This window comes from Betaproteobacteria bacterium (genome assembly GCA_016720925.1).
Lineage (GTDB): Bacteria > Pseudomonadota > Gammaproteobacteria > Burkholderiales > Usitatibacteraceae > UKL13-2.
This window is the reverse complement of record JADKJR010000005.1, coordinates 173,014-230,684: the sequence shown is the minus strand read 5'-3', so window position 1 is coordinate 230,684 and position 57,671 is coordinate 173,014. Positions and strand designations below refer to the sequence as shown.

Genomic DNA, 57,671 nt, shown 5'->3' with positions numbered 1-57,671 from the left:
GTTTGTCGGCGCTTTCGTAGTCCTGATGGCCGGGATGCGTGGAGTTTATCGACAACCACACTATGTCCTGGCCGTCATATTTGCTTTGCAAACCAGGCATGTTTCCGCTGTCGTAGTGCTTCATCACGAAGGGACAATGCGGGTTGTGCCATTCCAGAACCACGTGCTTGCCCCTGAAATCAGCCAGTTTCACCTGCTTCCCATTGAGATCGGCCATTGTGAAAGCCGGGGCGGGTTGTCCAACCGATGCAGCGGCGAAGGCAACGCTTGAAGATGCGGCCAGCACGGTGAGTATTGCCGTCAAAATTTGCCTTTTCATACTGCGCTCCCGATGATTTTGTTGAACCAGATTCGAATACGCTTCGAATCGCCCAAACGAAAATAGTTTCCGTCATTTCATCCTTTTCAATGAAAACGGCTTTGCGAATTTCTCCACAAAGCCGTCCACGGGTCTTCAAGCAACGATACGTTTAATGCATGCGGCCCTTGAGCTCGGAATCGACTGCCCCGAGAAACTCTTCGGTCGTAAGGTACGGGTGATCAGGACGAATCAGAATTGCCAAATCCTTGGTCATCCGGCCCGATTCCACAACATCCACGCAGACCTTCTCCAGCAACTCGGCAAATTTCACCACTTCCGGCGTGCTGTCCATCTTGCCGCGGAAAATCAGGCCGCGCGTCCAAGCGTAGATGGACGCGATCGGATTGGTCGAGGTCGGTTTTCCCTGCTGATGCATGCGGTAGTGCCGCGTGACAGTGCCGTGTGCCGCCTCGGCTTCCACGGTCTTGCCGTCCGGCGACATCAATACCGACGTCATCAGGCCCAGCGATCCGTAGCCTTGCGCAACGGTATCGGATTGCACATCACCGTCATAATTCTTGCAGGCCCACAAGTAGCCACCGGTCCACTTCATGTTGGCGGCGACCATGTCGTCGATCAGGCGATGTTCATACGTCAATTTGGCGGCTTCATATTTGCCGGCGAATTCCGCGTCGTAGATTTCCTGGAAAAGATTCTTGAAACGGCCGTCGTACACTTTCAGGATAGTGTTCTTGGTCGAAAGATAAACCGAATAGTTGCGTTCGAGGCCGTAGGTCAGGCAGGCACGGGCAAAGCCCTTGATGGAGTCATCAAGGTTATACATCGCCAAAGCAATTCCGGCGCCGGGTGACTTGAACACTTCGCGCTCAATGGACGGGCTGCCGTCTGCCGGCTTGAATGACATTGTCAGGGTGCCTGGACCGGGGAATTGAAAATCGGTGGCGCGATACTGGTCGCCAAACCCATGACGGGCCACGACAACGGGCTTGTCCCAGTGGCTTACCAGTCGCGGCACGTTTTTGCAAATAATCGGCTCACGGAAAATCGTGCCATCGAGAATGTTGCGGATGGTACCGTTCGGGCTTTTCCACATCTGCTTCAGATTGAATTCCTTGACGCGCGCCTCATCGGGAGTGATGGTCGCGCATTTCACCGCGACGCCATATTTCAAGGTCGCCATCGCCGAATCGACAGTCACTTTATCGTCGGTCGCGTCGCGATGCTCCATGCCCAGGTCGAAATATTTGAGATCGACGTCGAGGTACGGAAGGATGAGTTTTTCACGAATCATCTGCCAGATGATGCGGGTCATCTCGTCGCCGTCCATTTCAACAATGGGGTTTTTGACTTTGATTTTGGCCATGGAGAATCCTGTGGGAAGAAAGAGGTGGAAGAGGTGGAGCAGGTTGCGGCGGTGCAGCAAACTCAAATTATAGCAAAGTGGGAAACGTCGGGATATGTGTGGGGAATACGAAAGTCCAATGCTGGCGCGGAGTTTCAGGCTTTTTTGGCCGGAGAGGCGCGCGCAGAATAGGGTTTTTGGTGGCGCGCTATCGGCAATCAGAACAGGCCGAAATCGCAAGGATGGATCGCGATTTCGCTTGCTCGCTTGTCTGATCGGAATGGCAGGAATGGCGGGAAGGGTAGTGAACCCGGTACTTCATTTGCCGGGGAAGCGCTGATCCAAATGGCGGATGGTCAGCGGTTCGGGGCGAAAAATGTCGGCGAAATCGGGTCGCGAATGGCTGGGCAATTGCCGATTTCCATGAATCTCTGCCCGGCCTTGGCAAATACGACAGGCTTGGCTAGAACGCCTCTCGCATGATGTTCTTGAAGTTCAAGACTCCGTCGACAGTGTACGTAAAGTCCGCCTGATCGTAGCTGTTGAAAGTGAGCGTACCGCTGCCCACTTCGGCAACAGTGAGGGAAGACATCGGCCCCACGCCACTGTTGGGGGCCGCGCGGGTTGCAAAGATCCAGCCGCTATATCGGTTCGGTGTTTGCCAGCTACCCATTTGCAGGGTGTACCAAGTCGGCTTGCCCGTTGCGTCGTATACAAACCAGGCGGCAAATAGCGTATTACGTTTGGCGTGCAGGCTGATGCCCCAGCCTGATTCAGCCGGGTTCCACCACAGGTCGGTGAAGTCATATGCGGGGAAACCGGACATGCGGGCAGGGATGTCTTCAGCGACAGTAAATTGTGCCGTACCCACAGGCGAGAACATCGCCGTCTTGCGATCCAGGAATAGTACGTCAACGGTGTAACTGCCTTGCGGAAATCTGCCGAGGACCACATCGGCAGAAGTCGTGGAAACGTCGTCCGCGGGCGGCGCGGGGCCGGCGTCGGGCGCATTGTCGAATGAACGCATTGTCACGGTCAATTTGTTGTTCACCATCGTCACTGACTCGCGTCCGAGCGCAAATGGGGTTACCGTCGTCACACGAAGCCTGGCCACGGTGTCGCGGCTCAAAAGGGTTTGCGGCAACACGGAAAGCTGTTGTGCCATGCTGCCAATTGCCGGTGTAATCAACGCCCCAAACAGAATGAGGCAGCGGATTTGTCTAGTCAGGTTCATGGTTGGTTCCAGTCCCATTAAGTATTGATGACATCATAAATTTGGATTTCGATCGCTAACCGCGAACGCAAGCCTGCAAGAGCTCCCGGCCGCGAAAAAGCAACTTCGCCTGCGCCATCTCACGGTCGTACGTTGCTCGCACCTCCGCAGCGCACACGAGGCGATCACCGTCGCTGGCCTGGGCGCACTCGCGCAGTGCCTCCTTGAAAGCGCCACCGGCTTCGCGGATGGCGGTCTGATACTTTTGTGGGGGTTTAACGTCCGCGACCGCCCCTTTTTCCAGCGATTCTTCATCGTTCGTGGATGGGCTCGCAGGCGCGCTCGCGGGTGCGGCGTGCGCGATGCTGGTCGCCGCCAAAAGCGCCATCACCAGCAGGGCGGCGGGAATATTCCGTGCTTGACTTGAAGCAAAACGATTCATGGTTGCACCTTTTTCAGGGTGGAAAACACCGGTAACACCTTTGCGTTGGCGAAGCCGATTGCGCATGATGCTATTTCCGCATTTTTCGCTTGCCGAATCTGTGGGGTGAACACCGAGATGCGTGTAGGCACTCGCCTACTATTGACTGGGGAAAAATCGGGAAGGGCCCATCATTGAACCTCCGTTCGCGACAGCGTTTGTGAACGCGCTGGAATTTCTGAACTTCCCTTTAATCGGACCGGGTAGATCCGCGCATGATGTCCAGCAAACCTGTACGCACGATGCCACTCCGTGCCAGGGCCCCACAAAATGACCAATCCGGATCAGCAAGGCATCAATACCATCGCGCGCATGGCCGCTCTTGCAGATGGTGATAACAGTGTTCGCGGCGACGCGGAAGTAAGGTGCGGTGGCGGCGCTGACCACAGCGGAAATGAAAGGCCCCGCCCATAAACTCGCCGTGGTGTGTGACGCCGATGGCGTGCAGGATGATGCCGAGTGCGCTTTCTGGGCAATTTGCGCACCAAGCTCGCGCTCAGCCCGTCCGCCGCGGTAGGGGGGACGGCCTGGCCACCAACGCCGAAGAGCTCGCTGACGCCCCCTGTTTCGGGACTTCTTCGGTTTGAGCCCGCCGTACTCGTCAGTACCTTGAGCGCCGAAGTACAGTACAGAGTGATCCTGAACTACGCCATCATTAATAGCGCCCTGGCCAGGCGCGGCTGCACGTGCAGCCATAAAATTCAGCGGCCGTACTAAGAAAATTCGAACACCAAGTTGCCAGGAGAAGCGAAAAGCACGCAGGGCAAATATCTGGCTGCGATGCGTGAGAAGGCACGTGCATTCTATGTTGCGCAGATACAAGAAGGATTGCGGCGATGGTGCGATCAATGCGCAGCCGGCACTGCGCGCTAGGTGCCACTTACTTTCAGCAGGTTGACGACCTTGGTCAGGCCGACGATGTGACTGGCAATTCCTTCGGCGCGCTGTTTGCGAATGTCTGTGGATACTTCCCCCTTCAGCGTTACTTCAGCCTTGACGGTGTTGACCTCAATACCGAGCGCGCTCAGTCCGGGATCCTTCAGCAGGTCAGCCTTGATGGATGCCGTAATGGCCGAATCGTCAACAATCGTACCGACCTGGTCAACCTTGGTGAAAACCGCGTTGCCGGCTTTGTCGAAGGCCGCGCCAGTACTACTGGAAATCGACTCACCCACGCCCGCGACGGCAGCACCAGCCTGATCCACCTTTTTTTCAACCTTGTCGCCCGCGGCGACGATGCTGGCGTTGGTCTTGTCGATGGCGCTATCGAGCTTCTGCCCGACGGTCTGGCCTGACTCCGTGTATTTACTGCAACCCGAGGCGATCAGGAAAGCTCCGAGGATCATTGCAACGATTGCCGAACGGGGATGAAAACAGCTATTCATGATCTGCTCCTGACAGTGTGTTGAGGCATTTGCGTTGAGACGATGTGTCGAGACGCTACATTGCGCCAGTATGCATGGCGGTACGTTCACGCGTAATGGCCACAGAGCCGATTCGTGCGTAGGACGAATCCGCTACTTGACCCGCCTGGATGTCGGCGTTTGCCTGACAGACGGTTGGGATATGCACTGATAGGACGCATCCGCGCACCGATGCAATATAAGGGGCAAGTTCGCAACCCCCCTTTGTCAACCCTCTTTATCAATCACACAGATCGGAGAACTACCATGAAGAAGCTCATCCTCACCTTGGCTACCCTGTGCAGCCTTGCCAGCATTGCCGTATTCACCACCGGCTGCAACACCATGGAAGGCGCGGGCAAGGATATCGAACGCGCGGGAGAAAAATCGAAAGCAGTGCACAGAAACACAAATAAGCATCCATGGCGATTTGGATCCAGGCCGCGCATCGTCGCGGCTTTTTACGGCCCGAATGCGTGGTGGCCATAAAAAAATGGCGAGCCCCCAAGGGCTCGCCAAAGATGAGGCCGATTAAGGCCTCACAGGGAGACAAACTGGCCGGAACTACTTGTTGAAACGCAATTTCGCGTCTTTCACGCAAGATTCCTTGGTATCGCCACTGAAGGTGTCGCACTTTTCAATGGCGACCTTGTAGTTGGCAGTACTCTTTGCGTCGGATGCGTCGGCGCGGGCTTCGCTGATTTTTGTACCGGCCTTGGCATCTGCCTGGGCACGGACTTCAACCGCTTTCGCTTCCTTGATGCAGACATCCTTGGCATTGCCGGCGAGGGCATCGCACTTGGTCTTGGCGAGATCGTATTCGGCGGTCGCGACATCTTTGCGACCGTCATATATTGCCTTCGGGGTGTTCTTGAATTCGCCGTCGGTTTTCGCGACGGCGTAAGCCATTTGAACCTTGGCTTCGGCGACGCACACGTCCTTGGCATTGCCGGCCAGCGACGCGCAGGCGGCTTTCGCGTTCTTGTATGACATTTCGGCGCTTTGTGTGGCGGCCTTGTGTTCTTCCTTGGTGATGGCGGCATATGCGGTCATACCGGTCGCGCAGAGCGCGATGGCGAGCAGGGTGTTGACGGGTTTCATGTTCATGAGATTTCCTTAAATTGGGGGATGTACAAACAGATCGTGCAAATGTGTTGCACGTTCTGAAAAGAGCGTTTGTGCAGCCGGCCTCGGCACGATACGGCCAAAATGACCGGCGGCTATATTACGAATTGCTTAATGCTTGGACGGCCGCTCAGGATTGGCCGACTTGTGATCCTTCGCCCAGCGGTCGAGTTCCTCTTCGGTACGTTCCTTGGTGTAGCCGTATTGTTCCTGGATCGTGCCAACGAGTTGGTCACGCTTGCCGGCGATGACATCGAGCTGATCGTCAGTGAGCTTGCCCCACTGTTCTTTCACTTTGCCCTTCATTTGTTTCCAGTTGCCTTCGATTTGATCCCAGTTCATGGCAGACTCCTTTGGTAAGTGTGTAAGTGGGCTTTTGCCCGATTGAAAATTCGTTGCGTCCGATTGACTCGCGACGGTCACGGTTGACTAGCCACGAAACACGCGTCCATCTTCGATGCGCACACGATCACCGTTGCGAAAATCGCGCGGGCCGTCCTGCGAGTAAGTCACCTGGGTGCCGTTGTCGAGGCGTACCCGCACGATGATGCGATCGCCGGTGTTCTGATTCTTTTCGACTTCATTGCCGATCACGGCGCCGCCCGCCGCACCGACAACGGTTGCCGCGGTATTTCCGCGACCACTACCGACTTGATGTCCGAGTACGCCGCCGATGATGCCGCCGACGATGGCGCCACCACCCGTGCTACCGCCGCGGCCTTCTCCATAGCCCACGTCTTCCACATAGCCATACTGGACACTGCGTTGCGAAACGTGGCGGGTGTAGTTGGGGCTGCTGTCACCGCGCGTCGCGCAAGCGCCCAGCATCAGGGTCGTTGCGATCATCGCGGAAATGGTGAGTTGCTTCATCTTGATTCATCCTTGGTGGGTTGATGTCGATTCGGAGGCTGCCGGTCAACCGGCAGGCCATGCCCGAATGTGGTTCGTGTGACGAGGCAGTGCCGGCGCCACGGCGCTAGTACCAGTCCATTTCTTCCTTGCCCATGGCCTGGGCATCGAATCCGTTGTCCATCAGGTACGCCGTCGCGGCAGCGGCCAATTCCATCAATGACACTGCAACGACCAGTTTCCCGATCAGCGTAACCATGGGGTCTGCCGTGATCACCAGCGCCGCAATCGCAGCGAACAGCGTGATGCCAGCGAAGATCGCCAGATACTGCATGTTCTTCATGTTGTGCCCTTGCGGATGGATGAGTCCATGCAGCCATCGTAAGGCGTGATGTCAGGCGCCGTTATCGGACGAGCATCTGATTTGATGTAGGACTATTGCGGACGCGATATGCAGTCCGGCAGCCATGCAGTCACGGGCAAACTCCAGCGCTGGCGCGGCGTTTCCGCCATTTGTGCTTGAAACGCCGCGCCAGTGCTGGAGTTTTGGTGGCTTTCAGCCCTCCGGATGGTCGCCGAGAGACGCCGATTTCCGGCGATCCATGACGGCCGCGTTGGGCGTGCTGTCCACCAGCGGAAAGGTCGCGGTGAGCGTGGTCCCGCATCCTGCGTCGCCGCGGATATCGAACGACCCGCCGAGTGCGACGATGCGTTCGCGCATGCCAAGTAAACCGTGCGAGATGGCGCGATGCTGCTTGGTGGCGTCAAGGCCAACGCCATCGTCACCGAGAAGCAGCGTCCAGTGCGAGCCATTGCGCGCCAGCGCGATCGTCACGTGTTTGGCCTTGGCGTACTTCATGACATTGGTCAGCGCTTCCTGGCAAATGCGATACAGGGCCGTGGACTGCGCGGAAGTCAGTTCCAGCTCGCCCTCCGGCAGCGAAATCACGCACTCACAACCGGCACGCTCGGAAAACTGCTCGGTCATCGAACGCAACGCGGCTTCGAAACCAAGATTGTCGAGCAGGGTCGGCCGCAAATTCTCAATGAGGCGGCGAATGAATTTAACGGCGCTATCGATGGACACGAGCGCCCGCTGCAGGCGGGCGACTGATTTTTCATCGCTGCGCTTGGCGGCTGCGTCGCGGCCCATGATGATGTCCATCTTGATGGCGGACAAGGTGCCGCCGAGTTCGTCATGCAGGTCGCGGGCAATCGTGCGGCGCTCATCTTCCTGCACACGCAGCAGATGCACGGATAGCGCGCGCAGCTCCGTGGTGCGCAGCTCTGCCTCGGCGACGGACACTGCCCGGCGTTCGCTTTGCCGCACCACCTCTGCCGCCTCGCGCTCGCCCTCTCGCATAGCCGCTTCCGCCGCCTCGCGTTCATCGCTTCGCACCACCTCTGCCGCCTCGCGCTCATCGTGCCGCACGACCTCCGCCGCCTCGCGCTCACCCTGCTGCACCAGGTCCGCTTTATCTCGAACCGCCTCGCGGGCCATGCCGCGCATGATGGTCACTGAACTCGCCAATATCATCAAGGCGTTGATGAAGAGGATCACTGCAAAGCCCCAGCGCACCGCCAGCTGGATGTCGGCGCCATCGCGCGTTCGGTGCACACGCAACTTGTCTTCCTCGACCAGAAAGAGCGAGATTTCTCGCGCGATCTCCTCCATCATTTTCTTGCCCCGATCGCTGTTCACCAGGGCAAGCGCGGCATCCCGGCGTCCCATATGCTGAACGGCGATGGTTTCGTTTTGCAGGTTGATTCTTGCGTTCGCCAACGCAAGCACATGCTCGACCCGCTTTTGTTGAGCAGGGTTGTCCGCGGTTTGTTCGCGCAACCGGGCGAGTTTCGAGGTGATCTGGCCATCGTTGTCGTTTAGCCGTTCCAGGTAGTCTTCCCGCTGCGTGTACAGGAACCCCCGTTGCGCGCTCTCGTCGCTGTACAAAAGCGATTGCACACTCAGGATCTCCGTCATCAGATCGCGCGAATGCTCGGCCCATCCCCGCGCTTCCTCGAGTTTGGCAATCCCGCGGTCCACCGCCAGCAAGGCGGCGAGGTTGACAAGTAACGCCAGCGCCAGTAGTGCCAGACCCAGACGTGACAGCAGTTTTTCGTAGAGGGCGTCAAACAGGCGGCGTAGCATGAGTGGGAACCTTGTTGGGTGGCGGAAAAGAACGTTGCAAACGTATGGCAGGAAATGACGGGGAGCGGGAATAAGGCTTATGCGCAGCCAAGCCGCGCGGTGGCGAGCAATTTGACTATACACCGCAGCTTCCGCTGCAAAGGACAGCGAAACACAAACGGCGCGAAGTGTCCTCACCTCAAGTCCGTGTCCATGAATCGCGACCGTCAGTGAAGTTTATAGGCCCGGATTGCGTCAGCGCTTCGGACATTTGCCGAATGCGCTGTCAGACAAATGCTGACAAGCGTATCGATGGATCATCCTGGCCTGCGACCCGAAAGCTCGCCCCCGTAACACAAAAGGCGACCGACATCAGTCAGTGGCCGAGCTGTGTTGGCCACGTCCGCAATCGTCCTACATCACGTCACTCGCTTGTCCGATAACGCGCGACCCGCACGCGTCCTAAGATGGCCTTGTCGAACAATTGATCGCGTAAGCAAACGGCGGTGCCATCGTACGCAGAGTACGCGGGGCACCCGATAAAGGGATGCAAAAATGAAACCACTCGCCGCAGTCTTCGCCGCAATTACGTTCCTCGCCGTCCTGCTGGGATTCATGATCGATGTGATTCCCATCCTCGCCCTGTGCGGGAAGATCGCCGCTGGCGTTGCGCTGGTTGGATTTGCGATCACCTCGATAGTCGCCATGGAAGAAGCCACGAAAGAAGAACCGGCCCCGTCTTTTGAATTCGACGCGGACGCTGCTCACGCTTAAAACCCCATTTAGCCCGATGTGCCGGTGACCGTCCGGCACGTGCGTGGCAGAAGATTTTGCAAAAAGTCCCGGTCGCGCATCGGTAACCCACCCCAAGGAAGACGGAGCTAAAAATGGTTCGCATGGAGTATCAAGTCAAGTTGCAGTACGAAGCGCAAGGCCCATGCGATTTCGTGTTTAACATCTGTGCCGCGCGGACACGCTCGCAGCGGGTGCTGCATGAAACGTTGACGGTGGAAGGCGCCACGCCGTCGTACGCGTTCACCGATCCCATGACCGCCAATCGCATCAATCGGATGTATACCGATGGCGGACCGCTGACGGTTCGCTACCGCGGCAGTGTCGAACTCGATCACGTCTTTGGCGATCCCGCGACGATCGAAGAGCGATCGATTCGTACGTTGCCGTCAGAAGTGCTTCCATATGTTCTGCCCAGCCGCTACTGCCCGTCCGACAAAATGCGCAGTCTCGCCATGGCGATGTTTGGCAATATCCCGCCAGGTTACGGACGTGTCGCGGCGATTTGCGAATGGGTCACGCAGCATGTTCGCTTCAAGTCCGGTGCGTCCGATGCGACCACCTGCGCGCTGCAAACTTTTGATTCGCGGGTGGGCGTTTGCCGTGACTACGCGCATCTGATGATCGCCATTTGCCGTGCACTGAATATACCGGCGCGCTACGTCACGGGCGTCGACTACGGCGCGGACCCCGCGCTTGGCCCCACCGATTTTCACGCCTACGTCGAAGTGTTTCTCGGCCAGCGCTGGTATCTGTTTGACGCAACCGGCATGACGCCCGTGATGGGCCTGATTCGCATCGGCACGGGTCGCGATGCCGCGGACGTTTCATTTGCGACACTGTTCGGCAATATACGATGCGCGCGGCCCGTGTTGGGAATCGAAATGATCTCCCGCGACGAAGCGGAATTCGAACCTGCGGCGAGCATGCAAAAGGCGGTCTCGACCGCCAACGGCAGCTTGTATTACCATGCGCCGCAGGCTGTGCCTGAGACCCCGCGGGTATCCCTGCCAATGCCATTGCCAATACCCGGCCCGTGGGCGATCCGGCCCGCAACAAATATTCCCCACGCACCGCACTTTGCCTGACCACGCTCGCGCTACGGATCAGGCGCCCCGGTGCCTGTGCCCGCGGCGCGCCCCGTGCCCGGCGAAACTTCCGCGCTAGTTCTTCACCTCGCCGCTTGCTGGCTGCTTGTCCTTTTCCGGCCGGCGCAGCAAGAGTGAAGGGTTGTCTTTCACCTTGCTGGTAAACCCGCTGACATCGTTCAACACCTTCTTCGCCTGGTCTTCGATGGCCGAGAATTTCTCGACCACGCGGGGCAACTGATCGACCACGGTGGCAAGGCTGCTCTTTTCCGACGCGATGACCGGCACCTCTCCCGCTGGGGTGGTGGCGAGCAGCAATTCGGCTTTGGGATTTCCGCCATTGAGTTCAATGAACATGGCGCCGGTGACACCTTTCAGTTTGAGCGTCGCCCGGGTATCGGTCTTGACCGGCGCATCCTTGCGGACGCTGACATTGACCAGGACCAGTCGCGGGTCGGCCGGATCCAGCACCATCGACTTGACGTTGCCCACGTCGACGCCACGGTACTTGACCGACTCGCCCAGTGCCAGGCCGCTCACGGATTCGGTGAAGCGGACGTCGTAACGCACATCATCGCGCCGCTCTGAACCGGCCAGCCAGACGAAAGCCGTCGCGATACCGGCTGCCAGCAAGATGATGAATAGTCCCGCGATGAAATAGCGTTTATCCGTTTCCATATGTTGTCCTTTGTATCCTTTGTATCCTTTGTACCTATCGCTTTACGTTGGCGGTGGCGGCGCGTTCAGCCTTTGCCACCTTCGCCAACATTGGCGCCGGTGTAACTGCGGCGGTTCTTGAGGCCATCGCTGCTTTCGCGGCGGTCACGCGCGCGCCCGACAGGAACGCGTGAACCCCCGGCTGTTTGGCGCGCAACATTCTTGCCGGTGTATCCACGGTGATTTTTCCATCGGCCAGCACCGCCACCCGATCGCAGACGCTGAACAGGGTATTGAGATCGTGGGTCACCACGACCACAGTCACTCCCAGCGTTTCGTTCAATAGCCGGATGAGTTGATCGATGCCGTCGGCAGCCGTCGGGTCGAGACCGGAAGTGGGCTCGTCCAGCAGTAGCACGCGTGGATCGAGCGCCAATGCACGGGCCAGCGCGGCACGCTTGATCATGCCACCGGAAAGGGCAGACGGAAATTTCGCGCGGGCGTCGGCATCAAGCCCGGCGAGCGCAAGTTTCACCGCGGCCAGCGCTTCTTGTTCGATCTCTGTCAGCAGCGTATGTTCACGCATCGGCAGCATGACGTTTTCTGCGACAGTCAGCGAGGTGAAAAGCGCGCCCTGCTGGAACAGCATGCCCATGAAGGCTGCGCGTTCCGCGGGCAACAGACTCTCCACCGTCCGCCCACCCGCCAGTACCTTGCCCGCCTGCGGCGTGTGCAACCCGGCCAGCGTGCGCAGCAACACTGATTTTCCGGAACCCGATCCGCCGGCGATGCCGAGCACTTCGCCGGCCACGATATCGAGATCAAGCTTGTCGTGTACCGTCTGCTTGCCAAAGCGATTGACGATGCCGCGCGCGGACATGATGTGGCCATTCCCGTTCGCGTTCTTCATATTCCGACCTTCTCGAAGAAGATCGAGAACAGGGCGTCCAGCACGATGACCAGGAAAATGGATTTCACCACTGCACGCGTGGTTTCCACCCCGACGCTCTCGGCCGAACCCGTGACCTTGAGGCCGTGCATGCAGCCGACCACGGTGATGATCACTGCAAACACCGGCGCCTTGATCAGGCCGGCGAACAGGTCGCTGCTGTCGATGGCTTCGCGTACCCGCGGCAGATATTGTGCGAACGAGACATCGAGCAATGTGTACGAAATCACCGCGCCGCCGAGCAGGCCCATGGCATCCGCGAAGAAAGTCAGCAACGGCAATGTGAGGAAGAGCGCAATCAGACGCGGCGCGACCAGCAGTTGCATCGGGTCGAGGCCCATGACTTTCAATGCGTCGATCTCTTCGCCCGCCTGCATCACGCCGATCTCGGCGGCAAACGCCGCGCCCGAGCGCCCGGCAACCAGAATGGCCGTGATCAGCACCGCCATCTCGCGCAGCACCGACACCGACACCAGATTGATGGTGAGATCCTGCCCGCCATAGGGCCGCAACTGCGCGACACCCTGATAAGCGATGACAATGCTGATCATCACCGCCAGCAGTCCCACGATCGGCAACGCCTTCACGCCGGTCTCCATGATGTGGTGCGCGATTGCCGGCATCCGCACGCTGGCCGGGTGCCGCAGCAATTGGCCGATCGACGCGGCGGCGCGACCCGTGAAATCGACAAATTCGACGAGGTCACGCAGCGTTGCCGCACCCGCGCGGCCGAGGCCGATGATGAATGTACGCAGGGCATTGACGCGACGCGTCACGTCAGGCGGCGCGCGGTCCAGACCGGCGATGAGCTTGACGAGCTTGCGATGTTCCGCGCTGAGGCCGACCAATGTGTCGCCACGCTCCTGCCACGCGCAGAGCAACAGCGCGCCTGCCGTGTCGAGCGCGGTCAGGGCGGAGAGATCGATGCGATGCTTGCCGGTACTGGCGGCGGTCGAGAAGGTGCGCCGAGCGTCTGCCGTGGTCGCGGCATCGAGGCTGCCGGCTAACGCGGCGCGGCCTTCGTCCAACGTGACGGTGAGGCGAGACGACGGTGATCGTGTAGTGATTGAAGACATGGACAAGTGGAAATCGGTGCTTCGTGCACTCGCGGCAAATGGACCTGGCTCAGCCTAACAGGCCCTTCCAAACGCGTTTGTAGGCGCGCGTTCCGCGCGCGTGTAGGACAAACACATTACCGTGCGCATCTGGCCGAGATCAAAAGTAAAACACTAGAACTGGCGCGGCGTTTCAGGCGTTAATCGTCTGGAAAGCCCGCCAGATGGTGAGTTTGGCTGTCGAGAACTTCCGCGCAGCACGACTGCTGGAAACGTCCCGCCTTGTGAGGCACCCGGAACCACTGCATGGCCGTTGTGTACGCCACCGCACAGCACATCACCTATAAAAGCGGTACAAGTACTTACTTTCCCGCTACGGGTCGAATGATCGACTTCCACACCCGACGCGTCGGGGTGCAATCCGTTTTGGCGGCAAACCATGGACTTGCCCCGCGGTCAGGCAGAGCAAAACCGCGTCATCAAGAAGGGTGTCGATTGGACAAAAGGCGTCACGCATGACCTACTGCATTGGCGTAATGCTTGAAAGCGGGATTGTTTTCGCCTCGGACTCGCGTACCAACGCCGGCGTGGACAATATTGCCAAGTTCTGCAAGATGACGGTATTCGAGCGTCCGGGCGATCGCGTCATCGTATTGCTGAGTTCCGGCAATCTCGCCGGCACACAGGCCGTGATTGGCGTGTTGAACCAGCGTTGCGCGGCCAGCGACTCGCCGCCGAACCTGTGGAGCGCACAGACAATGTTCGACGTCGCGATGCTGGTCGCGGACGCGATGCGCGATATCGAGCGGCGCGATGGTGAATACCTCGAGCGCAGCGAGATCAGTTTCAATGCCTCGTTTATCGTCGGTGGACAGATCCGCGGCGAGCCAATGCGGCTGTTCCGCATCTATGCCGAGGGAAATTTCATCGAGGCCGGCATCGATACCCCTTATTTGCAGACCGGTGAAACCAAGTATGGCAAGCCGATTATCGACCGCGTTATTTCGCGCGCCACACTCCTTGCGGACGCCGTGAAGTGCGTGCTGGTGTCATTCGATTCGACCATGCGCAGCAACTTGTCGGTGGGCATGCCGATCGACCTTATTTGCTACGAACTGGATTCCCTTGAAGTGCGGAAGCGTCGCCGCTTCGACCATGGAGACGCCTATTTCACCGCCCTCAGCCGCGAGTGGGGTGAAGGGACACGCCAGGTGTTTCGGCACTTGCCCGAACTTGCCTGGTAGGCGACCGTGACGATCGACATCTTTCACACTAACGATATTTTCACCCGTTACATTGCCGGCCACGCGCGATCCTCACCGCCAGATTCAGGAGACTCATGATGCAAATACGTGTTGGCTTTGAAATGATTTATGACTGCCCGCAGCCCACGCCCATGATTCTGAATCTGAACGTCCACTCGACACGGGTCTCCGACCTCGTCGGTAGCGACGAGTTGATGATTGATCCTCGGGTGCCTAGATCGGGCTATCGCGACAGCTTCGGCAATTGGTGTACACGCATCGTGGCGCCGGAAGGCCGCACACGCGTCTCGGCGGATGCGATCCTCAACGATAGCGGCATCCCCGACGTGGTCATGCCTCAGGCAAAACAGATTCCGGTGCCGGACTTGCCCGAGGAAACCTTGCTGTTCCTGCTCGGCAGCCGGTATTGCGAAACCGATCGCCTGTCCGAAATTGCGTGGAATCTGTTTGGGCAAACACCAAATGGATGGGACCGCGTCCAGGCGATCTGCGATTATGTCCACCGGCATATCACCTTCGGGTATGAAAATGCGCGCATGACGCGTTCAGCGCTTGAGGCCTATTACGACAGAACCGGCGTGTGTCGCGACTATGCGCACCTGGCAGTGGCGTTCTGCCGGTGCATGAATATTCCGGCACGTTACTGCACCGGCTACCTCGGTGATATCGGCATGCCCCCACCCTATGGCACGATGGACTTCGCCGCGTGGTTTGAGGCGTATCTTGATGGCTGCTGGTACACCTTCGACGCGCGCAATAACACGCCGCGCATCGGCCGGGTGTTGATCGCACGCGGCCGCGACGCGAGCGACGTCGCAATCAGCACCACGTTTGGCCCGAATAAACTGGCGAGCTTCAGGGTGTGGACGGACGAAGTGCTGGCAGGGTAAGTGCGGGTTGCATGCGGAGCAATTCAGTCCGCGTGCCGTGGCCAGTTCATGGTCGCGGCGTCGCGGCGTCACTGCGCAAATGCGTATCCCGTCTGATCCTGTTTGGCCTGGTACATCGCCGTATCCGCGCGCTCAATCAACGCCTCCACCGTGGTGCCGTCCCGCGGGAAGATCGCAATTCCAATACTGGCCCTGACGCTCGGGCTGACAGTACCCTCACCGGCAATGACGTCGCAAGGAACCTGAATTGACTTGATGATCTTCTCGGCGACCTGTGTAACATCCCGCACGTCTCCCGTCTCCATGAGCAGGTACAGGAACTCGTCGCCGCCCATGCGGCTCATCGTGTCCGCACGGCGAGTATGTTCCTTCAGGCGTCCTGCAATCGTTTGCAGGACGCTGTCGCCGACCGCATGCCCGTACGAATCATTGACTTCCTTGAATTTGTCCAGATCCACGAACATCACGGCCAGATTCCAGCCGTGGCGCGTTGCCTGCGCGAGAGCATGTTCCAGGCGATCATTGAACAGGGCGCGATTCGGCAACCCCGTCAACTCATCGTGGAAGGCCGCGTGCCAGGCCGCGTCTTTCTGTTCGGTCACCTCGGCCAATTGACGTTCGAGGTCGTGGCGTTCGGTGATCTCGGCGGCCAGCGCCAGATTCACCACCGCCAGTTCGTCGGACGCGACTTGCACCTTGTCTTCAATGACCTCGCTTTTTTCGAGGGCAATTTCAATGCCGGGCAGGCGTTCGCCGTCCGCGAGCTCCTGCTTGAGATCCAGATTGACTGTCGAGAGCTCCACGGCACACTCTTCCACCAGGTCCTTGACGCGTTCGCTTTGACCCAGCACTTTCGTCAGCGCCTTGGCGGGCGCGTTGTCATTTGGCAGCTCTTTACCTTGATCGATTTTCATATGCCTGCATTGGTTCGTGAATGGGGGGCATGGAAGTGTTTGCGGCAATTATGCGGTGAGGATGCCTGCATGCTCCACGACCGTGTACGTACAGGTCTGTGCGGCGGCGCACAGTGTATGCCGGGACCCGTCCATCGAATTTTCGTGTGGGTACGCTTGCTGCGACGACTAGCCATGAATTTCCGATGTGAGCGGTACAGACATCCGCACCTCTCGCACGACTACTCCCACGGATCGCGTTACTTGAAGGTGTACTCCGCCACGACCCTGTTGCGCCGAATCGAGAGATTGTGCGGGGTCATGCCCGGGATGTCCGGCAGCAACTTGCGCATCGGCTTGTAAAGCGCGCGCCCGGTGCGATAGTCAAAACATAACAAACCGCTATTTCGGGCACACCCACCTGAAGGTTGTTGGCGTCCAATGGCTGCGCTGGCAGGCGTGTCGTATGTTTGGTGCTCGGCACGTGCGCGGCGCGACAGTTCCTTTGCCGGCTGCAGGCCCTTTGCTGCTTGCTGGATCATCTCCGGGGTGATGGTGATGGGCATGTTGTTCCGCGGCGGCGCCTCGGCAATGGCATTCGTTGCCGCTGCCATCAGCGCCAGGGCGAGCAGGAACGGGGCAAGCCATGATACGGGCAGAAATTTTGTGCACATGATGCCGCTCCTTGTCCGGCTTCGCGATGCATAAGCGCAAGTGGGAAACCTATGTGCTCACGATAGCAATAGAGGCTGCTAACGCGCGTAGGTGCAAACCCTCACCCGCACTACAGGGTTTCGGCGAAGGACAAAAGAGCGGAGGTGCACAAACCGATTTGCCACGCCATTGCGCAGATGTCCTACCTCCTTAGTGCCCGTTGTCCGATACGGGCGCGCCTTGAAATCCCGAATCATGCAAACACGATGTCTGTAACGCGCTTTCCAATCACTTTCCACCAACCGAGGTCAACATGAAGCACACCAAGAAAATGAAGAAATTCTCCACCGCTGTCGCGTTGCTGGGCTGCGCGGTATCCGCGGGCGCCATGGCGCAAAGTAGCGGGTACGACAGGTCATCCGGTCTTTCCTACAATCCGTCCTGGTATGTCGCGCCGAGCATCAGCGCGAGTCATCCCGACGCAAAGTTCGGCAGCGATCATCACGGTGAGGGCTTGGGCCTGCGTGTCGGCAAGGCCATCTCACCGTCCTGGGATATTCAGTTCGGGCCGACCTATTCACGCCAGCGTTTCGCCGGCACGCGCTATCAGCAGAACACCCTGGGTGTCGATGCTCTGTACATGTTCTCGCGCGAGCGTTTCCGTCCGTTTGTGCTGGTCGGCGCCGGCGCGGAATACGACAAGGTTAACCGCGGCAATTTCCGGGCCGACGATACGTCGCCTTATGTGAACGCGGGCGTTGGCTTCCAATATGCCTTCGGCGAACAGTGGGGCATGCAGGCCGATGTGCGGCGCGCGCACAGCTATCTGCGCGGTAACGAATTCGGATTTGATCGGGCCAACACTAATACGCTTACGGTTGGTTTGACTTACACCTTTGGCAAGCGCAGGGCACTGGCACCCGCCGTCAGCTTGGCGCCCACTCCAGTGGTGCCGATGCAAACCGCCGTTGTGCCGGCGCCGCCGCCCGTTGTGCCCACACCCGTGCCGACACCCGCGCCGCCGCGTTTCGAGCGCTATACGCTGTCGTCAACCGAGCTGTTTGAGTTCGACAGCGCGGTACTGCGGATGCCGCAACCCAAACTGGATGAAACGGTCGACGTGATGAGCAGCAATGCCCAGGTAACCAACGTCACCATTACCGGCCACACCGATCGTATCGGCAGTCCACAATACAATCAGAAACTGTCCGAGCGTCGTGCCGATGCGGTCAAGGGTTATTTGACCACCAAGGGTATTGCGGCAAGTCGCTTGAATACCGTCGGCAAGGGCGAGAGCACGCCGGTTGTCACGTGCACGAACAAGAAGCGTTCTGACCTCATCATCTGCCTGGAGCCGAATCGGCGCGTTGAAGTCGAGCAAATCGTTATCGAGCGCCGCATACCCTGACGCGGGCGCAATCGTCGAGAAGCCAGCCTGACGGCTGGTTTTTCCACTTTCAAATACAGGATGAGAATCCTGCTCACCGGGAAATTGCCAAATGCCAAATTACGAAGTGGATGAAAAATCAGATCGCCTGACCCGCGAAAAAGGGCAGCGCGATGAGCCAGGACCGCATCATGTACCAACAGGTTTTTCCGACCGATTTGCGCTCACCGTCACCAAATTGCTTCGATTCGGCGCAGACCTTTTGTTTGCGAAACGCTACGGCCACCGCGCGATTGTCCTTGAAACGGTCGCGGCGGTACCCGGCATGGTTGGTGCGACGATCCAGCATCTCAACAGCCTGCGCCGCATGGTCGATGACGAAGGCTGGATCCGCACCCTGATGGAAGAAGCCGAGAATGAGCGCATGCACCTGATGACCTTCGTTGCGATCGCCAGGCCAACGGTGTTTGAGCGACTGGTCGTCCTTTTTGCGCAGTGGATTTTCTACGCCGGCTTCTTCCTCTTGTATCTGGTTTCGTCACGAACGGCGCACCGTGTCGTCGGCTATTTCGAGGAAGAGGCGGTCCTCAGCTATACGCTGTATCTTGCGGAAATCGACGCGGGCCGCGTGGCCAACGTTCCCGCCCCCGCCATTGCAAAGCGCTATTGGAAGTTGCCTGCTGAGGCGACGCTGCGCGATGTGGTGCTCGTGGTGCGCGCCGATGAAGCGCATCACCGTGACGTCAATCATGGATTTGCCAGCGAATTGGCGGGCGATGCGGTAAATCACGCGCATGACGCTTCGTATACCCAGCACGATGATAGATTCCTGTCCGCGCAACCCGCTGCAAGCGAACCAAGTAGCGCGGTGCCCCTCGGGCGCACGCTGTAAGGCCCACACCTACGTCAGGATGCGGTTGCTGCTGATATCCGGCGTACGCGCGCTCCAGCATCATGGGTACTCAAATTCTGCCATGAGCACCCTATGAACTCCATATCCTGCCTCGCCGCCAACGCGCAAAAATCGAGTTGCCTGTTGTCGGAACTGCGCCACCGCCCTTTCGACGATCTTGGCGTGACACAACATCTGTATGCAATGTTGCAGGGTATGCGCGAGTCCGGCCACCTGAATTTGCCGCCGCCAACAATTGTTCGTTCACGCTTGGGCTAAATGCGCGCTGATCGGTGTCAGTGTGCGTCGGAAAACGTGCTTCCCTTGAGCGTTGTCGACCACCGGTGCACACAAGTGTCATTCCTACAGCAGATCCGGCAAATCTCCTACGTCGCTTGCTGACTCAAAGCGGCACAATTTCTTCCATTCCATTCTTTGGATCAACCATGGACCCGCTCAATTTCGTACCCGTTTTTGACCTGGCGCATGCACCGCCCACGCCCTGTCAGAATTGGTCGTTGCCACACGGAAAGTGTCACACGCGTGATTGGCGGGTCGTCAAAGTGGCATTCACGTCAGCCAATCACATTCACAGCACCACCCCTTAAAGGAGAAACACATGGGCATAGGAACCATACTGTTGATCATTCTGATCCTGATGCTGATCGGCGCTATTCCAAGCTGGCCACATAGCAAGGGCTGGGGCTATGGACCCAGCGGCGGATTGGGGTTAGTGGTCATCATCCTGATCATCCTGTTGTTGATGGGAAGACTTTGACGCGAGGCACGGGCGGAGGCACAGGCGTTATGGTCAAGCGGGCGCAAACACGCTCCTTCGCGGCGTTGTTTGCCCTCCTGATGCTGGCGCTGACTGCCTGTGCCGAGGTTGCCACGTTGCCTGTCTCCGCCGGCTTCGGACCGCAGCCCACGCTGCCTCCTCCCCAGCGGTCGCTGATTCCCACCGTAAATATCGCGCCCGCCATCGGTTGGCCGTCTGGCATGAAGCCATCGGCGGCGCCCGGCACGAGTGTGGCTGCGTTCGCCAGCGGGCTAAACCACCCGCGGTGGCTGTTAGTGCTGCCCAACGGCGATGTGCTGGTGGCCGAGGCCAATGCTCCGCCCAAACCCGAAGACACGAAAGGGTTGAAGGGTTGGTTGATGGGCCTTGTGATGAAGAAAGCGGGCGCGGCGGTGCCCAGCGCCAACCGTATCACGCTATTGCGCGATACCAAAGGTGGTGGCGTGGCGGACCAGCGCTCGGTGTTTCTCGATGGCCTGCACTCACCGTTCGGCATGGCGCTCGTCGGCAATGACCTGTATGTGGCCAATTCCGATGCGATACTGCGATTTCCCTATGCCAACGGCGACATTCGTATCACGGTGCCCGGTGTCAAGGTGGTTGACTTGCCCGCCGGACCGATTAACCATCACTGGACCAAAAATCTCATCGCGAACAAGGACGGCACCAAGCTCTACGTGACGGTGGGCTCGAACAGCAACGTGGGCGAACGCGGCATGGCGGCGGAAGCCGGGCGCGCCGCCATCTGGGAGGTGGACACCACCAACGGCACGCATCACGTCTTTGCGTCGGGCCTGCGCAACCCGAATGGCCTTGCGTGGGAACCCTTCAGCGGCGCGCTGTGGACCGTGGTGAATGAGCGCGACGAACTCGGCAGCGACCTGGTTCCCGACTACATGACGTCGGTACGCGATGGCGGTTTTTACGGTTGGCCCTACAGTTATTTTGGCCAGCACATTGACGAGCGGGTGACGCCCCGGCGGCCCGATCTGGTGGCCAGCGCGATCGTACCGGACTATGCGCTAGGTCCGCATACCGCCTCGCTGGGCCTGGCTGCTTCAACGGGCACTACGTTGCCCGGCATGTTCGCCAACGGCATGTTCATCGGCCAGCATGGCTCGTGGAACCGCCGGCCGCACAGCGGCTACAAGGTGATCTTCGTGCCCTTCGAAAGCGGCAAGCCTTCCAGTGACACGCCGGTCGATGTGCTGACAGGATTTCTCAGTGATGACGGCAATGCCTTCGGCCGGCCGGTCGGTGTGGCGCTAGACAAGCGGGGCGCATTGCTGGTGGCCGATGACGTCGGCAATGTGATCTGGCGCGTGAGCGCGCAGCCTTGATCACGCAACAATGAACACACCGGGATGAATGCGCCGAGATGAACTGGATTCGCAAAGCCACCCTGGCAATCAGGCGTGTGCTGACCGGTGCGACGGTCACCCGCGCTGCAACGACGAACATCAACACGCCCGGCGACGCCACGGAACGGGCTGCAACTGCGCCGATGCGGCAAGAGTCGACAATACTGATTGGTGGCGGCGCGGGGATCGAATCGGGCGCGTTCCCGCCTGCCAGCGTCGTGCAATCCACCGACCTGGCGTTCGATACAGAGATGAGTCTACCCACCACCGCGGCACCGGTCTTTGTCGAATTGCCGCCGATCGATTGGCCGGCAGATGCGCAGCAAGCGCCATTGCCCCTTGCCCTTGTTGACGAGAAGCCCAGGGTGACGTTCGGGATCGGACCCGGCGAATTCACGCATGGCGTATACACATACTTCTTGCAAACACGACGCTACAAGCTTTTCACGCCGCCCGGCCACGCCGGTCGTCAATTGCCATTGGTCGTCATGCTGCACGGCTGCAATCAGGATCCCGATGATTTCGCCCGCGGCACAGGCATGAACGACCGCGCGAGAGAGCAGGGCTTCTTCGTGCTGTACCCGGAGCAATCGCCATTCGCCAACGCATCGCGATGCTGGAACTGGTTCATGCGAGAACATCAGCAGCGCGGCGGTGGCGAACCTGCGTTGCTGGCCAGCATGACGCAACAGATGATTGAAGAACATGATATCGACCCAAGCCGCGTCTACATCGCCGGCCTGTCGGCGGGCGGCGCCATGGCTGCAATCGTCGCAACGGCATACCCGGAACTATTTTCGGCCGCCGGTGTTCACTCCGGACTGGCGCCTGGTGCGGCGAGCAATGTATTTGAAGCGCTTTCGGCGATGAAAAGCGGTAGCGCCGCGCCGTATGGAAGTGAAGGAAGTGAAATTGCAAACGCCGTCGCGGCCAATGTTGGGGCCATGCCTACTATCGTGTTCCACGGTGATCTGGACCATACTGTTCACTCCCGAAATGGCGAGCAGGTGATCGAGGCAGCGCTTGGTCGTTCGGCCATGGCGGGCGCGGTGGACGCGGCAGGCAATATAGGCGATCGCCAAATATCCGCATTGCTGGCGGATAACCCACAGATGGAGCATGGCGAGTCGGCGCGTGGACAGCGTTACACCCGTTTCACCCATCACGACGTGCAGGGCCACATTGCGGCCGAGTACTGGCAGTTGCATGGCGCGGGACACGCGTGGTCTGGCGGCAACGCCGAGGGTTCATACACGGATCCCAGCGGGCCCGACGCGACACGTGAAATGTTACGATTTTTTTTCGCGCATCCGGCCCCCGCGGAGAGTCTCGCCATGCAAAACGCCGCTGAATAGAGACATGCGGACAAATTGCCTGTAGGAGCCGTCCGACGTGCCTTGCGGGGTTTCGCCGCTATCCGCGGCCCAGCCTGCGCACTATTCTCAATGCAGTTACTCAATTGTGAACCAGGAGAAAGCCGTGCGAGCTGTAGTTTGCAATCCGTCCACGTGGTCGATGTGGTCCACTTGGCTGCGCGTTTCGATGGCGGCCCCTGCGGCAATGATTGCCGGCCTGTCGGGTTGCGCATCGCTACCGCAATTGTCGCCCGACATGCTGCCGTCCTCGACGCAAGCCGCCAAAATGGAAGGCGCGCACGGTCCCTTGTCGTTCCGCCAGAGCAAAGCCATTCTGGCGGGCCTCAGCAATCGTAGCGAGGAAACCGGGATCTTCGAACGCCATCTGGCCGTTGAAGAGGCGATCGCCGGCAGTCCCCTGATGGTGAGCAACAAGACCACGCTTTTTCAGGACGGCGAGTCAACCTACGCGGCCATGTTCAAGACCATCGCCGCTGCCAAGGACAATATCAATATCGAAACCTACATCATCGAAGACGATGAAATGGGCAAGAAATTCTCCGATGCGCTGATCGAGAAGCAGAATAAGGGTGTACCGGTTGTGATGATCTATGACAGCGTCGGGTCGCTGAATACGCCCAGGGAATTCTTCCAGCGCCTCAAGGACAGTGGCATCAAGGTACTGGAATTCAATCCCATCAATCCGCTTGAGGGCAAGAAAGGCTGGCAAGTAAACCAGCGCGACCACCGGAAACTTTTGATCGTTGACGGTCAGAGTGCGTTTCTCGGTGGTGTGAACATCAGCAGTGTTTACTCCAGCGGGTCGTCAGGAAAACTCACGCCGGACGGCAAGAAGGAAATCAAGACACCGTGGCGCGATACCCATCTGCTGGTGGAGGGCCCGGTGGTGGCCGAGTTCCAGAAACTGTTCATGGAAACCTGGAACAAGCAGAAGGGGGAAGCCCTGCCAGACAGGAAATACTTTCCGCCACCGATGCAAAAAGGCAAGGAAGTGGTTCGTGCGATCGGCAGCTCCTCCGACGCGGGTGGCGGCCAGATGTATAACACCTGGTCTCGGCCATCAACAGCGCGGAAACATCGGTATACCTCACCAACGCCTACTTTGCGCCGGACAAGCACATCATGGATGCGCTCAAGGACGCAGTGGGCCGCGGAGTCGATGTCAAGATTATCCTGCCCAGCAAATCAGACTCGGCGCTGGTTTACTTCGCCGGTCGCTCGTTCTACAGCGAGCTGCTTGGTGCCGGCGTGAAAATTTTTGAACGGCGTGAATTGCTGCTGCATGCCAAGACCGCGCTGATCGACGGCGTATGGTCGACCATCGGGTCAACCAATCTCGATTGGCGGAGTTTCCTGCATAACGACGAAATCAATGCGGTTGTACTCAGTCCGGATTTCGGCACGCAGATGAATACGATGTTCGACAAAGACCTGGCCGAGTCAGAACAAATCACGCTTGAATCATGGCGTGATCGCTCGCTGGTCATGCGTGTCAAGGAACAAGCAGCGCGAATCTGGATCTACTGGCTTTAGGAATGCGAAATGAAGTTCTATCGGGATAGGCAAGACATGGTCAATAGCGGAACGGAAGAAAACTTGATGCAACCCCAGCGCGCATCGGCGGCCCCTGGTGTTCTGTTGATGCTGGTGGCAATAGGTTTCTGGCTCATGATCGGTCTCACGGCCGCCGCGGCGATACCTGCCGCCAGCGTGGGCACCGGCAATGGGTTGGCCATGCACGCGCGCCACGATGCATTGCGGGACCAGCTGGCCACGAACGTTTTTAATCGCCCCTTGATACTTGAGTCCAGCCAAACGTCCAACGACGTGAAAGGCGATATTTTTGCCGTGGTCCCGTACCTTCCTCATCGAGAAAGTAAGCGCGGCACTTTCCGCCCCTCAGGGCTGGTGCGAAATCCTCATCCTGCATTTGAATACCAAGTATTGCGGCATCGCGGGCGAACAGCAGGGAACGAATCTGCTGATGAACGTGGGGAAAAAAATCGACCAGCCATTGGACCAATCGTATCGCCTCACCTTTGCATGGCTGCTTACCGACCGGAAACCCGACTATCTGCGCGTGCTGTTAAGCGCCGATACCGGCCCGCTGAGTACGCACGACTATCGCATTTTGCTCGAAGCGGTACCAGTGGAAAATGGCACGACATTCCTGCGTCTTTCCTATTCATACGGATTTGGCCTGACGGGAAAGCTGGCGATGCTGGCGTATCTGGGTACTGCCGGGCGCAACAAGGTCGGCTTTTCGATATCGGGTACCGGGACGGACGGCCAGCCGACATATATTGATGGCATGCGCGGGCAGCAGGAACGCAATACGATGCGCTACTACCTCGCCATTGAGTCGTTTCTGGGCGCACCTCCCACGCCGGACGGCATGCAGTTCGAGAAACGCATCAACGACTGGTTCAATGCGAGCGAGCGCTATCCCCGGCAGCTGCATGAATTGGACCTCGCTGAATACCTGGGGATGAAACGCAAGGAATACCGCCGGCAGCAAATGGGTGAAAAGGCCGCCGCACCTGGTTAAGTACGACACTAGCCATATCGGCTATTCAGAAACCACGTGTGCATCATTCCCTTGCCCTTGACGTCGATCGTGCCGCGCTCGGTGAGCGCAAATGGTTCACCCAACCGTTGCCGCGTGGCATCCGTTACCTGGATTCTTCCGGGCACGCCGTGAGATTCCATGCGGCTCGCGGTATTGACCACATCGCCCCATAAGTCGTACAGGAATTTGCGCTTGCCAATCACACCGGCCACCGCGGAGCCGGTGTCCATGCCGATGCGCACCGTCAACTTGTAGGGGTTTTCCGCATTGAAACGGGCCATGGCGTCCATCATGTCCAGCGCCATGTGTGCCGCACGGCTTGTGTGATCGGCCACGGGTACCGGTATTCCCGCGGCGACCATATAGGAATCGCCGATGGTCTTGATTTTCTCGAGGCCGCGTTCATCGGCGATGCGGTCAAACCGGGAAAAAATGTCGTTTAGTACACCGAGCAGGACCTCGACGCTCACCCCTTCTGAAAATTTCGTGAACTCGACGATGTCCGCAAACAATACCGTGACCTCCGAAAAGGTATCGGCAATCACTTCGGTCAAGCCATCGGCGGTGACTTCGGGGCGTTCTTTCAGGCGGTCGGCAATGGATCGGGGAAGTACATTCAACAGGAGCAGTTCCGACACTTTCTGTTCCGACAAAACGCGCTCGTAAAGATTTCTGGTTTCCAGGTGCAACAGGCGAACTTCCAGCATGTTGTGCACGCGCAATTTCACCTCGGCAAGGTCGAATGGCTTGCTGATGAAATCCTTCGCGCCAGCGTCCAGTGCGCGCAGTTTGTGTTGCGGCTGCGCGGTAAGCACCAGGACCGGAAGATACCCGTCTGTTTCAATCTCCTTCAGACCTTCCATCACCTCGAATCCATCCATGCCGGGCATCTGCAGGTCGAGCAGGATCAGGTCGTAGCGGTTCTGCGCGTGAAGCGCGCAGACCTCGCGGGGATCCATGGTGGACGTGACGCAAGCATAGCCGGCGCCGCGCAGCGTGTGGATCAGCAGCATGACATTCGCCTCCTGATCATCGACGATGAGGATTCTGGCGTTGAGAACGTCGGTGGGACGGATCATTTGCGTTACCGCGGATTATTGGTGCGGGGCGGCGTTCTTTTCGGCGAATTCCAGCGCCACATTCAGCGCACCCATGAATTCGTTGACGTTGATCGGCTTGGTGAGATAGCGGAAAAAACCTGCCTGCAAACCCTTCTTGATGTCACCAGGCATGGCATTGGCGCTGATGGCCAGCACCGGGATATGCGCGGTACGGGGATCCTCGCGCAGAATTTTCAACGCCTGAATACCGCTGATTCCGGGCAGGTTGATGTCCATCAGGATCACCTCCGGCTGGTGTTCGCGCGCAAGCTCGATGCCCAGATTCCCATCCGTGGCGGTCAACAGGTGCAATTCGGGACGGCGCGCGATGAGTTGCTCGACCAGCGTCAGGTTGGCCGGATTGTCCTCGACATAGAGCAGGGTATGTCGCGGTGCATCCTGCGGTATTCGCGGCGGGGTAACCGTCGTGGACAGGGCTCTCTCCACCACAAGTTGCGGCGCCGTCGCCGTGCTTAGTTCAAACCAGAACACGCTTCCCTTCCCGACCGCGCTGTCCACGCCGATTACGCCGCCCATCAACTCAACCAGCCGCTTGCTGACAACCAGGCCGATGCCGGTGCCTTCCTCCGTGCTGCTTTCTTGCCCGAGACGGTTGAACGGCTGAAACAGCTGCATCAATTTTTCGGGAGCTAACCCGGCACCGGAGTCGCGGACACTGATCCGTGTGCGAGCCGGCGTACTCACGGAGCAGTCCACTACCACCGTTCCGTCCGGAAGGTTGTACTTGACCGCGTTGAACAGCAGATTGATCAGCACCTGTTTCAGCCGGGTCCGGTCGGCATGCACAAAACTCGGATGGTCGAACCCGGGAAAGGTCAGTTTGATGCCGCGCTTTTGCCCTTGCGGCTCCATCATCGCCTGGCATTCAAACATCACCTCTTCCAGCGACACGGGTTCTGCCGACAGCGACAGCTTTCCGGACTCGATGACGGCCAGATCGAGGATCTCGTTGATCAGCTCCAGCAAATACCAGCCCGCATGCAGAATCTGGTCAATGCTCGCTTTCTGCGAGGGCGTTGCCGGAGGTGTGTCGGAATCCATCAGCTGGGCGAAACCGAGGATCGCGTTCAGCGGTGAGCGCAACTCGTGGCTCATGCTGGACAGAAAATCCGATTTGGCAAGGTTGGCCTTTTCCGCCACGAACTTCGCATTCTCCAGTTGAACGTTCGTTTCCTGCAGGGCCTGGTCGAGGAGTTTGCGTTCCGATACGTCGCGCGCGGCGGCGAATACACCCTGGAGCCGACGGTCGCGATCGTAGAACGTGGTCGCGTTGAAGGAAACCACCGTCTCCTTGCTGTCCCTCGCCCTTGCGGTGAGTTCATAGTCCGTGACCTTCTTTTTGCTCAGCACCAGCTTGATGCTCGCCTCGGCCTGGTCCGGGTCGGTGAAGTAGCCCTTGAACGGCGCCCCGATCAGCTCGTCGCGCGTGCAGCCGGTGAGCGCCTCCATCTGCTTGTTGACGTCGGTGATGATGCCCTGACGGATCGGTGGTCATGATCGCGTCGATGTTGGATTCGATGAGCGAGCGTGTGTAAAACTGCTGGTCGCGCAGCCGCTGATCGAGCCGCTTCTGTTCCGCTTCGACCTGCTTGCGCGCGGTGTTGTCGGTGCCGATCAGCAGGTAGCCGATGATGGCGTCCTGCGCGTCGCGCAGCGCCGTGACGGATACGATGGCCGGAAAGCGGCTACCGTCCTTGCGGATGTAGGTCAGTTCGTAAATATCTTCAATCCCGCGCGAGGCCTTGAACACCAATGCCTCGAAGCCAGGCGTGATTGGCGTCCCGAGCTCAATACTCAATGCCTTGGCGCGCGCGATCACTTCCTGCGGATCCGAAATGTCGGCCGGGGTGATCTTGTTCATCACGTCGGCGGCGGCGTAGCCCAGCATGCGCTCGGCGCCGACGTTGAAGATCTGGATGACGCCCTTCTCATCGGTGGCGATGCTGGAGAAATTGGCGCTGTTGAAAATCGCGCTCTGCAAGGCGCCGGCCTTGAGCAGAGCCTCTTCCGCCTGCTTGCGCGCGGTGTTGTCGGTACCGATCAGCAGGTAGCCGATGATGGCGTCCTGGGCGTCGCGCAGCGCCGTGACCGAGACCACCGCCGGAAAGCGGCTGCCGTCCTTGCGGATGTAGGTCAGCTCGTAAATGTCCTCGATGCCGCGCGAAGCCTTGAACACCAGCGCCTCGAAGCCCGGCGTAATCGGCGTTCCCAGCTCAACACTCAATGCCTTGGCCCGCGCGATCACTTCCTGTGGATCAGAAATATCGGCCGGCGTGATCTTGTTCATCACGTCGGCGGCGGCAAAGCCCAGCATGCGTTCCGCGCCGACGTTGAAGATCTGGATGACGCCCTTGGCGTCGGTGGCGATGCTGGAGAAGTTGGCGCTGTTGAAAATCGCGCTCTGCAGGGCGCCGGCCTTGAGCAGCGCTTCTTCGGCCTGCTTGCGCGCGGTGTTGTCGGTGCCGATCAGCAGGTAGCCGATGATGGCGTCCTGCGCGTCGCGCAGCGCCGTGACCGACACCACCGCCGGGAAGCGGCTGCCATCCTTGCGGATGTAGGTCAGCTCGTAAATATCCTCGATGCCGCGCGAAGCCTTGAACACCAAGGCCTCGAAGCCCGGCGTGATCGGTGTTGAAAGTTCTACGCTCAGGGCGCTGGCGCGCGCGATCACTTCCTGCGGGTCGGAGATGTCGGCGGGCGTGATCTTGTTCATCACGTCGGCGGCGGCGTAGCCCAGCATTCGCTCCGCGCCAACGTTGAAAATCTGGATCACGCCCTTGGCGTCGGTGGCGATACTGGAAAAGTTGGCGCTGTTGAAAATCGCGCTCTGCAGCGCGCCGGCCTTGAGCAGCGCTTCCTCCGCCTGCTTGCGGGCGGTGTTGTCGGTACCGATCAGCAGGTAGCCGATGATGGCGTCCTGCGCGTCCCGCAGCGCCGTGACCGACACCACGGCGGGGAAGCGGCTGCCGTCCTTTCGGATGTAGGTCAGCTCGTAAATGTCTTCAATGCCGCGCGCGGCCTTGAACACCAGCGCCTCGAAGCCCGGCTGAATCGGCGTGGATAGTTCAAGACTCAACGCCTTCGCGCGGGCCACGACTTCCTGCGGGTCCGAAATGTCGGCGGGCGTAATCTTGTTCATCACGTCGGCGGCCGCATAGCCCAGCATGCGCTCCGCGCCAACGTTGAAGATCTGGATGACACCTTTCTCGTCGGTGGCGATGCTCGAGAAATTGACGCTGTTGAAAATCGCGTTCTGCAACGCGCCGGTTTTCAACAGCGCCTCCTGGCGCCGGACCTCGGTGATGGCCTCCGCCATGCCCGCCATGGTGCCGGCAGGGTTGGAAAGAGCGGGATCGGGATCGCGGGTTGTTGCGGGCATTGCCTACCTCTTTTAGTGCGCGTAGTCGTCAGGTGTATCGCGAGGCCGGAGACGTGGGCAGCAACTCACCCGACTGGCCGTTCATCCCCGGTTGTGCAAGAAGCGTATTGCTTCACGTGCAGGCACCGTGGCAATTTGTGTTTGATGATGAAAGACGAATTGAGCGCCCATTGCCATCATAGTGAGACGCCTGTTGGTATCTGTACGTTGCCGTACATATGGTGGGGATATTTCGTGGTGCCATTCATGGTGCATTGAGTAATGCGGTGAATTCGGCTGGCCCTGCCATCTTTGACAGCAAACACAAGCACTGGCGCGGCTTGTAGCGGCAAAATGTCCCAAACGCCGCTCCAGTGCTTGTGTTTGTCAAGTGGGGGCGTCTGTCTATTTCTGTTCGGCACCTACGTGTCCTGGCGGTTGCCAGAGTTCTTCCCGGCGAATTCCAGCGCCACATCCAGCGCGGCCATGAATTCATTGACGTTGATCGGTTTGGTGAGATAACGGATGAATCCCGCCTGCAAACCTTTCTGGATATCGCCTGGCATCGCATTGGCACTGATCGCCAGCACGGGAATGTGCGCCGTACGCGGATCTTCGCGCAGAATTTTCAGCGCATCGATGCCGCTAATACCCGGCAGATTGATGTCCATCAGGATAAGCTCAGGTTGGTTGGTGCGCGCGCACTGGACGCCGAGCTCGCCGCTAATCGCCGTCAGCAGGCGCATATCGGAGCGGCGCGCAATGAGCTGCTCGACCAATTTCAGGTTGGCGGGGTTGTCCTCGACATAAAGCAGTGTGTGCACGGGCGCTCCTGGCGGGCTTTGTGCCGGCGCGATCGCGACGGACTTGGCATGATCGACCGCCAGCCGGGGCAATGCCGCCGAGCCCAGCTCGAACCAGAACACACTTCCGGTGCCGACGGTGCTTTCCACCCCGATTACGCCGCCCATCAGCTCGACGATTCGCTTGTTCATCACCAGGCCAATGCCGGTGCCCTCCTCGGCGCTGGTTTCCTGCCCGAGCCGGTTAAACGGCTGAAAGAGTTGCGCCAGTTTTTCCGGGGCCAATCCCGAGCCGGTATCGCGGATGCTGATGCGCATGCGTGCCGGCGTCATCATGACGCAGTCAATCGAGACGGTTCCGTCCCGGTGGTTGTACTTGATCGCGTTGGACAGAAAGTTGATGAGTACCTGCTTCAGCCGAGTCCGATCGGCATGCACAAAGCAAGGCGTGTCGACTTGGGAAAAGTCAAGTTTGACGCCGCGCCGTTGCGCTTGCGGTTCGATCATGGCGTGACATTCGCCCATGACGTCGGCCAGCGCCACCGGCTCGAGCGATAGCGACAGCCTGCCGGATTCAATCGCCGCCAGATCGAGAATCTCGTTGATCAATTCCAGCAGGTACCAACCCGCCTGAAGAATCTGGTCGATGCTCGACTTTTGTGTTGGCGTGGGCGGCGGAGCATCGGAGTCCATCAATTGGGCGAAACCGAGGATCGCGTTGAGCGGGGAGCGAAGCTCATGGCTCATGTTGGACAGGAAATCCGATTTGGCGAGATTGGCCTTTTCCGCCATGGACTTTGCGCTTTGCAACTCCAGGTTCCTGTCCTGAAGCGCCTGATTGAGGAAGGCACGCTCCACCTCAACCTGTTTGCGCGTGGTGATATCACGCAAGATGCCGGTGAAGTAACGTTTGCCGCCCAGCTGCATTTCGCTGACGGCAATTTCCAGTGGAAAAACACTGCCGTCCTTGCGCTGGCCCATGACCTCGCGTCCGAGCCCGACGGCACGCGCCTCATCGCTCGCCAGGTAGTAGTCGAGTGAATCATTGCGCTGGTCCTGATTGAGTTCAGGTATCAGCCGGCTGAAATCCTGTCCGATGAGTTCTGCTTCGGTGTAAGCGAACATTCGTTCGACCGCCGGGTTGGCTTTTTCGATGATTCCGCCACCGGCACGAATGGTGATGATGGCGTCAGCCACCGTGTTAAGGATGGCCTGAATCTGCGCGGCGCTGTCGCGCAACGCGTGCTGCACCGCATATTCCTTCGTGACGTCGCGGAATATCAATACCGCACCGACCACCCGGCCGTCGCGGTCGCGAATGGGCGCGCAACTATCGGCGATCGGGCACTCGCTGCCATCGCGGGCTATTAGCACCGTGTGGTTGGCGAGGCCCTGTATGGTGCCATCGGCCAGGGTCTGCGCGATCGGAATGGTGGCAGGTGCGCGGGTTTCCTGGTTGATGATGCGAAACACTTCATCGACCGGGTGCCCGGTCGCTTCCGCGAGCGTCCAGCCGGTGAGCGCTTCCGCGAGCGGATTCATTAACGTCATGCGTCCCTCGGCATCGGTGGCGATCACGGCGTCGCCGATGCAGTTGAGGGTGACGGCGAGCTTTTCCTCGCTGATCTGCAGCGTGGCATTGGCCTGTTGCAGTTGTTTGTTCGTCTGCGCTTCCACCTCAAGCAAACGCATTGTTTGCACATGCACCAGATTCTTGAGCCGCTGCTTTGATTCGCGATGGACGAGGAAGGCAAATGAAACGGCCAATAGAAGTGTAAACAGGCTGGCGCCAACAAGGGCGACAAATAGCAGTCGCAGATTCGATTGGAACTCCTCGTCGTGCACCTTCCGCGCGCCTTCCTCGATCTGGACGAAGCCCTTCATCTCGGCGCGTATTGAATCCATGGTGCGTTTGCCCTGACCGCTGGCTACCATTGCGAGCGCGGCAGCCACGTCATGGTTGCGACGCAGTTCGATGACCTGTGCCAATTCCGCCAATTTGGCACTGATCAATGGCGCCACGGCATCTAGGTGATTCTGGGCGGCGGGGATAAGGGTATCTTCACGTAATTTCTTCAAATGCCCGACGATACTGCCCTGCACCGCCAGATACTGCTCCAGAAAGGCTTCGTCACCCGTCAGTAAAAAACCGCGCTGACCGGTTTCGGCGTCCTTCAAGGCGGAAAACACGTCATCCGCGCTATTCAAGATGTTGGAGCCTCGTTTGCGCGCCTCGGCGGCTTGCTCCATTTGTCCAAAGGCCCAGAAAGAGGTCACCACCACCAGTGCGGCCAGCAAGGCTGCACTCGCCAGCGACGCAAAAATCTTGTGAGATGATTTCAACGAAAACTCACTCTCTTACCAACGCAACGCATTGGTAGCCCCGATATCGCCAACACTCGCCGGCATGCGGGTCGCAGGGTCGGCCAATTGATCATCGCGGGATCGCGGAATGTTGCGGACATGGCCGACCTCTGTTGAAGCGCGAGTGGATCTGGCGGATCGCGCGGCCAAGGGTGCAAGCGGCACCTCACATACTTATACGCTCTTCCTGCGCACGGTAGCGGCATTTCTTTCCGACCGGCGCTGGCGGCGAATCGATTGCGCGGATGAATTCTTCAGCAGCCAATCTGCATGATGGTGGTCCGGGCTGCCGGGTTCCGTACGCTATCGCACATAGGGCGGAGATTTTCTGCGAGGCACCACGTGCGGCGGGCCGCTTCGAAGGCGTTATTGTGCTGTCAGCATTTGACTACAACCAAATTCGCAAAGGTCCTACAAACGGTTAGGCACGCGCCGATGCATGAATCGGATAAGCCCGGGTAACGTGTGTTCATTGGCATGGCGCGGCGTCCCCGTCACAAGAACAACTCGCTTGACGCCATTCCGATAACGAGCAAACGGCTCGACCCTGTCAACGCCGTTCACCCGCAGTATCCGTGTTTTGGAAGGTTTCTTATGTCCACACCGCATGTGTCATACATCCATCAAGCTCGACAAGTCCCGCAAATCCCGCAATCCCCGAAGCAAAACCACCTCCTCGCCGCATTGCCGGCTGCGGAGTTTGCGCGCCTGCTTCCCGATCTGGAGCTTGTCTCGATGCCGCTTGGCGAAGTCTTGTACGAATCCGGCGGGCGCCTGCAGCATGTGTATTTTCCGACCACCTGTATCGTCTCATTGCTCTATGTGATGGAGGACGGTGCATCGGCTGAAATCGCCGTCGTCGGCAATGAAGGCATCCTTGGCATTGCGCTGTTCATGGGCGGTGAAACCACGCCTAGCCGCGCGGTCGTTCAGAGCGCGGGCTTTGGCTATCGTTTGAAAGCACATGTGCTGAAAGAGGAATTCAACCGCGCGGGGCCGCTGCTGCATCTGCTGCTGCGCTACACCCAGGCGCTGATCACGCAAATGGCGCAGACGGCGGTGTGCAATCGGCACCACTCGGTGGAGCAGCAGTTATGCCGTTGGCTGCTGCGCAGTCTCGATCGCCTGTCCAGCCATGAGCTGACGATGACCCAGGAATTGATCGCCAGCATGATCGGCGTGCGGCGCGAAGGAATCACTGAGGCTGCGGGAAACCTGCAGCGCGCCGGCCTGATTCGCTACAGCCGCGGCCATATTGAAGTACTCGACCGGCCGAAACTGGAACGAAAGGCTTGCGAATGCTACGGTGTGGTCAAGAAAGAGTTTGATCGACTGCTCTCGGATATACCGGGCGGCGATCCGTTCCGGACGCTTGGGCACGCCCGTTGCTAATCTTGCGGCAAATTGCGCTGTCGGCGCGATGCGCGGCGTCAGCCACGACCCCTGTAATTACCTAACTAATCCCCGTTCGCCCTCCCGTATCAAAGGGCTTCTCGTACAAGGGCCCTTCGATACCTCAGGGCGAACGGCACGACCTCGACCCGGCTGACAGGCTTGCGGCCGGTGCCTCATTTTCTCCTTATGTACGCTGGTGCACGGACTGGCCTGCAAGGATGCGGATAATCAGCGAATGGCTGGAGCTTGGCCGCAGCGAAGGCGGAATTCGAGGAAATGAACCAGAAGTACGAAGTCGGAGTGAATGACCTGAATGCCGTGCACACAACAGGGGTCGCGCGGCGATCGGCTGCGACAGCGTGTCCACGGGTACGGCACACACCATGAATCACCCGCCTGTTTCCAATCTCCTGCTTGAGACACTGCCGCGCAAAGATCGCCAACAGTTGCTGGCCAGTTGCGAGCAGGTCGAACTGACCCTTGCCGACATTCTCTACGAACCCGCCACACGTATTCGGCACGTTTACTTTCCCGTTGACAGCTTCATTTCGCTGGTGATTCCCGTGAATAGCCACGCGAGCCTGGAAGTGGAACTGGTTGGCAATGAAGGCATGGTCGGCGTTCCCCTTATGCTGGGTGTCGATGTTTCGCCGCTGCGGGCAGTCGTGCAAGGCGCCGGTATGGCGCTGCGAATGACGGCTGCGTCGTTTCTGCGCGAAATCGAATCCAGCCTGGCGTTGCGGCGCAAGTTGCACCGCTACCTCTACGTGTTGCTCGCCCAACTGGCGCAAACGGCCGCATGCAACCGGTTCCACGTACTGGATGCGCGCCTCGCCCGATGGCTGCTGATGACGCACGATTGCGCGCACTCGAACGAGTTTCACCTTACCCATGAAGTCCTCGCGCAAATGCTTGGTGTGCGCCGCGTCGGCGTGACCAACGCCGCCGGGTTATTGCAAGCGCAAAAACTGGTCCGCTACAGTCGCGGCAACATCACGGTACTCGACCGCGCCGGCCTGGAAGCGGCTTCCTGCGGGTGTTATCGGACCGTGAAAGATACTTACGAGAGCATCCTCGGGTAACACCGCCCGATCTCGGCCAACGCGCTATTGCGCGAAAACAATAACTATGTATCCCACCGCACCGACCGGCTCTTGGTGATTGTCTAGGCTCTGGCTGTCAATTGAAGGTCCGCCTCGAATTGCAAGCATGCTGTAAATGCCGTTACCTCAATGACGCTCCGCCGTTACGTTCAATGAAAAAGGAAATCACCATGAATCTCAACGTAAGCATTGGTCCGCTGGTCTCTCTCATCGCCGGCATTCTCATTCTCGTCATGCCCAAGCTGCTGAACTACATTGTGGCTTTTTATCTGATCGTCATCGGCCTGCTCGGACTCTTCGGCACAGGCAGTCTTCACCTGCGATAGATAGCGTCTCTCGAAAGTCGATGTTGTCCCGCCGCGCTGCCATCTGAGCGGCCATCTGTGCGGCAGCGTACAGACCGCATGCGCGCCACCGCGTAGCCTGAATCCCGACACGAACAGGAACATGCCGTTGTGTCAGAAAAGTGTTCCGCATTTTTTCAACTTGGAGAGTACGACTATGAAAACATTCAAACGCATTACCGCTTTTATGGCGGCCATTACGATGATGTTCATGCTGGGTTGCGCGTCAACGTCAAAGCACGAAGGCACCGGCGAGTATGTCGATGACACCGTGATTACCACCAAGGTCAAAGCCAAGATCCTCGAAGAACCCGGTCTGAAATCGGCCGAGATCAATGTCGAAACGTTCAAAGGCGTAGTTCAGTTGAGCGGCTTTGTGAGTTCGCAGGCGAATGTTGACAGGGCCGTGGCGCTTGCGCGCACGGTGCGTGGCGTGAGTTCGGTCAAGAACGACATGCGGGTCAAGTAAGGCAAGGGCAGGAAAGTAACCGGTACCACGCGATACCCGGGACAACCCGCAATGGAAAATCCCGGGTTTGACATCTAAAAGCATCCTTTATGTCCAGCGCCGCATGAACATACGGTGCTGGACGTAGTATTAACAATTCCACCAAGAATCGGCGATCAGACCTTTACCTCATCCAGGAGAGCGTCGTCGGCACCTCCGCCGCAACCTGCCTGATCAACTTTCAAGTTAGTGGCAGGCATTTCCCCGAAGCGAAACGCTGGATTTTCCAAACCGCCGGCGATGCGCTCTCATTGACAGGCGCTTGAACAGGCACGCCAAATCTGCGCGTCAGCCATTTCGCTTGCGATTGTTACAGTGTTCCGCCGTTTTTCGCCAGCTCGCTTACGCGCCTTTCAGGTGTTCGACTACACCATTCTGCGCGTCGGCTGACAGCGGCGCGATGCGATTCCCCGTAGCCTTCAATTGTCAGTGTGTCAGAAAGAATTATTCAAACAGCCCCACTGATTTTCCACGCGTTGCCGAACACATGGAACTTGTCGTATCGGTTCGAAATCATGTCCGTGTCCGCGTTGTCAAAAAAATTACGCAGTGAATCGTGCGGCCTGAATGTGAGGTGGTGAACTTCACGGCCATCCCGCCGCGCGGTTACCTGCGCCGCTTCATACAAAGCTTGAAATCCAATCCTTCATTTCGCGACCTAAAGATGTTGAAAACAAGGCTTCACGCTTCGTTGCCGCCTCCAGTCGACTTGCCAGTCCTGGATGCGCCTCGCCTTGCGTCGCGCCGTGCCGTGCTGGAAGGGCCGGACGTGGAAGGACCGAAGGGTGCATTGCTCATCGAGGCGGCGGCCAATTCTGCATGGCACCGGCCGGTCTACATCAGCGTGCACGCAAAATTTGCCATTGCCCTCATTGTCGGCATCACGTGGTTCACTTTTTCACTTTGGTTGGCAATTCCGTGGATGCGCGATCTGGCCAGATTGAGCGATTGGGCGATCGCGATATTTGCGGTCGGTGGCATCGCGCTCGTGCCCGGTTTCATGAACGCCTTCCTTATCTCCAGCCTGCTGATGGACCGGCGACCAGCACGTAGTCGGTTGGCGAAGTATCCGGGAGTCACGATCCTTGTCGCCGCATACAACGAAGCGGGATCAATTGCGGACACGATCCATTCGATCGAACGCCAGCATTATCCCGGCCTTTTCGAAGTGATTGTCATCGACGATGGCTCGGCTGACGCGACCGCAGAAGCGGTTGCCACGCTGAAGTTTCCATGGCTCACGCTATTGCGCCAGGGGAAGAATGGCGGCAAGTCGGCGGCGCTCAATCGCGGTCTCGCCGCCTCCCGATACGAACTGGTGGTCACACTGGACGCGGATTCATATCTGTATGCCGATGCGCTGACGAACCTCGTGGAGCGCTACACCGCCGATCCCGCGAGTACGCGCGCCGTCGCCGGCGCGATGCTGGTTCGCAACTCGCGAACGAACTGGGTGACGCGAATGCAGGAATGGGACTATTTCCATGGCATCGCCGCGACCAAGCGCGTGCAGTCGCTTTATCAGGGCACGCTGGTCGCGCAAGGCGCATTCTCGATCTACGATCGGCAGACCTTGCGTGACATAGGCGGCTGGGAGGACTGTATAGGCGAGGATATCGTGCTTACCTGGGCAATTCTTGAGGCCGGATGGCGCGTCGGACACGCGGAAGATGCCCTTTGCTTTACCAATGCGCCTGATGGACTGCGGCAGTTTCTGCGCCAACGGCAGCGATGGTCGCGAGGAATGATCGAGGCGTTTCGTCGCCATCCGCGCATCCTGTTTGTGCCGCGGCTGTCGACCGCGTTCATCTGGTGGAACCTGTTTTTCCCGTGGCTCGATCTGGCCTTCACGCTCTGCTTCATCCCCGGCATCGTTATCGCAATTTTCGGCATCTACTGGATTGCCGGCCCGATGACGCTGATCCTGTTGCCGCTCTCATTGTTGATGAACGGCGTCATGTATCGTGTCGGCGCGCGGATGTTCAATGCGGAAGGGTTGCAAGTTCGCTACAACCCGATGGGATTCGCGCTGTATGCGCTTGGCTACAGCCTGATCCTGCAACCCGCCTGCGTCGTCGGCTATATGTCCGAGCTGTTCGGGCTGCGCAAGACGTGGGGTACGAAATGATTGGCCGCCACGACAGCCGCGCCGGGCAAATTGCCTTTGTCATTGCCCTCGTCTCATGGTCAGGCGCCGGCCAGGCGCAAGATACGGCACGGGATGCGGCACAGGATGCAAGGTATTTCGCGTTGGTGACGGACGTCGCCGTTTCGGCGGACACCGATGGCCTGCACGCGATCCGCACGCGCGTGGGTGGCTTCTATCCCTACGCCAGTCCCTGGCGTTTCGCCGGTGCGGAAGCGCAGTCAGTGCATTACACACAGGGTAAATATCGCCAGGACGTTGCTGCCATTCTCGGCGTCTATCGCGACCAGCGCCGCGACACGCTTGCCGGCGTCGATGCGGAAGTTGGTGTCGCGCGCGTCGCGGGGCACTTGCGACCGATCGGGGATGCAACGTTGAGACTGTCCACCACACTCGGGACCGCCGTTGACATGATCGCATCAGCCGACCTTGTGGAAACGCCAAAGGCACTGAAACGCGGCATTGGCTACACGTTTGTTGCGACCAACGCCGAACATCAATTCGGCGAGCGATTGACCGCGACCGCACTGGTGGGCTGGCAACCTTTCAGCGATGGCAACGCGCGGACGCACTTGCGCGCGCGCCTGATCTGGCTTGCGATACCCGAGGCCGGGATCACGTTGCAACTTCGCTACCGGCAGTATTCGACGCGCGAAGCCGACGTCGGCGGTGCGTACTTCAATCCGGAAGACTATCGGCAGTGGCTCGCAGTGACCGCAATCCGCAAGCGTTACGCGGGATGGATCTACAGCGGCGCGCTCGGCGCGGGGCAAGAGTATTCGACAGGGTCCGGTTCACATGCGTCATACCTGGCCGAAGCGCGTGGCGAAGGGCCGATCGCCGGGGACATCCGACTCGTGTTGCGTGCGAGCTACTCTCGCTCTGCTGGCTTCATCGACAGTCCCGACTACGCGTATCGGCTCGTTGGCGGGACGCTTGTCCTGCCTTTCCGCTAACCATTGACCATTGCGCAACCGGATTTCTACTCGTGGTAGCTCATGCCGGACGTGCCAATTTGATACCGATTCGCATTCAAGCAATGGTGCCGCAACGCGAACGATCCGGGAGATAGACAGTACCGCTCTGTGCGCTGGCAGACAGACGCTGGACTTCGCACTCGATAGCCTTTCATTTTCAGGGCGACACCGGCCCAATCAACACAACTGAAGGAAGACAATGAACAAATTATCCCGTTACCAGTGGTCCCGGATGCTCGGCGCGATGGGTTGTGCCGCCGTTATTGTTGCCGGCTGCGCGAGCGTTCCGCCGCCGACGGAACAAATGGCGGTCTCAAAGTCCGCCATTGCCAATGCGGTCAGTGCCGGCGGCAACGAGTATGCGTCCGTCGAGATGCGTAGCGCGCAGGACAAGATGGACCGCGCCAAGCGCGCCATGGACAAGGAAGAGTACGAGAGTGCGCGCCGGCTGGCCGAAGAGGCGCAGGCCGATGCGAGGCTCGCCGAGAAGCTTGCGCATTCCGCCAAGGCCCGGCAAGCGGCAAACGTCACCCGGGAAGACAGTCGCGTATTGCGCGAAGAGATCAACCGCAAGAACAATTGAACGCAACTCTAGGAATCCATCATGAAAAATCATCGTTATCTCGCCATGTCACTCATCGCAGCCGCAGTGCTGGCAGGCTGCAGTTCTTTACCCGCAAGTAATTCCCTGCTCGACCAGGCGCGCAGCGATTACAGCGATGCGCAGGCCAATCCGCAAGTCACTTCGCTGGCGGCCGGGGAACTCAGGCAGGCGAGCGACTCGCTGGATCGGGCCAATCACGCCTGGAGCAAGCACGAAGACAATTCGCGCGTCGACCACTTGGCCTATGTGGCGAAACAGCAGGTCGCGATTGCGCAGGCGACGGCCAGTCAGAAAGCGGCTGAAATGGCCGTGGCAAACGCCAGCGTGGAGCGCGACCGCGTGCGCCTTGACGCACGGACACGGGAGGCCGATGCCGCGCAGCGCAACGCGGATTATGCGCAGCGCCAGTCGGAAGCGTCCCAGCGGAGTGCCGAAGTGTCACAGCGCAGCGCAGAAGCGTCACAACGCCAGTCGGAAGCATCACAACGTAGCGCGCAGGCCTCTCAACTTCAGTCAGAAGCCTCGCAGCGTAACGCGGACGCCTTGCAACGCCAGTCCGATGCGTCGCTGCGTAGCGCGGAAGCCTCACAGCGCCAGGCTGATGCAGAGAGACAGGCAGCGAACGATGCCCAACAGAATGCCGAGGTGGCCCGCCAGCAAACCCAGGGCGCCGAAAACCGTGCGCGCCAGTTGGAAGCGCAACTCGTGGCACTGGAGGCAAAGAAAACCAATCGCGGCATGGTCATCACGCTCGGCGATGTGCTGTTCGACACCAATCAGGCACAACTCAAATCCGGCGGCATGCGCAACGTGCAGAAGCTTGCCGATTTTTTCAAACAATATCCGCAGCGCAAAGTCATGATCGAGGGCTTCACCGACAGCACTGGCAGCAATAGCCTTAACCAGGCGCTCTCGGACAATCGGGCGGGTGCCGTGCGCACCGCCCTGCTGGATATGGGCATTGGCACGGAACGCATTACGTCGCGCGGATACGGCGAATCCTATCCGGTCGCGGGTAACGATACCGCGGCGGGCCGGCAGTTGAACCGGCGCGTGGAGATCATCGTCTCCGACGAAGGCGGAGTTGTCGTTCCGCGCTGAGCGGCCGCGTTGGCAAACACCCGTCGCGAATCAGTTGCGATATGAACGTGACGGGACTTTAGACGGGGCTGTTGACGGAGCTTAAGCGCAACGAGCCATGCAAATTTCCAGACGGCATGACGCGGGGGCCGGGGTTACGCAGTGATGGGAAGATCAACCGAGAGCGCCGTGACGCGGGGAGCGTATTATTGTTTGTTCTGGTCCTGCCGCTAGCCGGCGCAGTTCCGAGCCGTGCCGTGCCGGTTAAGGTCATTGCATTGTTGCGGACAGGACGCGAACCACGCGCTCGCTCAATGCTGTCTGACTACGAACAGGCGGTCGCATGAATAATTTGCTGATCACCGGTAAATCGAAGGCTGCAAACGCGCTTGCCGGTGCGTGGATCCGCTTCCGCGACCGTGGCTTCCCGCAGAAATACGCATCGGACGAGCAGCCGCTGCGATCGGAGCTCCTGAGCGCCAGCCAGATGGAGCAGCATGGCAAGACCCTGGCGAACTCGCACCGCCTGACGCCGGCGCGCGCGCGCGCCCAGCTCCTGACGCGACTGGCCGCGAACGAAAATATCCTGATTGATGTCTGCAATTTGCTTACCGAGGCGGTCACCGCGAACCGACGAATCACGCCCGCGGGTGAGTGGCTCCTCGATAATTTTTATCTGATCGAAGAGCAGATTCGCACGGCCAAGAGGCACTTCCCAAAGGGTTACAGCCGGGAACTGCCTCGCCTGGCGCGCGGACCGTCGATGGGGCTTCCGCGTGTGTACGACATCGCGCTGGAGACGATCTCGCACGGCGATGGACGCCTCGATCCGGAAAGTCTCAGTCGATTCGTATCCGCCTACCAGACGGTCACCGCACTCAGGCTGGGTGAATTGTGGGCCATTCCCATCATGTTGCGTCTGGCGCTGATCGAGAATCTGCGGCGCGTGGCCACCCGCGTGGCCGCCGGGATGATCGACCGGAATCTGGCCGACTCGTGGGCGGACCAGATGACGGAGGTTGCCGAAAAAGATCCGAAAAGCCTGATTCTGGTGATCTCGGATATGGCGCGGTCGAGCCCGCCGATGAGCACCGGGTTCGTGTCGGAGTTTGCGCGGCGGTTGCAGGGGCAAAGCCCCGCGCTGGCCCTGCCGCTGACATGGATTGAGCAACTGCTGTCCGAATCGCATCTGACGATAGAGCAACTGGTCCAGTCGGAATCCCAGCGGCAGGCGTCGGCCCAAGTCTCGATCAGCAACAGCATCGCCAGTTTGCGTTTTCTGGGCGCGATGGACTGGCGCGAGTTCGTCGAAACGATGAGCATGGTCGAACAGACGCTGCGCGAGGATCCCGGCGGCGTCTATGGCAGGATGGATTTTGCGACGCGCGATCGATATCGCCACGCCATCGAGAAAACCGCGAAAAAGAGCAGCCTGTCCGAGCGCGAAGTGGCGCGGAAAGCCATTGAGCTTGCGTACCAGGGTGCGGCAGGCGCGACGGATGTAGCGGGTGGTGAGGGCCACGATGACGGCAGGCGCAATCGCGCCGCGCATGTCGGCTACTACCTGATTGACAAAGGCCTGCCCCAGCTGGAACAGACAGTGGGCGCGCGCATTTCCACCGTGGAAGCGTTGCGGCGATCCGGCCGCAAGTCGCCATTGTTCCCCTACCTGGGATTAATTGCGCTGATCACCCTGCTGCTTTCCGGCAGGCTGATGATGCAAGCGTACGGCAATAGCATCCCTGATTGGGAATTGGCCTTGATCGGCATCCTTTCGTTGCTGTCCGCCAGCCAGCTCGGCGTGGCACTGACAAATTGGTTCGCCACCTTGTTGGTGACACCGCATCCGCTGCCGCGACTGGATTTTTCCCTCGGCATACCGTCGGCGTCGCGTACCCTGGTGATCATCCCCACCATGCTTACCAGTGCGACAGGCATCGATGATCTGGTTGAAGCACTGGAGGTGCGTTTCCTCGCCAATCGCGACGAAAACCTTCACTTCGGCCTGCTGACCGATTTCCGCGACGCATCGGAGGAAATCCTCCCCGAGGATGAAACCTTATTGCAACTGGCGAGTGAACGGATCACTGCGCTGAATGAAAAATACGGCACTCGCGCGGACGGCAACACCGGGAAGGATAGCTTTTTCCTGTTCCATCGCCCGCGCCGCTGGAACGCGCGCGAGCGACTGTGGATGGGTTATGAACGCAAGCGGGGGAAGCTGGCTGATTTGAATTCGCTTCTGCGCGGGGGCTCGCAAGATTGCTTTTCGCGCATTGTCGGCGGCCCTGCCATCCTCGGAAATGTGAAGTACGTAATTACCCTCGATACCGATACGCAATTGCCGCGTGATTCTGCCCGGCAGTTTGTCGGCACGCTGGCGCACCCGCTGAATCGCGCGGTCTACGACGAAACCCGGCAGCGAATCACCGAGGGCTATGCGATCCTGCAGCCGCGGGTGGCGGTGAGCCTGCCGGGCACCAATCACTCGCGGTATGCGCGATTGTTTGGCAGCGAGCCGGGCATCGATCCGTACACGCGCGCCGTCTCCGATGTCTATCAGGACGTGTTCGGCGAAGGCTCGTTCATTGGAAAAGGCATATATGACGTCGATGCCTTCGAGCAAACGCTCAAGGGTCGATTCCCCGAAAACCGGATACTCAGCCACGATCTGCTGGAGGGCTGTTATGCACGCGCCGCGCTGGTGAGCGATGTGCAGTTATACGAAGAATATCCGACCCGTTACAGCGCGGATGTGAGCCGCCGCCATCGCTGGATTCGCGGCGACTGGCAGATCGCCTCGTGGCTGCTGTCGCGCGTTCCCGACAACGGCGCAAACGCGCGGGCCGGCCGTGAACAAAACCCGCTCTCGACGCTGTCTCAATGGAAAATATTCGATAACCTGCGACGCAGCCTGGCGCCCGCGGCATTGACGCTGCTATTGCTACTGGGCTGGACGAACTTTTCACCCGTCTGGTTCTGGACCCTGGTGGTGATCGGCATCATCCTGATTCCACCCTTGATGGCGTCGATGCTTGATTTGTTTCGCAAGCCAGACGACGTGATGCTGGGTCAGCATCTCGCCGCGGGATTGCGCGCGGCAGGCGGGCAGTTCGCGCAAGCGGCATTTGCGCTTGCGTGTCTGCCGTATGAGGCGTGCTTCAGTCTGGATGCAATCATTCGCACCCAATGGCGGATACTGGTCTCGAAAAGAAGGTTGCTGGAATGGGCGCCATCAGGTGATGCGGGCAGCGCAGGCAACGCGGATCACAGTGATCGCGCCGGGCTGATCGTCAGCTACCGGACGATGTGGACAGCGCCCGCGCTCGCCATCGCGATGGCAGTTTATCTGGCCGTGTCCGCGCCCGCGACGCTGTCGGTGGCGTGGCCGATTCTGTTCCTGTGGATTGCCGCACCCGCCATCGCCTGGTGGATGAGTCGGCCGCTGACGCGCCGCGAAGCGCGCCTGACGGCTACGCAAATGACTTTTCTGCAGAAGAATTCGCGCAAGACGTGGGCATTTTTTGAAACCTTCGTCGGTCCGGACGATCATTGGCTGCCACCGGATAACTACCAGGAGCACCCGGTCGGCGTCGTGGCGCATCGCACGTCCCCAACCAACATGGGGCTGTCGCTGCTGGCCAATCTGGCGGCGTACGACTTCGGCTACATTGCCGCCGGACCACTCATCGATCGTACAACGAATGCCTTCGCGACGATGACGGACCTGACGCAGTACCAGGGGCACTTCTACAACTGGTACGACACGCAATCGCTGCTGCCGCTGGCCCCGCTCTACATTTCGTCGGTGGATAGCGGCAACCTCGCGGGCCATTTGCTTACGTTGCGACCGGGGCTGCTGGCGCTGCCTGATGACAAGATCTTCGGCGCGCGTTTGTTTGACGGCCTGCTCGACACGCTGCGCGTGCTCGCGGACGCGGCGGCCGATGCGCCGACGGCTGCTCGAATCCTGATTGATCAACTGGGGGACGATCTCGAGTCGGCAAGCGACTTCCCGCCGGCCACGCTCGCGGCGACGCATGCCCGGCTGGCAAAGTTGGCAACCACCGCGGCGGAAATAGCGGCCGGCTTGAATGAAGTCACCGATGCAGCGGCAGTAAACGATGTGCAATGGTGGGCGCAGGCACTGGACCGCCAATGCCGGAGCGTCATGGAAGAATTGGACTTGCTTGCCCCGTGGCTGGCGCTGCCCGCGGCACCCGGCGGATTGCGTAACTACCTGGAGTCCATCGAGATTCCAACCCTGCACGAACTGGCGACCTTCGAGGCATTGTGGCTACCCGCCGTTGAGCAGCAAATGGCGCTTCAGACTACGACCGAGGAGCGCGAGTGGTTGCATGAATTGCGTCGGCACATTGTTGCTGCAAGCCGCCACGCCGAGGAACGGATTGCGGCAATCGATAGCCTGGTACGGCAAGCGAGTGAACTGGCGGTAATGGAATATGACTTCCTGTACGACAAGGCACGCCACCTGCTCGCCATCGGCTACAGCGTCAGCGAGCGTCGCCAGGATTCGAGCTACTACGACATGCTGGCGTCGGAAGCCAGGCTGTGCAGTTTCGTTGCCATCGCGCAGGGACAACTGCCGCAGGAAACCTGGTTCTCTCTGGGGCGTCTGCTTACCACCGCCGGTGGCGAGCCGACACTGCTGTCGTGGAGCGGGTCGATGTTCGAGTACCTGATGCCTCTGCTGGTCATGCCGACGTACGAAAACACACTGCTCGACCGCACCTACCATGCCGCGGTGGCGCGACAGATCGAGTATGGAAGCCAGCGAGACGTCGCGTGGGGCATCTCGGAATGCGGGTACAACACCGTCGACGCCGCGCTCAATTATCAGTACCGCGCCTTTGGCGTGCCCGGCCTGGGGCTCAAGCGCGGCCTGGCCGAGGATCTGGTGATTACGCCATATGCCTCGGCGCTTGCGCTGATGGTTTCGCCCGAGCACGCGTGCGTCAATTTGCAGCGACTCGCCACCGAGGGACTGGCCGGAAAATTCGGCTTTTATGAAGCCGTCGACTACACCGCATCACGCCTGCCGCGCGGACAATCGAGCACCGTGATCCGCTCGTTCATGGCGCACCACCAGGGAATGATCTTCCTGTCGATGGCCTACCTGATCCTCGACCGTCCGATGCAGAGGCGCTTTGAATCGGATCCGATGTTCCAGGCGACCACCTTGTTACTGCAGGAGCGCGTGCCCAAAACCGGCGCATTCAAGCCGCATACCGACAAGTTCTCCTCCATTCGCGCGACAGCGGACAATCAGGAAATGCCGGTGCGGATCATCAGCGGCCCGGCCACGCCGGTACCCGAAGTTCAGTTGTTGTCCAACCGCCACTACCACGTGATGGTGACCAACGCGGGCGCCGGCTACAGTCGCTGGAAAGACCTCGCGGTGACTCGTTGGCGCGAAGACACGACCTGCGACAACTGGGGCACGTTCTGCTATATCCGCGACGTGGCCAGCAACGTGTTCTGGTCGAATACCCATCAGCCGACACTCAAGCGCGCGGAAAAGTACGAGGCGATTTTCTCGGAAGGACGCGCGGAATTTCGCCGTCGCGATCTCGACTACGACACCCATACCGAGATCGTCGTTTCGCCGGAAGACGACATCGAGTTGCGGCGCGTGCGCATCTGCAACCGCGCGCGGACCCGTCGCACCATCGAGGTCACGAGTTATGCCGAAGTGGTGCTCGCCGATCCGGCCGCGGACGAGCTGCATCCGGCATTCAGCAACCTGTTTGTGCAGACCGAGATCATCCAGGCGCGGCAGGCGATCCTGTGCACGCGCCGGCCGCGCTCCCTTGCCGAAAAGGCACCGTGGATGTTTCACCTGATGGCGGTCCATGGGGCGAATCTGGGCGAAGTTTCCTATGAGACGGACCGCATGCGATTTATCGGTCGCGGCAATACCGCTGCCTCGCCCCAGGCGATGAACGAACCGGTGGCGCTGTCCGGCAGTCAGGGCTCGGTCCTGGATCCGATCGTCGCCATTCGCTACCGCATCACGCTTGATCCGGAACAAGCGGCAACCATCGATATGGTCACCGGTGTCAGTGACAATCGCGATGCCGCCCTGAGCCTGATCGAGAAATACCAGGACCGGCGGCTCGCGGACCGGGTATTTGAATTGGCATGGACCCACAATCAGGTGGTGCTGCGCCAGATCAATGCCACCGAGGCCGACGCGCAACTCTATGCACGCCTCGCCAATTCGATCATCTACGCCAATCCGTCTCTGCGCGCCGATCCGAATGTCCTGCTGAAAAACCGGCGCGGGCAATCCGGTCTGTGGAGCTACGCCATTTCCGGCGACCTGCCGATCGTGCTGCTGCAGATCAGCGACCTGGCGAATATCGATCTGGTGCGTCAACTGGTGCAGGCCCACGCCTACTGGCGCCTGAAGGGGCTGACTGTCGACCTGGTGATCTGGAATGAAGATCACGCCGGCTACCGGCAATTGCTGCAAGACCAGATCATGGGGCTGATCGCCGCGGGTGTCGAAGCACACGTGATGGATAAACCCGGCGGGATATTTGTCCGGCGGGCGGAACAGATATCGGACGAAGACCGTATCCTGGTCCAATCGGTGGCGCGGGCCATCATCGGCGACCGGCGGGGCACGCTGGCAGACCAGATCACGCGGCGCGGCCAGATGGAAGCGCGCGCGCCACATCTGAATCTGCCGCGCTTCAAGGCGACCCGGGCGCACCGCGGCGATCTGCCGGTAACGACCACGCCGGCCGTCGCCACGCCAGCCGATCTGCTTTTCGCAAATGGGCTCGGCGGCTTCACCGCCGATGGGCGCGAATACGTCATCACCACCACGCATTCGGAAAGGACGCCCGCGCCATGGGTAAATGTGCTGGCGAATCCGCAATTCGGAACCGTCATCTCCGAGAACGGCATGGCCTATACCTGGAGCGAGAATGCCCATGAATTTCGCCTGACACCGTGGCATAACGATCCGGTGAGCGATGCGAGCGGGGAGGCGTTTTACCTGCGTGATGAAGAGAGTGGCCATTTCTGGTCGCCGGCGCCGCTTCCCTGTCGTGGCGATTCGCCCTATGTGAGCCGCCACGGATTCGGCTACAGCATCTTCGAGCATGTGGAAGGCGGCCTTCGCTCGGAGTTGACAGTCTATGTGGCGCTCGACGCGGCCATCAAATTCTCGGTGTTGAAAGTGCGCAACGAATCCGGCCGTTCGCGCCGCCTCACCGCGACGGGCTTCGTGGAGTGGGTGCTGGGCGACCTCAAGCCGAAATCGACCATGCACGTGATTACCGAAATCGATCCGCTCAGTGGCGCGCTTTATGCGCGCAACGCCTACAACAGCGAATTCGCCAATCGTATTGCGTTCTTCGATGTTGACGATACCACCCGGACATTCAGCGGCGACCGTGCCGAATTTGTCGGACGCAACGGAACGCTCAAGAGGCCGTCCGCAATGGGCCGGGCACAGCTTTCCAACAAGGTCGGCGCCGCGCTGAACCCGTGCGCGGCCATCCAGGTGGGCATCGAGCTGGCGGACGGGGAAGAACATGTGTCCATTTTCAGGTTGGGCGCCGGGCGAAACCTCAACGACGCACGCGTGCTGCTGCAACGGTGCCGCGGTCCTGCGGCGGCACATGACGCGCTGGAAAAAGTCCGGCAATACTGGCAACACACGCTGGCCGCCGTGCAAGTGGAGACACCGGATCCGTCGCTGAACGTGCTGGCCAATGGCTGGCTTTTGTATCAAACCCTGGCGTGCCGCTTGTGGGCACGCAGCGGTTACTACCAGTCCGGCGGTGCGTTTGGTTTCCGCGACCAATTACAGGATGTGATGGCGCTCATTCATGCCCAACCGCAACTCCTGCGCGAGCACCTGCTGCTGTGCGCGGGCCGCCAGTTCTGGGAAGGTGATGTCCAGCATTGGTGGCATCCACCATCTGGCAGGGGCGTACGCACGCACTGTTCGGATGACTACCTCTGGCTGCCCCTGGCGGCCTGCCGCTACGTTCTCTGCACCGGAGACACCGGCGTGCTGAATGAATCCGTCCAATTCCTGAAAGGCCGGCAGGTAAACCCGGAGGACGACTCTTATTACGATTTGCCCGGCCGGGCCGAGGAAACCGCCAGCCTGTATCAGCACTGTGTACGCGCCATCCTGCGGGGACTCGCGTTCGGCGAGCATGGACTGCCGCTTATTGGCTCCGGTGACTGGAACGACGGCATGAACATGGTCGGTAAACTCGGCAAGGGTGAAAGCATCTGGCTGGGCTTCTTCCTTTGTGAAGTGCTGGTGCAGTTCGTCGAGGTCGCGCGCCTGCAGGGTGATGCCGCCTTCGCCGATCGTTGCCTGGACGAAAGGGCAAAGCTCGCGCGGAATATCGAACAGCATGGCTGGGACGGCGAATGGTACCGTCGCGCCTACTTCGATGATGGCACGCCGCTGGGATCGACCAGCAACGTGGAATGCCAGATTGATTCCATCGCGCAGAGCTGGTCCGTTCTATCGGGCGCGGGTGAGGCCGCGCGCGCGCGAACGGCCATGAATTCACTGGACAAGCGTCTGGTGCGTCGCGATGACGCGATCATCCAGCTGCTCGATCCACCCTTCGACAAGTCGGCGCTGGATCCTGGCTACATTCGCGGCTACGTCCCGGGCGTGAGGGAGAACGGCGGGCAATACACCCACGGCGCAATCTGGGCGGCGATGGCGTTTGCGGCGTTGGGCGACAGCCGGCGCGCCTGGGAGCTCACGTCCATGATCAACCCCTTGAACCACGCGAATACCAGCGAAGGCATGTCGACCTACAAAGTGGAACCATACGTCATGGCGGCCGACGTCTATGGTGTGACGCCGCATACCGGGCGCGGTGGATGGAGCTGGTACACGGGTTCGGCCGGCTGGATGTACCGGCTCATCATGGAGTCCATTCTCGGATTGAGGCTGGAAGTCGACCGGCTGCATTTCGTGCCGTGTATTCCCGCCGATTGGCAAACCTTCAAAATTCATTACCGGTATCGGGAAACGGTCTATCACATCACCGTTTTGCAGGCGCCGACCGGCGATGGTGAAAAGACAGGCGTGGGCAATGTCACGGTTGATGGCGTTGCGCAAACCGACAAGACGATTCTCCTGGTTGACGACCGGCAGGCGCATACGGTCGAGGTGAGTATTCATGCGGCGCTCAGCTAATCTTCAACGAGCGTCAATCGTACCTTCAAAGCGATGCGCGAGCCGTGCACCCTGCAGGGGTTGGGATGAGGGTAGTGCCTGGCAACCCGGATGCTTATTACTTCAATTGCTGGGCCAAAGAAAATTAGCCTATCCCGGCTTGCCATCCAGCCGCGCACGCGTTAGCACGCGCCAATAGCACACCGCGTAGAGGCCCAGTGCCGCCGCCCACAGCAGCGCCGATAACTGAACACTGGGCAAATACAGCGCAGGCGACACGATACCGGCAAAGACGCGGATGATGGCCGCACCCTGTATCAGCAGAAACATGGCAACTTCGAATCCATCGGCTGACAGCGGCCGCCCGGTGTGACCGCGAGCGGTGCGGGTCATCATGCCAAGGGTGAGTCCGCCGATCGCGCCGACAGTGAGCGCATGGGTGGCATATGAGCCGGCCAGCAGGTCCAGTGCAAACAGGGCGCGCAGCGCGAGGTGCATGACAATCCACAAATACGCGGCATGCAGTATCCACACCAGCGGGTTCACAAGCGTACGCCACGGTTTCCACAGTGCCAGGCGCACACCGTGCGCCAGCGCGGCGGCCAATGCGATCATGGCGACAATGGCCTGTGGCAGTTGCAACAGATCCGCAACGAAGAGCAGCATGACCGCGCCCAGCGCAAATTTTTCCAGCAGAGGTTTGCGCGTTGCGTTAGTGCCCGGCACGCCGTTATTGGTGAACATCGGGATCACCCGGCCGCCCATCACCACCATGATGAACAGCACCACGTCAAGCGCGAGTTGCAAGCCCAGCCGGGGCGAGACGGCGAAGAACTCCCGCAACGCCAGATGCACCGCGAGGATCAGCACACCGATCAGCACCAGTAACCCAACGAAAAAATAGTTGCGGACATTGCGTGAACGCAGCAGCGGGACGCCGATTGCCAACGCCACCGCCACCGGGAAGGCCGCGTTGACCACCGCTGCCGTCACGACGAACGGTGTCAGCATCAATACCCTGCCGCAAACCCATAGCGCCGCCAACGCCATCAATGGCGCGCCGCTGGGTGTCGACTGGTTCGTCCAGGCGCGCACGGCGGTCAGCAGAAAGCCCGCGATCACCGCGGTCGTGTAGCCGAAAAGCATTTCATGACCGTGCCATATCGGCCCCAGCAAGGTTGTGGCGGGAAGGTAGCCGGAATACTGCGCCGCCCAGAGCAAGACGCTGAAGGTGCCGAAGATGGTCGCAAGCAAATAGAACGGGCGAAAGCCCAAATTCCATAGCGCAAAACCAGCGGGCCCCTGCACCGGTGCTTTGGAGTTGGGTGGTGAGGAAATATGTATCAGCGGTTGGTTCATGTGGGGTCGTGGCAGTCGAGTGAATGGTGCGGGTGACAACACAGCAGGTGTCGTCGAAAAACAGCTTGCCAGCCATCATAGCCTGAGGCCGCGTGAATACAGCGACGGTGCTGCAATCACGATGCCTGTATGGCGCGGACAATTGCCCGATGCAGGCGCCATTCCTGCGCAGGGAGAGGTGCGCGCCATAGGAATGAAAATTTGAAACACGCCAACTGGCGCGGCATTTGGGGCATAAATAGCCCATGACGCGCGCCAGTGCTTGTGTTTCATTGAATAGCGAGAAGTCGCGAGCCCCAGGCAAACACCGCCGTCCCTGCCGCCTGACGTTCGTCAATTCGTCAGCAGACGACTACATCACGTTGCGTAAAAGACCTACACGCATGTAGGCGTCAACCGATTACCAAATGCGCTGCCGCCGCATAAGGTGTGATGGTTGGAGACGCATCGGTAAGTGAATCTCGTCAGGCGCATTTTTGTGAAATGAGCTTTGCGCGCTGCACCCGATGGCAGCAAGTCACCGCCCGCGCCAGACAACTCTCGCGGGACAACATTGAGCGCGCATTTTCGCGCGGCAATCTTTTAAAGGAATGACCATGAACTGGAAATTGAAAGCCGCACTCGGTGCGACAACTGTGTTACTCGCCACGCATGCCGTGGCACAGGTTACCTTTTATGAGCACGACGGATTCCGCGGGCGTGCATACACGACTGGCAAAACGGTCGGAAATTTCATGCAAGTCGGTTTCAACGATATGGCGTCTTCCGTCGTCGTCGATCGCGGGCGCTGGGAAGTCTGCACGGATGCGCGCTTCCAGGGCCAATGCGTGGTGCTGCGTCAAGGCAGTTATGACTCGCTGAGTGGCATGGGCTTGAACGACAAGGTTTCCTCGGTGCGTCCGGTGAATCAACAGGCGCGCTATGAGAACGAGGCGCCTGCGCCATTGCCGGCGCCGACTTACGCCTATCGTCAGCGTCCAAACGAACGGGTGTACGAAGCGCAGGTCACTTCCGTGCACGCGGTGGTCGGACCGCCCGAACAGCGTTGCTGGGTTGAGCGTCAACAAGTGACGGAAGAGCGGCGTGGCGATACGAATGTTGGTGGCGCCCTTCTCGGCGGCATCCTGGGCGGCGTGCTGGGCCATCAGGTTGGCGGCGGACGAGGTAATGATCTTGCCACCGCCGGCGGCGCCGTTGCAGGCGCGGTGATCGGTGGCAACTCCGGTCGCGGCAGCAGCGGGGCAACGTATGACAAGGATGTGCAGCGTTGCAGAACCGTTGCAAGCGGCGCACCCGCCTACTGGGACGTTACCTACAACTACCGGGGTTCGGAACATCGCATCCAGATGAGTTCGCCTCCCGGCAATACGGTCTCGGTCAATCGTAACGGTGAACCGCGTCAGTAAGTTGAATTGAATTCGACGCCGCCATCGCGGCGTCGAACGCATTTGAAGTGGTCGAACACAATGAATTGATTGGGTCTGTCCTCGCGAATGATCGCAAGGCGGCCATTGCTCCGGCCCGCACCGGTACCGGATATGCATCGGAACGGTTGTGCGGGTTTGTTGCCGTCGCACGACGTCATGTAGCTGTTTTTGGAACAAATAAAAAAAGGAATCAAATGAACATATTCAATAATTTTTCCAAAAGCCTGACGTGGTTTACGGCGCTGCTTCTCAGTGCCGTGGTCGCAGGCTGCGGCGGCGGTAGCGAAGGACGGGATCCGGTGCTGGGCACTGGCGGCATTGCAGTACTTTCACCAACGGTGACGGCAGTCGCGCCAGTCAACAATGCCACTGGCGTGGCGATCAACACCATCGTGACCGCCGCATTCAGCACCGACATGGCGGCCGCAACCATCACCGCATCAAGTTTCACACTTGCCTGCCCTGCTTCATCGGCCATCACCGGAAGCGTTGCCTATGTGGCCGCAAGCCGGACCGCCACATTCACGCCGGCAGCGCCGCTTCCGGCAGGAACGATTTGTACCGCAACGATTACCACTGGTGCGATAGACACTGCCGGCGTTCCCCTGGCCGCGAACTTTGTCTGGACGTTTACAACAGGGGCGGCCACCGACACGACACGGCCCAGAGTGACGCTCACGGTGCCTGCTACGTCCAATCCCGGCCCGACGACTGGCGTCGCCACCAACACCGGCGTTACCGCCACCTTCTCGGAAGACATGGCGCCGGCAACGATCAATGCATCCAGCTTTACCGTGACCTGCCCCGCGCCTTGCACAGTTCCCACCGGCACCGTCAGCTACGCGGTCGGCAGCCGTACCGCCGTCTTTACGCCTTCAACGGCGCTGGCGGCCGGCACCATTTATACCTTCACGATTACTACTGCGGTGACCGATCTGGCCGGCAATGCGCTCGCCGGCAATCAAGCCGCTTTGCCCGCCGCCAGCAACTACGTGTGGACCTTCACGACCGCTGGCCCAGCCGCCCCGGCAAATGTCTCGGTGCTGTCGACCAACCCCAGTGCGAATGGCACAGGCGTATGTAGCAATGCGGCCATCAATGCAACCTTCAACGTGCCTTCCGGAATGCGGATGGACCCGACCATGATCAACACCGCGACCTTTACCGTCGCCGGTCCATCACCAATACCGGTTCCGGTAACCGCCGCGTCAGTGGTTCTTGATAGCGCCACCGGCCGCATCGCGACCTTTACGCCACTGAGCCCTCTCAACGCCGGTACGACGTATACCGCCAAGATCAAAGGCGGGGCCACCGGCGTCAAGGACTTGTCCATTCCGGCCAACATATTGGCAAGTGATTTCACCTGGACCTTTACGGTAACCGGAACATGCCAGACACCGGGTCAACCACCGGCCGGTCAATCGTCGATTCCACTGGGCTCTGCCGCATCGTTTGGAACATTTGGTGGCTCGGCCGGAACCACCAACCAGGGTTTGCTTACCGTGGTCAATGGCGACATCGGCACCACCGCTGTCTCGACCGCCGTGACCGGATTCCATGACGCGGGTCCAGGTTGCACCTATACCGAAACGCCACTCAACGTCGGGCTGGTCAATGGCAAGATCTACACCGCCGCGCCACCGCCAACGGTTGCATGTCCTTCCGAAGGTACGCCGGTCACCTTTGCAATTGCCACGGCGGCACGCGCCGATGCATTGGTGGCGTACAACGCGTTGGTCGCACAGCCGGGCGGGCCGGATCCAGGCGCGGGAAACCTGGGCAGCCTCGTATTGGCACCGGGTGTGTATACCGCGTCATCGGGCTCGTTCATGATTCAGGGCGGAAATCTGACGCTTGATGCACAAGGAAACGCGAATGCGGTCTGGGTATTCCAGATGGCGACCACGCTGACCGTCGGCGGTCCGGGCGCCGCATTCCCGCAAAGCGTCATCCTGTCCAATGGGGCCCAGGCCAAGAATGTCTTCTGGCAGGTCGGCAGTGCCGCAACCATCAATGCAGGCGGCGGCGGCACCATGGTCGGCACCATCATTGCCCAGTCTGGCGCCGCATTCTCCACCGCCGGCAACGTGGCGATATTGACGCTGAACGGCCGGGCCCTTTCACTGGGTGCATCGGTGACGCTGGTGAACACCGTGATCAACGTGCCGGCCCAGTAATGAACATCAACCGATTTTCAAATTCCCCCGGAGAAGACATGAAACGAACAAAAGTCCCGGCGACACCGCGGCTACTGGCATGCGCAACATTGGCCACTCTCGCCACACTCACAACCCTCGCCAGTCCGTTCGCCTCGGCTGACGTGTCGAACTGGTACGGCGGCATCAATCTCGGCCAGTCGCGCGCGAAGATCGACGACGCGCGTATCACCAGCGGTCTGCTTGCCGGACGATTTGCGGTCCCATCGATTGCCGATGACGATCGCGACACCGGCTACAAAATTTTTGGCGGCTATCAGGCCAACAAGTATTTCGCCGTTGAAGGCGGTTATTTCGATCTGGGCAAATTTGGTTTTACCGCGAACACGCTTCCGCCTGGATCATTGAGCGGCAATATTAAAGTCAAGGGCATGAACCTCGACCTGGTCGGCACATTGCCAATCACGGAAAGATTTTCCGCCTTTGGGCGAGTCGGCGCGAACTACGCGCACACGCGGGATACTTTCGCCGGCACCGGCGCGGTCACGGTGATCCGTGCCAACGCCAGCACGCGCGATACGAACATCAAATACGGCGCGGGCATTCAATTTGCCATGACGGAAAATCTAGGCGTGCGCGGCGAGGTGGAACGCTACCGGATCAACGATGCTGTCGGCAACCGGGGCGATATCGACCTCGTTTCCATCGGCCTGGTTTATCGGTTCGGCGCCAAAACCCACGCGCCCGCGCCGCGCCCGATCGTGCTGGCGCCCGTTGCACCGTCTCCGCCACCGGTCGCGCCTCCGCCGGTCGTGGTTGCCCCGCCGCCGCCGGCCCCAGTGGTTCAATTGCCAATGAAGGTCACCTTCTCGGCGGATTCACTGTTCGATTTCGACAAGGCCACCGTCAAGCCGGCCGGCATGCATGCGCTCGACAAGTTCGCCGTGGACCTGAGGGGAACAACATTTGAAGTGATCTCGGTGGTCGGTCACACGGATCGAATTGGGTCGAGCGCTTACAACATGTCGCTTTCATCGCGCCGTGCCGAAGCCGTCAAGTCCTACCTGGTGCAACCGGCGGGAATCCCGGCCGGCAAGATCGCCGCCAGAGGCGTTGGCGAATCAGAACCTGTCACCAAGCCCGGCGATTGCAAAGGCCAGAAAGCAACCCGGCAGCTCATCGCCTGCCTGCAGCCTGACCGTCGCGTGGACGTTGAAGTGTCCGGCACGAAATGATGAAGGATCACGACCAGGGTAACGCCCGCGATCCTGGTCGCCACATCATTTAAGTAATTCACCGTACTTTTCGCATGCTCGCAACCCGGACCCGCACTTTCGACCTCATGAAGCGTCTCGCCGTCATCCTCGCCGTCATCACCTATGTCGCAACCCTGTTGGGCACGGCGATAGATGTGTTGCCCATCTATTCCCTGTTCGGAAGAGTCGTCGCGGAGATTTCACTGGCGGCGCTGGCGATGACCGCTGCCGGTTATGCAATGCAGGAGTCCGCGCCATTGGATGACATCAGTGTTGACGAGAGTCCGCCACCACTTCGGGTGTTGAGCCGCACGCACAATGCCATGAGTTTTTCGCCGGAAGCACCGCAGCAGTCGGCGAAGTCCATGGCCAGTTGACCCGATTTTCTGAACGCCAAACGCAAGCACCGGCGCGCTTCCTGGCGCGAAAATGCCCCAAACACCTCGCCGATCCTTGTGTTTTGCATTCGCGTGGTTGCGCGTTCCCCATTTTCATCGGCAAACACGGTTATCACTTCCAACCCTGTGCCCGGTAGCGGGTCAGCAAGCGACTACACCCTAAATCGCAAAAGTCCTACAAGGATGTAGGCGTCAACCGATAACCAAACCCATCAATGCGGCGTAACTTGAAATGGTTGGAACCACCCGTCTTTATTTGAATTCACTTGGAGAAACCCGCTATGAAATATCTTAAATCCATCGCCACCATCGTCCCGGTTGTCATCCTGACCACGTTGCTGGGTTGCGCATCCACCACAAAACATGAAAGCACCGGCCAGTATGTCGATGACACCGTGATTACCACCAAGGTCAAGGCCAAGATCTTCGAGGAGCCGGGCCTGAAGTCGGCTGAAATCAATGTCGAGACTTTCAAGGGCCGCGTTCAGCTGAGCGGATTTGTCAGCTCGGATGCCGATACCCTCAAGGCGGCTGAATTGGCACGCAGCGTCAAGGGCGTGACATCGGTCAAGAACGACACGCGGGTTAAAGG

The 57,671-nt window shown here is 59.5% G+C and carries 47 protein-coding genes and 3 pseudogenes (2 of these 50 only partly in view); 29 read left to right on the top strand and 21 right to left on the bottom strand.

The genetic code is table 11. The annotated features are described in order from the left end of the window. The 5 genes from IPP88_09160 to IPP88_09140 all read right to left on the bottom strand — a co-directional run. Positions 1-319: the 5' portion of a thioredoxin family protein gene (locus tag IPP88_09160; GenBank protein ID MBL0122882.1), read on the bottom strand. 290 nt of this gene lie to the left of the window's left edge; 319 of the gene's 609 nt are visible here — the first part of the coding sequence; it begins with the start codon at positions 317-319; its stop codon lies off the left edge, out of view. 151 nt (positions 320-470) lie between these two features. After that, positions 471-1,685, bottom strand: coding sequence for an NADP-dependent isocitrate dehydrogenase (locus IPP88_09155; protein MBL0122881.1), 1,215 nt, complete (start codon positions 1,683-1,685; stop codon positions 471-473). 442 nt (positions 1,686-2,127) lie between these two features. Then, positions 2,128-2,898 carry a hypothetical protein gene (locus IPP88_09150; protein MBL0122880.1) on the bottom strand — a complete coding sequence of 257 codons (771 nt, stop codon included), beginning with the start codon at positions 2,896-2,898 and terminating at the stop codon, positions 2,128-2,130. 55 nt (positions 2,899-2,953) lie between these two features. Next, positions 2,954-3,319, bottom strand: coding sequence for a hypothetical protein (locus IPP88_09145; protein ID MBL0122879.1), 366 nt, complete (start codon positions 3,317-3,319; stop codon positions 2,954-2,956). A gap of 908 nt (positions 3,320-4,227) precedes the next feature. Continuing rightward, on the bottom strand, positions 4,228-4,743 hold the full coding sequence (locus IPP88_09140; protein ID MBL0122878.1) for a BON domain-containing protein: 516 nt from the start codon (positions 4,741-4,743) through the stop codon (positions 4,228-4,230). Positions 4,744-5,028: 285 nt separating this feature from the next. On the opposite strand from IPP88_09140, the gene IPP88_09135 reads away from it, so the two are divergent. Continuing rightward, entirely contained in the window at positions 5,029-5,250 is a 222-nt protein-coding gene (locus IPP88_09135; protein ID MBL0122877.1) for an entericidin A/B family lipoprotein, read from the top strand. Between the two features lie 75 nt (positions 5,251-5,325). On the opposite strand, the gene IPP88_09130 is transcribed toward IPP88_09135, so the two are convergent. The 5 genes from IPP88_09130 to IPP88_09110 all read right to left on the bottom strand — a co-directional run bounded on the left by IPP88_09130 (position 5,326) and on the right by IPP88_09110 (position 8,884). Further along, positions 5,326-5,868, bottom strand: coding sequence for a hypothetical protein (locus tag IPP88_09130; GenBank protein MBL0122876.1), 543 nt, complete (start codon positions 5,866-5,868; stop codon positions 5,326-5,328). 129 nt (positions 5,869-5,997) lie between these two features. Next, positions 5,998-6,228 carry a CsbD family protein gene (locus IPP88_09125; GenBank protein ID MBL0122875.1) on the bottom strand — a complete coding sequence of 77 codons (231 nt, stop codon included), beginning with the start codon at positions 6,226-6,228 and terminating at the stop codon, positions 5,998-6,000. A gap of 87 nt (positions 6,229-6,315) precedes the next feature. Further along, positions 6,316-6,756 carry a glycine zipper 2TM domain-containing protein gene (locus tag IPP88_09120; protein ID MBL0122874.1) on the bottom strand — a complete coding sequence of 147 codons (441 nt, stop codon included), beginning with the start codon at positions 6,754-6,756 and terminating at the stop codon, positions 6,316-6,318. 106 nt (positions 6,757-6,862) lie between these two features. Beyond that, complete coding sequence (locus IPP88_09115) at positions 6,863-7,078, bottom strand: hypothetical protein (protein ID MBL0122873.1); 216 nt, start codon at positions 7,076-7,078, stop codon at positions 6,863-6,865. Between the two features lie 213 nt (positions 7,079-7,291). Next, positions 7,292-8,884: a CHASE3 domain-containing protein gene (locus IPP88_09110; GenBank protein ID MBL0122872.1), complete on the bottom strand. Its 1,593-nt coding sequence runs from the start codon at positions 8,882-8,884 to the stop codon at positions 7,292-7,294. Between the two features lie 534 nt (positions 8,885-9,418). Here IPP88_09110 and IPP88_09105 point away from each other — a divergent pair. Then, positions 9,419-9,637 (top strand): hypothetical protein, encoded by a 219-nt coding sequence (locus IPP88_09105; GenBank protein MBL0122871.1) that lies wholly within the window; start codon positions 9,419-9,421, stop codon positions 9,635-9,637. Between the two features lie 113 nt (positions 9,638-9,750). Further along, complete coding sequence (locus IPP88_09100) at positions 9,751-10,743, top strand: transglutaminase family protein (protein ID MBL0122870.1); 993 nt, start codon at positions 9,751-9,753, stop codon at positions 10,741-10,743. A 75-nt stretch (positions 10,744-10,818) separates the two neighbouring features. Here the strand turns inward: IPP88_09100 and IPP88_09095 are convergent, their stop codons facing one another. From IPP88_09095 to IPP88_09085, 3 genes are read right to left on the bottom strand one after another with little or no spacing between them, the layout of a single operon-like run. Next, positions 10,819-11,421 (bottom strand): MCE family protein, encoded by a 603-nt coding sequence (locus IPP88_09095; protein ID MBL0122869.1) that lies wholly within the window; start codon positions 11,419-11,421, stop codon positions 10,819-10,821. Between the two features lie 34 nt (positions 11,422-11,455). After that, positions 11,456-12,310, bottom strand: coding sequence for an ATP-binding cassette domain-containing protein (locus IPP88_09090; GenBank protein ID MBL0122868.1), 855 nt, complete (start codon positions 12,308-12,310; stop codon positions 11,456-11,458). Further along, the gene (locus IPP88_09085; protein MBL0122867.1) at positions 12,307-13,425 is read right to left on the bottom strand and encodes an MlaE family lipid ABC transporter permease subunit; all 1,119 of its coding nucleotides are present in this window, start codon (positions 13,423-13,425) and stop codon (positions 12,307-12,309) included. Before IPP88_09085 ends, IPP88_09090 begins: the two co-directional genes overlap by 4 nt. Before the next feature lie 494 nt (positions 13,426-13,919). On the opposite strand from IPP88_09085, the gene IPP88_09080 reads away from it, so the two are divergent. After that, positions 13,920-14,648, top strand: coding sequence for a peptidase (locus IPP88_09080; protein MBL0122866.1), 729 nt, complete (start codon positions 13,920-13,922; stop codon positions 14,646-14,648). 98 nt (positions 14,649-14,746) lie between these two features. Then, positions 14,747-15,559 carry a transglutaminase family protein gene (locus IPP88_09075; protein MBL0122865.1) on the top strand — a complete coding sequence of 271 codons (813 nt, stop codon included), beginning with the start codon at positions 14,747-14,749 and terminating at the stop codon, positions 15,557-15,559. Between the two features lie 68 nt (positions 15,560-15,627). On the opposite strand, the gene IPP88_09070 is transcribed toward IPP88_09075, so the two are convergent. Both IPP88_09070 and IPP88_09065 read right to left on the bottom strand, forming a co-directional pair. Continuing rightward, positions 15,628-16,473 carry a GGDEF domain-containing protein gene (locus tag IPP88_09070; GenBank protein MBL0122864.1) on the bottom strand — a complete coding sequence of 282 codons (846 nt, stop codon included), beginning with the start codon at positions 16,471-16,473 and terminating at the stop codon, positions 15,628-15,630. A gap of 239 nt (positions 16,474-16,712) precedes the next feature. Continuing rightward, a complete protein-coding gene (locus IPP88_09065) occupies positions 16,713-17,126 on the bottom strand; it encodes a hypothetical protein (GenBank protein MBL0122863.1) in 414 nt (137 codons plus the stop codon). 293 nt (positions 17,127-17,419) lie between these two features. Here IPP88_09065 and IPP88_09060 point away from each other — a divergent pair, with 293 nt between their 5' ends. From IPP88_09060 to cls, 7 genes and pseudogenes are all read left to right on the top strand, one after another. Beyond that, on the top strand, positions 17,420-18,514 hold the full coding sequence (locus IPP88_09060) for an OmpA family protein (protein ID MBL0122862.1): 1,095 nt from the start codon (positions 17,420-17,422) through the stop codon (positions 18,512-18,514). 91 nt (positions 18,515-18,605) lie between these two features. Further along, complete coding sequence (locus IPP88_09055) at positions 18,606-19,385, top strand: alternative oxidase (GenBank protein ID MBL0122861.1); 780 nt, start codon at positions 18,606-18,608, stop codon at positions 19,383-19,385. Between the two features lie 93 nt (positions 19,386-19,478). Then, positions 19,479-19,664, top strand: a complete 186-nt coding sequence (locus IPP88_09050) for a hypothetical protein (GenBank protein MBL0122860.1) — start codon at positions 19,479-19,481, stop codon at positions 19,662-19,664. A 340-nt stretch (positions 19,665-20,004) separates the two neighbouring features. After that, positions 20,005-20,163, top strand: a complete 159-nt coding sequence (locus IPP88_09045; protein MBL0122859.1) for a DUF3309 domain-containing protein — start codon at positions 20,005-20,007, stop codon at positions 20,161-20,163. Positions 20,164-20,192: 29 nt separating this feature from the next. Then, positions 20,193-21,524, top strand: a complete 1,332-nt coding sequence (locus IPP88_09040; protein ID MBL0122858.1) for a sorbosone dehydrogenase family protein — start codon at positions 20,193-20,195, stop codon at positions 21,522-21,524. Between the two features lie 164 nt (positions 21,525-21,688). Then, the gene (locus IPP88_09035) at positions 21,689-22,900 is read left to right on the top strand and encodes a PHB depolymerase family esterase (GenBank protein ID MBL0122857.1); all 1,212 of its coding nucleotides are present in this window, start codon (positions 21,689-21,691) and stop codon (positions 22,898-22,900) included. 160 nt (positions 22,901-23,060) lie between these two features. After that, positions 23,061-24,454: pseudogene (gene cls, locus IPP88_09030) on the top strand (cardiolipin synthase). Between the two features lie 17 nt (positions 24,455-24,471). On the opposite strand, the gene IPP88_09025 reads toward cls, so the two are convergent. Continuing rightward, positions 24,472-24,657, bottom strand: coding sequence for a hypothetical protein (locus tag IPP88_09025; protein MBL0122856.1), 186 nt, complete (start codon positions 24,655-24,657; stop codon positions 24,472-24,474). A gap of 107 nt (positions 24,658-24,764) precedes the next feature. Between IPP88_09025 and IPP88_09020 the strand changes: the two genes are divergently transcribed. Then, positions 24,765-25,469 carry a hypothetical protein gene (locus IPP88_09020; protein MBL0122855.1) on the top strand — a complete coding sequence of 235 codons (705 nt, stop codon included), beginning with the start codon at positions 24,765-24,767 and terminating at the stop codon, positions 25,467-25,469. 8 nt (positions 25,470-25,477) lie between these two features. Here the strand turns inward: IPP88_09020 and IPP88_09015 are convergent, their stop codons facing one another. The 4 genes and pseudogenes from IPP88_09015 to IPP88_09000 form a co-directional block, all read right to left on the bottom strand. Next, on the bottom strand, positions 25,478-26,569 hold the full coding sequence (locus IPP88_09015; protein MBL0122854.1) for a response regulator: 1,092 nt from the start codon (positions 26,567-26,569) through the stop codon (positions 25,478-25,480). Positions 26,570-26,584: 15 nt separating this feature from the next. Further along, positions 26,585-28,670 (bottom strand): annotated as a pseudogene (locus tag IPP88_09010) (PAS domain S-box protein). 786 nt (positions 28,671-29,456) lie between these two features. Beyond that, a pseudogene (locus IPP88_09005) lies at positions 29,457-29,936 on the bottom strand (PAS domain S-box protein). Between the two features lie 455 nt (positions 29,937-30,391). Then, positions 30,392-32,707: a PAS domain S-box protein gene (locus IPP88_09000; GenBank protein ID MBL0122853.1), complete on the bottom strand. Its 2,316-nt coding sequence runs from the start codon at positions 32,705-32,707 to the stop codon at positions 30,392-30,394. A 517-nt stretch (positions 32,708-33,224) separates the two neighbouring features. Here IPP88_09000 and IPP88_08995 point away from each other — a divergent pair. The 10 genes from IPP88_08995 (at position 33,225) to IPP88_08950 (ending at position 50,504) form a co-directional block, all read left to right on the top strand. Next, a complete protein-coding gene (locus tag IPP88_08995; GenBank protein MBL0122852.1) occupies positions 33,225-33,410 on the top strand; it encodes a hypothetical protein in 186 nt (61 codons plus the stop codon). A 320-nt stretch (positions 33,411-33,730) separates the two neighbouring features. Continuing rightward, entirely contained in the window at positions 33,731-34,528 is a 798-nt protein-coding gene (locus tag IPP88_08990) for a Crp/Fnr family transcriptional regulator (GenBank protein MBL0122851.1), read from the top strand. 386 nt (positions 34,529-34,914) lie between these two features. Then, on the top strand, positions 34,915-35,613 hold the full coding sequence (locus IPP88_08985; protein ID MBL0122850.1) for a Crp/Fnr family transcriptional regulator: 699 nt from the start codon (positions 34,915-34,917) through the stop codon (positions 35,611-35,613). A gap of 191 nt (positions 35,614-35,804) precedes the next feature. Beyond that, a complete protein-coding gene (locus IPP88_08980; protein ID MBL0122849.1) occupies positions 35,805-35,960 on the top strand; it encodes a DUF3096 domain-containing protein in 156 nt (51 codons plus the stop codon). Between the two features lie 175 nt (positions 35,961-36,135). After that, on the top strand, positions 36,136-36,447 hold the full coding sequence (locus IPP88_08975) for a BON domain-containing protein (GenBank protein ID MBL0122848.1): 312 nt from the start codon (positions 36,136-36,138) through the stop codon (positions 36,445-36,447). 961 nt (positions 36,448-37,408) lie between these two features. Continuing rightward, entirely contained in the window at positions 37,409-38,614 is a 1,206-nt protein-coding gene (locus IPP88_08970) for a glycosyltransferase family 2 protein (GenBank protein MBL0122847.1), read from the top strand. Further along, on the top strand, positions 38,611-39,588 hold the full coding sequence (locus IPP88_08965; protein ID MBL0122846.1) for a hypothetical protein: 978 nt from the start codon (positions 38,611-38,613) through the stop codon (positions 39,586-39,588). The genes IPP88_08970 and IPP88_08965 overlap by 4 nt, the downstream gene beginning before the upstream one ends. 220 nt (positions 39,589-39,808) lie before the next feature. Further along, positions 39,809-40,192 carry a DUF4398 domain-containing protein gene (locus IPP88_08960; protein ID MBL0122845.1) on the top strand — a complete coding sequence of 128 codons (384 nt, stop codon included), beginning with the start codon at positions 39,809-39,811 and terminating at the stop codon, positions 40,190-40,192. A gap of 21 nt (positions 40,193-40,213) precedes the next feature. Continuing rightward, positions 40,214-41,314 (top strand): OmpA family protein, encoded by a 1,101-nt coding sequence (locus tag IPP88_08955; GenBank protein MBL0122844.1) that lies wholly within the window; start codon positions 40,214-40,216, stop codon positions 41,312-41,314. A gap of 322 nt (positions 41,315-41,636) precedes the next feature. Next, on the top strand, positions 41,637-50,504 hold the full coding sequence (locus IPP88_08950; protein ID MBL0122843.1) for a cyclic beta 1-2 glucan synthetase: 8,868 nt from the start codon (positions 41,637-41,639) through the stop codon (positions 50,502-50,504). 129 nt (positions 50,505-50,633) lie between these two features. On the opposite strand, the gene IPP88_08945 is transcribed toward IPP88_08950, so the two are convergent. Continuing rightward, complete coding sequence (locus IPP88_08945; GenBank protein ID MBL0122842.1) at positions 50,634-51,842, bottom strand: NnrS family protein; 1,209 nt, start codon at positions 51,840-51,842, stop codon at positions 50,634-50,636. A gap of 19 nt (positions 51,843-51,861) precedes the next feature. Between IPP88_08945 and IPP88_08940 the strand changes: the two genes are divergently transcribed. The 6 genes from IPP88_08940 to IPP88_08915 form a co-directional block, all read left to right on the top strand. Continuing rightward, the gene (locus IPP88_08940; GenBank protein ID MBL0122841.1) at positions 51,862-52,047 is read left to right on the top strand and encodes a hypothetical protein; all 186 of its coding nucleotides are present in this window, start codon (positions 51,862-51,864) and stop codon (positions 52,045-52,047) included. A 385-nt stretch (positions 52,048-52,432) separates the two neighbouring features. Beyond that, entirely contained in the window at positions 52,433-53,248 is an 816-nt protein-coding gene (locus IPP88_08935; GenBank protein MBL0122840.1) for a glycine zipper 2TM domain-containing protein, read from the top strand. A 215-nt stretch (positions 53,249-53,463) separates the two neighbouring features. Then, a complete protein-coding gene (locus tag IPP88_08930) occupies positions 53,464-55,446 on the top strand; it encodes a DUF3494 domain-containing protein (protein ID MBL0122839.1) in 1,983 nt (660 codons plus the stop codon). 38 nt (positions 55,447-55,484) lie between these two features. Next, positions 55,485-56,660, top strand: a complete 1,176-nt coding sequence (locus tag IPP88_08925) for an OmpA family protein (protein ID MBL0122838.1) — start codon at positions 55,485-55,487, stop codon at positions 56,658-56,660. 74 nt (positions 56,661-56,734) lie between these two features. After that, positions 56,735-57,058 (top strand): hypothetical protein, encoded by a 324-nt coding sequence (locus IPP88_08920; protein MBL0122837.1) that lies wholly within the window; start codon positions 56,735-56,737, stop codon positions 57,056-57,058. A 302-nt stretch (positions 57,059-57,360) separates the two neighbouring features. Continuing rightward, positions 57,361-57,671, top strand: partial view of a BON domain-containing protein gene (locus IPP88_08915; protein ID MBL0122836.1) — the 5' portion only. The gene runs 7 nt beyond the window's last position; the window shows 311 of its 318 coding nt (coding positions 1-311); its start codon is at positions 57,361-57,363; its stop codon lies off the right edge, out of view.

Coding starts and splice junctions, on each gene's coding strand:
- IPP88_08935 (MBL0122840.1), top strand. CDS start 52,433: ATGACCATGAACTGGAAATTGAAAGCCGCACTCGGTGCGACAACTGTG.
- IPP88_09130 (MBL0122876.1), bottom strand. CDS start 5,868: ATGAACATGAAACCCGTCAACACCCTGCTCGCCATCGCGCTCTGCGCG.
- IPP88_09000 (MBL0122853.1), bottom strand. CDS start 32,707: ATGGTAGCCAGCGGTCAGGGCAAACGCACCATGGATTCAATACGCGCC.
- IPP88_08980 (MBL0122849.1), top strand. CDS start 35,805: ATGAATCTCAACGTAAGCATTGGTCCGCTGGTCTCTCTCATCGCCGGC.
- IPP88_09075 (MBL0122865.1), top strand. CDS start 14,747: ATGCAAATACGTGTTGGCTTTGAAATGATTTATGACTGCCCGCAGCCC.
- IPP88_09150 (MBL0122880.1), bottom strand. CDS start 2,898: ATGAACCTGACTAGACAAATCCGCTGCCTCATTCTGTTTGGGGCGTTG.
- IPP88_08965 (MBL0122846.1), top strand. CDS start 38,611: ATGATTGGCCGCCACGACAGCCGCGCCGGGCAAATTGCCTTTGTCATT.
- IPP88_09085 (MBL0122867.1), bottom strand. CDS start 13,425: ATGTCTTCAATCACTACACGATCACCGTCGTCTCGCCTCACCGTCACG.
- IPP88_09015 (MBL0122854.1), bottom strand. CDS start 26,569: ATGATCCGTCCCACCGACGTTCTCAACGCCAGAATCCTCATCGTCGAT.
- IPP88_09060 (MBL0122862.1), top strand. CDS start 17,420: ATGAAGCACACCAAGAAAATGAAGAAATTCTCCACCGCTGTCGCGTTG.
- IPP88_09025 (MBL0122856.1), bottom strand. CDS start 24,657: ATGGCCAACCCATTGCCGGTGCCCACGCTGGCGGCAGGTATCGCCGCG.
- IPP88_08920 (MBL0122837.1), top strand. CDS start 56,735: ATGCTCGCAACCCGGACCCGCACTTTCGACCTCATGAAGCGTCTCGCC.
- IPP88_08930 (MBL0122839.1), top strand. CDS start 53,464: ATGAACATATTCAATAATTTTTCCAAAAGCCTGACGTGGTTTACGGCG.
- IPP88_09125 (MBL0122875.1), bottom strand. CDS start 6,228: ATGAACTGGGATCAAATCGAAGGCAACTGGAAACAAATGAAGGGCAAA.
- IPP88_09035 (MBL0122857.1), top strand. CDS start 21,689: ATGCGGCAAGAGTCGACAATACTGATTGGTGGCGGCGCGGGGATCGAA.
- IPP88_09140 (MBL0122878.1), bottom strand. CDS start 4,743: ATGAATAGCTGTTTTCATCCCCGTTCGGCAATCGTTGCAATGATCCTC.
- IPP88_08960 (MBL0122845.1), top strand. CDS start 39,809: ATGAACAAATTATCCCGTTACCAGTGGTCCCGGATGCTCGGCGCGATG.
- IPP88_09055 (MBL0122861.1), top strand. CDS start 18,606: ATGCCAAATTACGAAGTGGATGAAAAATCAGATCGCCTGACCCGCGAA.
- IPP88_09095 (MBL0122869.1), bottom strand. CDS start 11,421: ATGGAAACGGATAAACGCTATTTCATCGCGGGACTATTCATCATCTTG.
- IPP88_09105 (MBL0122871.1), top strand. CDS start 9,419: ATGAAACCACTCGCCGCAGTCTTCGCCGCAATTACGTTCCTCGCCGTC.
- IPP88_09100 (MBL0122870.1), top strand. CDS start 9,751: ATGGTTCGCATGGAGTATCAAGTCAAGTTGCAGTACGAAGCGCAAGGC.
- IPP88_09080 (MBL0122866.1), top strand. CDS start 13,920: ATGACCTACTGCATTGGCGTAATGCTTGAAAGCGGGATTGTTTTCGCC.
- IPP88_08945 (MBL0122842.1), bottom strand. CDS start 51,842: ATGAACCAACCGCTGATACATATTTCCTCACCACCCAACTCCAAAGCA.
- IPP88_09065 (MBL0122863.1), bottom strand. CDS start 17,126: ATGTGCACAAAATTTCTGCCCGTATCATGGCTTGCCCCGTTCCTGCTC.
- IPP88_09145 (MBL0122879.1), bottom strand. CDS start 3,319: ATGAATCGTTTTGCTTCAAGTCAAGCACGGAATATTCCCGCCGCCCTG.
- IPP88_09120 (MBL0122874.1), bottom strand. CDS start 6,756: ATGAAGCAACTCACCATTTCCGCGATGATCGCAACGACCCTGATGCTG.
- IPP88_08955 (MBL0122844.1), top strand. CDS start 40,214: ATGAAAAATCATCGTTATCTCGCCATGTCACTCATCGCAGCCGCAGTG.
- IPP88_09050 (MBL0122860.1), top strand. CDS start 19,479: ATGAACTCCATATCCTGCCTCGCCGCCAACGCGCAAAAATCGAGTTGC.
- IPP88_09070 (MBL0122864.1), bottom strand. CDS start 16,473: ATGAAAATCGATCAAGGTAAAGAGCTGCCAAATGACAACGCGCCCGCC.
- IPP88_09045 (MBL0122859.1), top strand. CDS start 20,005: ATGGGCATAGGAACCATACTGTTGATCATTCTGATCCTGATGCTGATC.
- IPP88_09155 (MBL0122881.1), bottom strand. CDS start 1,685: ATGGCCAAAATCAAAGTCAAAAACCCCATTGTTGAAATGGACGGCGAC.
- IPP88_08975 (MBL0122848.1), top strand. CDS start 36,136: ATGAAAACATTCAAACGCATTACCGCTTTTATGGCGGCCATTACGATG.
- IPP88_09110 (MBL0122872.1), bottom strand. CDS start 8,884: ATGCTACGCCGCCTGTTTGACGCCCTCTACGAAAAACTGCTGTCACGT.
- IPP88_08990 (MBL0122851.1), top strand. CDS start 33,731: ATGTCCACACCGCATGTGTCATACATCCATCAAGCTCGACAAGTCCCG.
- IPP88_09090 (MBL0122868.1), bottom strand. CDS start 12,310: ATGAAGAACGCGAACGGGAATGGCCACATCATGTCCGCGCGCGGCATC.
- IPP88_08950 (MBL0122843.1), top strand. CDS start 41,637: ATGAATAATTTGCTGATCACCGGTAAATCGAAGGCTGCAAACGCGCTT.
- IPP88_09135 (MBL0122877.1), top strand. CDS start 5,029: ATGAAGAAGCTCATCCTCACCTTGGCTACCCTGTGCAGCCTTGCCAGC.
- IPP88_08995 (MBL0122852.1), top strand. CDS start 33,225: ATGTTGCGGACATGGCCGACCTCTGTTGAAGCGCGAGTGGATCTGGCG.
- IPP88_08985 (MBL0122850.1), top strand. CDS start 34,915: ATGAATCACCCGCCTGTTTCCAATCTCCTGCTTGAGACACTGCCGCGC.
- IPP88_08925 (MBL0122838.1), top strand. CDS start 55,485: ATGAAACGAACAAAAGTCCCGGCGACACCGCGGCTACTGGCATGCGCA.
- IPP88_09115 (MBL0122873.1), bottom strand. CDS start 7,078: ATGAAGAACATGCAGTATCTGGCGATCTTCGCTGGCATCACGCTGTTC.
- IPP88_08970 (MBL0122847.1), top strand. CDS start 37,409: ATGCGCGATCTGGCCAGATTGAGCGATTGGGCGATCGCGATATTTGCG.
- IPP88_09040 (MBL0122858.1), top strand. CDS start 20,193: ATGGTCAAGCGGGCGCAAACACGCTCCTTCGCGGCGTTGTTTGCCCTC.